The sequence below is a fragment of the Ornithinimicrobium kibberense genome (assembly GCF_006519705.1).
In the GTDB taxonomy this organism is placed as follows: domain Bacteria; phylum Actinomycetota; class Actinomycetes; order Actinomycetales; family Dermatophilaceae; genus Ornithinicoccus; species Ornithinicoccus kibberensis.
The window spans coordinates 1-54502 of record NZ_VFXM01000018.1 but is presented as its reverse complement, the minus strand read 5'-3'; the positions used below and the strand labels follow the sequence as shown (position 1 = coordinate 54502).

Genomic DNA, 54502 nt, shown 5'->3' with positions numbered 1-54502 from the left:
AGGGGGCGCACGTGGTCCAGGAGCAGCTGCGGGAGGCGGGTCACCTGCACACCGCGCCGTTGCACCCCGACGACGCCGGCCCGTCCGGCGGCAGCGCCCCGGTGGCCTCGCCGACGCAGGAGTCGTCCAAGGAGTAGCCCGCGCCCGGGGGGGCCGGTCAGCCGGAGGTGATCTCGAAGTCGACCGGGGTGGGCAGCTGGACGGTGCGGGAGACCGTGCACAGACGGTCCCGCGACTTGGCGACCGCGTCGGGGAGCCGTTCGCGGGCGGCGTCGCCGCGCTCCCCCTGCGGGAAGGTCACCTCCACGGTCACGGTGACCGGGCCGAGGTGGTTGCCCTCGCCGTCGCGGACCTTCTCGGCGGACGCCGAGATGCGGAAGTCCTCCGGCTCGGCCAGCCGGGAGGTCAGCAGGTCGATGTCGATGCCGGAGCAGCCGGCCACCCCCACGAGCAGCAGCTCGACCGGGGTGAAGTCGCTGCTGCCGCTGCCCCCGGAGGTCACGGGGAGGGTGCCGCCCCGGGCATTGGTCGCCTCGAAGGTCGCCGGCCCGGTCCGGGTGAGGGCGACCGAGCGCACGGTGTCGTCAGCCACGGTCCTCCTCCGTGCCGGAGGTGGCCGCGGGCTGGGGAACGGGCCAGGTGTGCACGGGTGCGTTCTCCTCGGAGTTGTCCAGGTAGTGGGCGAACATCTCCCGCAGCGCCTCCTCGCGGGAGCGGCCGGCCGTCTCGTAGGCCTCGGTGACGGCGATCTGCCAGCTGGCGCCGTTGGTCCGGGTCCGGCACCGTCCCTCGATGACGGACAGGTAGTGGCTGCGCACCTCGCGCCGCAGCCCCAGCGCCGCCAGGCCGTCGTCGGCGACGCTGAGCAGGTGGTCGGCCACCAGCTCGGTGACCGGCAGGGTGCCCAGCCCGGGCCAGCTGTGCACCGAGTCGATGCCGTGCTTGGCCGCGTCCACGAAGTTCTGCTCGGCGGTCCGGAAGGCCATCTTCGTCCAGATGGGGCGGCCGCTCGTCGTGGCGGCCTCCAGCAGGCCGTAGTAGAAGCACGCGTTGGCCACCGTGTCCACGACGGACGGGCCGGCCGGTAGCACCCGGTTCTCCACCCGCAGGTGGGGCACGCCCTGGCTGGTGTCGTAGATCGGGCGGTTCCAGCGCCAGACCGTCCCGTTGTGCAGCTTGAGGTCCTTCAGCTCGGGCACCCCGCCGGCCTCGAGGACGGCCATGCTGTCCTCCTCGGAGGTCTCGGGCAGCAGGGCGGGGAAGGAGCGGACGTTCTCCTCGAAGAGGTCGAAGATGGAGGTGATCCAGTTGTTGCCGAAGTAGGCCCGGGGGCGCACCCCCTGGTACTTCAGCTCCACCGACCGGGTGTCGACCATCTGGGTGAACAGCGGGATGCGGGTCTCGGCCCACAGCCGGCGACCGAAGAGGTAGGGCGAGTTGGCCCCCATGGCGACCTGCAGGCTGGAGATCACCGACGCCGCGTTCCAGTAGACCGGGAAGTCCTGCGGGGTGACCTGCTGGTGCAGCTGGACCGACGTGCACCCCGACAGCGGCCCGATCGTGTCGTGGTAGCTGGAGACCCGCTCCCCCGTCGGGCCCTCGATCTCCAGCTCCATGCCCTCGCCGCGCTCCCGCAGCAGCGAGTCGTTGAGGCCCTGGTAGCGCACCCCCTCGGAGATCCACGGCTCGTCGAACAGCTCGGCGGTCAGCGTGGGCAGGATGCCGACCTCGGCGACGCGGGCGCCGTGAGCGCGGGCGGCGTCCCCGGCGCGTCGCAGCGCCTGGGTGAGGAAGCGGTCCAGGCGGACGGCCTGGTCGCCGGCCATGGGCCGGGGCGGCACGTTCATCTCGATGTTGTAGCGGGCGACCTCGGTCTGGAAGTCCTCCTCGCCCAGGTCGGCCAGGACCTCCCGGTTGATCATCGCCGGGGCCAGCGTCTGCCCGTCCAGGAGGTTGAGCTCGATCTCCAGGCCCATGAGCGGGCGGGTGAAGTCGAACCGGCTGCCCTCGAGCATCCGCTCGAAGACGACGAGGTCGGTCCGCACCTTCTCGCGGAACCGCAGGCGCTGCTCACGGGTGAAGTCCGCCTGGCTCACTTCCTGGCCCATGCGTCGATCCAAGCACACCGAGGGCCCGTTGGCGAGGGTGGGCGCACCCGCCCGTCCGTCCGCCTGACCTGCGGCGGACGGACGGGCCGGTGCTCAGTCCTCGGGGTGCGCGGGCAGGAGGCGGGAGGCGACCAGGTTGCGGTCGCCGTAGACGCCGTCGATGCGTCGCACCGGGGGCCAGTACTTGCGGCCGGGGTCCACCCCCGGCGGGTAGGCGGCGCTCATCCGGTCGTAGGCGTGGGGCCACTCCCCGGCCAGGGACAGCGCTGTGTGCGGGGCGTTGCGCAGGACGCTGTCCTCGACGCCGTCCCGGGCCGCGTCGTCCATCTCCCGGCGGATGGCGATCATCGCCTCGACGAAGCGGTCCAGCTCGTCCTGGGCCTCGGACTCGGTCGGCTCGACCATGAGGGTCCCCGAGACGGGGAACGACATCGTGGGGGCGTGGAAGCCGTAGTCGATGAGGCGCTTGGCGACGTCGTCGACGGTGACGCCCGTCTCCTTGGTCAGGCCGCGCAGGTCGAGGATGCACTCGTGCGCGACGAGTCCGGCGGCGCCGGTGTAGAGCACCGGGAAGTGCTCGTGCAGCCGGGCGGCGACGTAGTTGGCGTTGAGCACCGCGACCTGCGAGGACCGGGTCAGCCCGGCTCCGCCGACCAGCCGGATGTAGGCCCAGGAGATCGGCAGGATGCTGGCCGAGCCGTAGGGTGCGGCGGAGATGGGCCCCACGCCCGTCCCGGGCCCTGCGCCGTCGACGACCGGGTGGTTGGGCAGGTAGGGGGCCAGGTGGGAGCGCACCCCGATCGGGCCCACCCCGGGTCCGCCGCCCCCGTGGGGGATGGTGAAGGTCTTGTGCAGGTTCAGGTGGGAGACGTCGCTGCCGAACTCGCCCGGCCTGGCGATCCCCATCAGCGCGTTGAGGTTGGCGCCGTCGAGGTAGACCTGTCCGCCGGCGTCGTGCACCAGCTGGCACAGCTCGGTGATGGTGTCCTCGTAGACGCCGTGCGTCGAGGGGTAGGTGATCATGATCGCGGCGAGCTCGTCGCGGTGCTTGTCCACCTTGCTCCGCAGGTCCTCCAGGTCGACCTCGCCCTCGGACGTGCTCTTGACCACGACCACCGTCAGGCCGGCCATGACGGCGCTCGCGGCGTTGGTCCCGTGCGCGCTGGAGGGGATGAGGCAGACGGTGCGCTGGTGGTCGCCCTGCGCCTCGTGGTACTTGCGGATGGCCAGGAGCCCCGCGAACTCGCCCTGCGAGCCGGCGTTGGGCTGGAGGGAGACCTCGTCGTAGCCGGTGATCTCGCACAGCCACGCGGAGAGCTGGCGGACGAGCTCGTGGGTGCCCTCGGCCTGGTCGGCCGGGGCGAAGGGGTGCAGCGCACCGAACTCCGGCCAGGTGATGGGCTCCATCTCGGTGGTGGCGTTGAGCTTCATCGTGCACGAGCCCAGCGGGATCATCCCGCGGTCGAGCGCGAAGTCCTTGTCGGCCAGGCTGCGGATGTAGCGCAGCATCGCGGTCTCGCTGCGGTAGGTGTTGAACACCGGGTGGGTCAGGTAGGCCTGCTCCTCGGTGCGCACGAGGGCGTCCCAGTCGGGGGCCGCGACCGCGTCGACCGCCGAGGGGGCCTCGACGCCGAAGGCGCCGGCGACGGCCTGCAGGTCGGCCAGCGTGGTCATCTCGTCGGTGGACAGCAGGATCGTGTCCTCGTCCACCTTCCACAGGTTGATCCCCTGCTCCAGGGCCGCGGCCAGGACCTCCTCGGCCCGGCCGGGGACGGCGACGGTCAGGGTGTCGAAGTAGCGGTCGACCTTCAGCGTCAGCCCGCCGGCGGTGAGCGCACCGGCCAGCGCGCGGGCCTTGGCGTGCGTCTCCAGCGCGATGCGGCGCAGTCCCTCCGGACCGTGCCACACGGCATACATCCCGGCCATGACGGCCAGGAGCACCTGGGCGGTGGTGATGTTGGAGGTGGCCTTCTCCCGGCGGATGTGCTGCTCCCGGGTTTGCAGGGCGAGGCGGTATGCCGCGTCGCCGTCGGCGTCCCGGCTCACCCCCACGAGGCGACCGGGCAGGGACCGCTCCAGGCCGGACCGGATGCTCAGGTAGCCCGCGTGCGGGCCGCCGAAGCCCATCGGCACCCCGAAGCGCTGCGTGGTGCCGACGGCGACGTCGGCGCCCCACTCGCCGGGGGGCGTCATCAGGGTGAGGGCGAGCAGGTCGGCCGCCACGGTGACCAGCGCCCCGACCTCGTGCGCCGCCTCGGCCACCGCGCGCCAGTCGCGCACCTGGCCGTCGGCTCCGGGGTACTGGACGACGACGCCGAAGACGTCGCGGTCCCCCGCGGCCGCACGCAGGGCGGTCGCGTCGGTGACCTGCTCCAGGTCGGCGGGGACCACCTCGATGCCCAGCGGGGTGGCGCGGGTGGTCAGCACGCCCAGCGTCTGCGGGAGCAGGTGCTCGTCGACGAGCAGGACCGCGTCCTGGGCCACCTTGCTGTTGCGCCGCATGAGCGCGACCGCCTCCGCGGCCGCGGTGCCCTCGTCCAGGAGGGAGGCCCCGGCGACGGGCAGGCCGGTGAGGTCGCTGACCATGGTCTGGAAGTTGAGCAGGGCCTCGAGCCGGCCCTGGGAGATCTCGGGCTGGTAGGGGGTGTAGGCGGTGTACCAGGCCGGGTTCTCCAGGATGTTGCGCTTGACGACCGGCGGGGTCTGGGTGCCGTAGTAGCCCAGCCCGATCATCGAGGTGAGCACCCGGTTGCGCGAGGCCAGCTCGCGCAGCTCGGCGATGACGGCCTGCTCGCTGGGCGCCGCCTGGATGGACAGGGGGTCGGCGGACCGGATCGCGGGGGGGACGGCCGCGTCGACGAGCGCCTCGAGGCTGTCGTGCCCGAGGACCTCCAGCATGTGCTCGATCTCCTCGGGCCGGGGACCGACGTGCCGGGACACGAAGTCGGACAGCGTGTCCGGTCCCAGCGGGCGGGCGTCGTCGGTGGTGACCGTGGCGGTCCGGCCCGCCGGCGTGGGGGTGGTCTGGGTGCTCATCGTCGTGCTCCTCGGGGCAGGGGGGCAGTGGCCCTCCCCCTCTGTCCGCCCGCGGCGTCGCGGACGTTCCAGAGTTGCCTGGTCCGCGCGGTCCTGGCGCCTGAGAGCTTGTCGGGGAGATTGCCCCTTCGGCGCCCCACGACCGGCGTGGGGACTCTCCCGCGCGGCGTCGACGGCACCGTCAATCTAGCAGCCCGGCGGCCACCTCGGCGCGTGCGGCGCCGGAGGGGGCGGCGCGGTCAGGAGGTGCGGCGGGCCCGGCGGCGGGCGGAGAGCTCGTCGCCCGGGTGGTGGGCCACCGGGTCGTCGGCGCGTTCGCCGGGCAGCTGGGCCAGCTGCCCCTCGACCTCGCGCCAGACGCTGCCCACGGCGATGCCGAAGACACCCTGGCCGCCGCGGACGAGGTCGATGACCTCGTCGTCGCTGGTGCACTCGTAGACGCTGGCACCGTCGCTCATGAGGGTGATCCGGGCCAGGTCCTCGACCCCCCGCTCGCGCAGGGCGTTGACCGCGACCCGGATCTGCTGCAGCGAGACCCCGGTGTCGAGGAGCCGCTTGATGATCTTCAGGACGAGGATGTCCCGGAAGCTGTAGAGCCGCTGCGTGCCCGAGCCGCTGGGGTTGCGCACCGACGGCTCCAGCAGCCCCGTCCGTGCCCAGTAGTCCAGCTGGCGGTAGGTCACCCCGGCGGCGCCGCAGGCCGTCGGGCCGCGGAAGCCGATGGTCTCGTCCAGGGCGGGGACGTCGCCGGTGAAGAGCACGCCCTGGGACGGGCGTCCGTCCCGGCCGGACCCGGCCTCGGTGCCGGGGTCTGCGCCAGCGCTCACCGGTCCTCCTCGGATGTGTGAGTGGTGTGACTCGTGTGCACCGTGTGCACACCCCGACCGTAGGTGTCCCGGGGTGCCCGGTCAACGACCGACGCGCCGAGGACCGCCCCGAAGGGCCGTGGGGCGCTCACTCCTCGAAGTCCTCGGCCGAGACGTTGTCGAGGAACTCGCGGAAACGCTCCACCTCGTCCTCCTCCTCGACCGCCATGGTGATGCCCACCTCGTCGAGCAGCTCCTCCGGGGCCAGGATGGAGGTGGCCGTCCGCAGGGCCAGCGCGATCGCGTCCGAGGGCCGGGCCGAGACCACGGTGCCCCCGTCGAAGTGCAGCTCGGCGTAGAAGGTGCCGTTCTCCACCGTGGTGACGTGGACCTGCTCCAGACGTCGGCCGAGCGCCTCCACCACGTCGACCATGAGGTCGTGGGTGAGCGGTCGGGGCGGCTCGACCCCCTGCTGGGCGTAGGCGATCGCGGTGGCCTCGGGGGCACCGATCCAGATCGGGACGTACCGCTGGCCGTCGCGCTCACGCAGCAGCACGATGGGGCTGTTGGTGGGCATCTCCACCCGTACTCCGAGGACGTCGAGCTCCTTCACCCCACCCACGGTACTCCGCCGGGGGGACCCGTGCGGCCCGTCAGTGCCCGCGGGCGAGCCCCGAGCGCACGAGGGCGACGTGCAGCGCCAGCATCGTGGAGAGCAGCTCGGCCTCCGCCTGGGCGGGGTCGGGCCCTTCCGCGCCCCTCGCGCGGCGCCGCCGGAGCGGTTCGAGGATCTGCTGGGCCAGCCCGATCTCCCGGTCGGCGCCGACCCGGAAGGCACGCAGGTGGCGGGCCTCGAGCCCGTAGCGCGCCAGGGCCGACGCCGCGGTCGCCACGTCCAGGTCGTCGGCGTGGTGCCGACCTGACGCGTCGGTGCGCAGCAGCCCGAAGGCGACCAGGTGGCCGTAGGCGCCGCGGTCGAGCCCGGTCCGCTCACGCAGCTCGAGCGGGGTCAGCCGTACCGCACGCCGCCGGCGCAGGGCGGCGGCGCTCAGGTCGGCGACGGGCGGGACGGGCCGCTCGTCGCCGGTGGCGGCGGGTGCGTGCGGCGCCGCGTCGGCGTGCCCGACGGGGACGCCCGGGGCGTCCTCCCCGGGGCGGGGCGTGGCGCCGTCGGTCAGCCCGGGCACGTCCAGACCCCGGTCCAGCCGGTCCAGGGCGTCCTTGATGACCTTCAGCGGCCAGAAGCGGTCCCGCTGGGCGGTCAGGACGAACCGCAGGCGGGCGACGTCCGCAGGGGTGAAGAGCCGGTAGCCGGACGCCCTGCGCTCCGGGGAGATGAGGCCCTCGGTCTCCAGGTAGCGGATCTTGGAGATCGTCAGGTCGGGGAAGTCGCCCTGCAGCTCCCGCAGGACCGCACCGATGGACACCCCCTCGGGGGCCGCTTCGGCCCGTGCCGCCGAGGTCACGAGCGGCTGCGGTAGTAGACCAGCCGGAACTTGCCGATCTGCACCTCGTCCCCCTGGTGCAGCACGGACTCGTCGATGCGCTCCCGGTTGACGTAGGTGCCGTTGAGGGATCCCACGTCCCGCACGAGGTACCCGTCGCCCTCACGGGCAAAGACGGCGTGCCGCCGGGACACCGTGACGTCGTCGAGGAAGATGTCGCTGCTGGGATGCCGCCCGGAGCTGACCTCGTCCGCGTCCAGGAGGAACCGGGCGCCCGCGTTCGGTCCGCGCAGCACGATCAGCAAGGCCGTCCCGGGACGGAGGGCGTCGACGGTGCGCTGGTCGTCCGGGGAGAGCCGGGGGGCCTCGTCGTCGAAGGTGTAGTCCGCCGACGGCAGCTCCGCTCCCCCGGGGAGACGCGCCGTGGCGGGGTCGGTGCCGAAGTCGTGGTGCTCACGGTCGCGGTCGCTCACGGGATGTGACCTTCCTGGTGGTGCGCGGTGGTCCGGGGACGAGAGGGACCGGTGCCCGACGTGGTCGGCCACCGGTCACCCACTCTAGTGCAGAGCGTCCAGGACGCCCGGGCGGTCTCAGTCGAGCGTGGCCTGGTAGGCGGACGCGTCCAGGAGGCTCTCCAGGACGGCCGGGTCGTCGACCCGGACCTCGTACATCCAGCCGTCGCCGTACGTGTCGGTGTTGAGCAGCTCCGGGGTCCCGTCGAGGCCGTCGTTGACGCCGGTGACCTCGCCGGCGACGGGGGCGTAGATGTCGCTGACCGACTTGGTGGACTCCACCTCCCCCACGGCGTCGCCCACGGCGACGGTGTCGCCCACCGTGGGCAGGGAGACGTAGACGACGTCCCCCAGCGCGTCCTGCGCGTAGGCGGTGATGCCGATGCGGACCACGCCCTCGCCCATGTCACGGACCCACTCGTGGTCGGTGGTGTACCGAAGGTCGTCCGGATACTGCAAGGTGGTCATCGCTCTCCTCGGTCTGGGCGGGTGCGCCGCTGCGCCCGTCGGTGGTGTGTGTCCCTTTTCTACCCTACGAGGAGGGGGTCGCGGGCACCGGCTCGGCCCACCGGAGGTCCGGGGTGGGCCGGACCGCGTCGACGAGCACCTCGTCCCCCTCCACGACCTGGACGGTGGCGCCCGCCCCCCGCAGGCTGTCGAGGAAGCCGCCGGGGATGGCCAGCCCCCCGGCGAGCGTGTCGGGCTCCCCGACGGCCACGATGCGGAACGGGGGGACGAGCACCGCGCCGTCCAGCGTCACCGATCCGCCTCCGGCACCCTCGGCCACGCCGACGTGGCTGGAGGCCACGACCCGGACCGACCCGACCTGGATCGCCTCGGCCCCGGCGTCGCGCAGCTCCTGGATGGCGTCCAGGAGCATCGTCTGGGTCATCCCTCCGTCGGGGTCGTCGACGATGACCGAGATGCCGGGGCCCGTCACGGGCGCCGTCCCGGCCAGGATCGCGTAGGACTGCAGCCGCTCACGGGCAGCCTCCGCGGCGGCCACGTCGCCCTGCTGACCCTCCAGCCGGCGACGGTCGGCCTCCAGCTCCAGGACCTCCTGCTGCAGGTCGTCCACCCGGCCCGAGACGTCGTCGAGCAGGGCGACGAGCTCGCTCTCGCGCAGCTGGCTCAGCCCGGCCTCGTCCTGGGCGCGCACCTGGGCGACCAGGGCCACGCCCAGCAGGGCGGTGATCACGGCCGCGACGACCTGGCCGGGGGCGAGCCGCAGGGAGGTGATCGCCCGGAGCCGGCGACGGGCCTGCTCGGGCGTGGGGTCGTGGCCGGCTCTCCGCCGGATCCGCTCCAGCGCCCCCCGAGGACGCGGTGTCGCGGGCATCAGGCACCCAGGAGATGGCGCCGGATGGCGGCGACGTTGGAGAAGATGCGCAGCCCCAGCACCACGACGACGCCGGTGGAGAGCTGGGCCCCGACACCGAGCTGGTTGCCCAGGAAGACGATGAGGCCGGCGACGACGACGTTCGACAGGATCGAGATGACGAAGACGCGGTCGTTGAAGATGCCCTCGAGCGCCGCCCGGGTGGCACCGAACACGGCGTCGAGGGCGGCGATCACGGCGATGGGCAGGTAGGGCTGGAGCCAGACGGGGACCTCCGGGCTGACGACCAGCCCGAGCAGCACGCCCAGGACCAGTCCGATGAGCGGGATCATGCGTCCTCCTCGGCGGTGGGCGGCAGGGCGGGGACCTGCCCCACCCGGGTGGTCAGCCGCGCGGCCGGGTCGACCACGACCTCGGCCTCCGCGGCGACGTCGGAGCGGATCCCCAGCTGGGCGCGCAGCTGGCCGAGGTAGGCGCCGGTCACCCCGGTGGTGGCCTCGCTCAGCAACGTCTCGGGGTCGCCGATGGCCCGCACCTCGTAGGGGGGTGCCAGGCTCCGGAAGTCCACGACCACGGCCTCCCCCGCGTGCCGGATCGCGGACATGGAGGTCAGCCGGTGGCCGTTGACCGAGACCGCCTCGGCCCCCGCGGCCCACAGGCCGTTGACGACGAGCTGGATGTCCCGGGCGTTGACCCTCTCGGGCGGCCCCTCGTCGCCGGGGGCCGCGTCCACCCGGGTGGTCGCGTCCTCGAGCAGCACCACGACACCCGGCCCGCGCACGGCCGTGGCACCCACGGCGGTGCCCGCCGCGGCCACCTCGGCCCCCGCGTCGGGCCCCTCGTCCACGCTCGCCCGCTGCTGCTCCAGCTCGAGGATGTCGGTGCGCAGCGCCTCGATCCGGGCACGCTGGTCGTCGCCGGCCTCCTGCAGCGTCTCGATCCGTGCGATGAGGGACGCCCGGGTCTCGGCCGCGGCGGGGTCCGGCGTGCGCAGGGTCCCCGCCGAGACGGTGACGAGCAGCCCCAGCACCAGGGCGGTCGCGAAGAGCAGCCAGGTGGAGTACCCCGACGACGGCGGTAGCCCGGCCTCCGTCCGACGCTCCGCGGCGGAGTGGTAGCCCGGCCCGAGCGGAGGGTCCAGCACCTCGTCCAGGAGCGCCATCGACGCGGCGGGATTGGGGTCGGGCCGGGCCGTGCCCCGGCGCGGGATCCTCATCCGGCCGCCTCCAGCACCCGGCGCTGGGCCATCATGCCGCGGACCTGGGCGGCGTAGACCAGCCCGGTCACCCAGTACAGGCCAACGCCCCACCAGGCCAACGCCCAGCCGGTGGCCAGCGCCGGCACCGTCCACCACCCGGGGACGTGGCCGAGGAGCAGGAGGGGGAAGGCCCCCAGCAGGTTGAAGGTGGCCGCCTTGCCCACGAAGTCGACCGAGGGGATGGGCAGGTGGTGGCGGCGCACGAGGGGGTACATGGCCAGGATGAAGGCGTCCCGGGCCACCAGCACGGCGACCAGCCACCAGCCGATGACCCCCGTCCCGGCGAGGCTGAGCAGGGTGACCGCGATGTAGAGCCGGTCGGCGATGGGGTCGAGCAGCTGCCCCAGTCGGCTCACCAGCCCGTAGCGACGGGCGATCTTGCCGTCGAGGTAGTCGGTGAACCCGGACGCCACCAGGACCGCGGCCGCCCAGACGAGGTGGCCGGAGACCAGCAGCCAGATGAACACCGGCAGACCCAGCAGCCGCACGATGCTCAGCACGTTGGGCACGGTGAGGAGCCGGTCGGTCACCGGCAGGACCCGCTGGTCGTGCCGGCCCTCCCCCGTTCCTTCCCTCATGGGGCCTCCCCCGTTCCTTCCCTCATGGGTGCAGTCTAGGGCGGGCCGGCCGCCGGCCCCGGCGCACCGCCGCGGGGACCGCATGCCCGACGCCGGAGGGGCGGTCCCGTCGTGCGGGACCGCCCCTCGGGCGTACTACCTCTCGGTCGGGCTGACAGGATTTGAACCTGCGACCCCTTGACCCCCAGTCAAGTGCGCTACCAAGCTGCGCCACAGCCCGAGGCCCGTGCGGGCGAGGATCACCTTAGCCCATGGCCGGCCCCGCCCACGAATCCGTGTCGGCGCCCGGCCGGTGCCTCCCGCCGGCCGGGGTCAACGCCGGCCGCGCCGTTCCCGGACCCGCACCGAGATCTCGATCGGGGTGCCCTCGAAGCCGAACTCCTCGCGGATCCGGCGTTCCAGGAACCGGCGGTAGCCGTGCTCGATGAACCCCGAGGCGAACACCACGAAGGTGGGCGGCCGGGTGCCGGCCTGGGTGGCGAACAGGATGCGGGGCTGCTTGCCCCCGCGCACGGGGTGCGGGTGGGCCGCGACGACCTCCCCGAGGAAGGCGTTGAGACGCCCGGTGGGCACCCGGCGGTCCCAGGAGGCCAGCGCCGTCTCCAGCGCCGGCACGAGCCGGGCGACGTTGCGTCCGGTCGAGGCGGACAGGTTGACCCGGGGCGCCCACTGGATCTGCACCAGCTCGCGCTCGATCTCCCGTTCCAGGTAGTGGCGGCGTTCCTCGTCGAGCAGGTCCCACTTGTTGTAGCCGATGACCAGGGCCCGGCCGGAGTCCACCACCTGCTGGACCACGCGGATGTCCTGCTCGGCGATGGGCTCGGAGACGTCGATGAGCACCACGGCCACCTCGGCCTTCTCCAGCGCCGTCTGGGTGCGCAGGGAGGCGTAGAAGTCGGCGCCGCGGGTCTGGTGCACCCGCCGGCGGATGCCGGCAGTGTCCACGAACCGCCAGACCTTGCCTCCGAGCTCGACGAGCTCGTCGACGGGGTCCCGGGTGGTGCCGGCGACGGCGTCGACGACGACCCGCTCGCTGCCGGCGAGCCGGTTGAGCAACGAGGACTTGCCCACGTTGGGCCGGCCCAGGAGGGCCACCCGTCGGGGACCGCCCCGGGCGTAGGCACCGGCGACGGACGTCTTCTCCGGCAGGACGTCGAGCAACGCGTCGAGCACGTCGCCCGAGCCTCGCCCGTGCAGGGCCGAGACCGGCCACGGCTGCCCCAGGCCCAGGGACCACAGGGCGGCGGCGTCCGCCTCCTGCCGCTGGTCGTCCACCTTGTTGGCGACGAGGACCACCGGCTTGCCCGACCGCCGCAGCAGCCGGACGACCTGCTCGTCGGTGTCGGTGGCTCCCACGGTGGCGTCCACGACGAACAGCACAGCGTCGGCCAGCTCTACGGCGACCTCGGCCTGCTCGGCCACCCGCAGGTGGATCCCGCTCGCGTCGACCTCCCAGCCGCCGGTGTCGACGACGGTGAACCGGCGGCCGGACCACTCGGCGTCGTAGGCGACCCGGTCCCGGGTCACGCCAGGGACGTCCTCGACGACCGCCTCGCGCCGGCCCAGGATCCGGTTGACCAGGCTCGACTTGCCGACGTTGGGCCGACCGACGACCGCCACGACGGGGCGCACGGCCTCCTCGTCGTCCTCCTCGGAGGGGCCCTCCGAGTCCACGAGCGAGAGGTCCTCCTCGGAGAGCTCGAAGTCCTCCAGGCCGGCGCGCAGGGCCTCGGCCATCCGGTCGGAGCCGTCGTCCTCCAGGTCGTCGGCCACCTCGGCGGCCCCGGGGTCACGCCCCCCGGTCCACTCGACCTCGACCTCGTCCTCCCCGGCCCCGTGCCCGGCCGGCCCGGGGACGCTCATGCCCCGCCGCCGGCGGACAGGGCCTCGCTGCGCAGGCGGACCTGGCGCTTGATGCGGCCGAGCATCCCCACCATGCCGCGCATGCGCAGCGGGGAGACGGCCTCGGCCAGACCGAAGCGGTAGGGCGCGTCGTCGGGCACCGCCAGCACCTCCGCGGCGGGCAGACCGTCCAGCCCCTCGTGCAGGATCCCCGCGAACCCGCGGGTGGTCGGCGCCTCGGCGGGCGCGTCGAAGAACAGCGACACGGTGCGGGCCTCGTCGTCGGCGACCTCGACCGCGAGGAAGAGCGGCGACTGGCACTCGTCGACGCGCTCCATCTGGTCCAGCCGGCCGGCGTACCGCTCGGGCAGGTCGGGCAGCTCGTGGCTCAGCTCGAGGAGCAGCTGGAGGCGCTCCCGCTCGGTCACGGCGTGGAAGTCCTCGGCCAGGTCGGTCATCGCGGCCGGGAGGTCGGCGCGCACGTCGTCGGCGGTGCCCATCTCAGCGCTCCACCGGCACGCCCACGGCGTTGCCCCACTCGGTCCAGCTGCCGTCGTAGTTGCGGACCTTCTCGAAGCCCAGCAGGTGGGTCAGCACGAACCAGGTGTGGCTCGAGCGCTCGCCGATCCGGCAGTAGGCGACGGTCTCCTCGGCGGGGTCCAGGCCCTGCTCGGCGAGGTAGATCGCCTCCAGCTCCTCGCGGGCCTTGAAGGTGCCGTCCTCGTTCGCGGCCCTGGCCCAGGGGACCGACCGGGCGCCGGGGATGTGCCCGCCGCGCATGGCCCCCTCCTGCGGGTAGTCGGGCATGTGCAGCAGCTCGCCGGAGTACTCCCCCGGGCTGCGCACGTCGACGAGCGGGCCGCCCAGGTGGGCGAGCACGTCCTCCCGGAAGGCCCGCACCTGGGAGTCGTCGCGCTCCACGACCGGGTAGTCGACCGGCTCCACCTGGGGCACCTCGGTGGTCAGCTCACGCCCCTCGGCGATCCAGGCCGCCCGCCCGCCGTCGAGCAGACGCACGTCCTCGTGGCCGAAGAGGGTCATCACCCACAGGGCGTAGGCGGCCCACCAGTTGGACTTGTCGCCGTAGATCACCACGGTGGTCCCGCGGTCGATGCCCCGCTCGCCCATGACCTGGGCGAAGCGCTCGCCGTCGACGTAGTCGCGGGTCAGCGGGTCGTTGAGGTCGGTGTGCCAGTCGAGCTTCAGGGCGCCGGGCACGTGGCCGGTGTCGTAGAGCAGCACGTCCTCGTCGGACTCGAGGACGACCAGCCCGTCGTCACCGAGGTGCTCGGCGAGCCAGGCGGTCGTCACGAGCCGCTCGGGGTGGGCGTAGGCGGACAGCTTCTCGCTGGGGTCGGGGGGAAGGCTCATGTCGGTCTCTCCTCGGGGGTTCAGGGGGTATGGGGTGTGCCGGCCGCGGCGTCCGGGCGGACCTCGCCACGCGCCAGCGCCAGCAGGGCGGCCACGACCTCCTCGAAGGTCAGGGCCGAGGTGTCGACGGTCACGACGCCGTCGGTGGCCTCCAGGAAGGTGGACACCGTGGAGTCCTCCCGGTCGCGCCGGAGCACCAGGTCACGGGTGGCGGCCAGGGTGACGGCGTCGGCGGCGCCGTGGCGCTCGGTGGCGCGCCGGGCCAGGCGGGCCTCCTCGGAGGCGGTCAGGAGCACGCGCAGCTCGGCGTCCGGGGCCACCACCGTGGTGAGGTCGCGGCCCTCGGCGACCACGCCGCCCGTCGTGCCGCGCTGCTCCTCGATGATCAGCCGCTGCCGGCGGCGCAGCTCGGCCCGCACGTCGAGGTTGGTGGCCACCGCGGAGACCTGCCCGGTGATGCGGTCCTCGCGGATCGCGTCGGTGACGTCGACGTCCCCCACGCGCACGTGCGGGGCGTCCGGGTCGGTGGAGATGGTCAAGGGCAGGTCGGCCGCCGCCTGGGCCACCGCGGCCTCGTCGGACAGGTCCACCCCCTGGTCCAGGCACCACCAGGCCAGGGCCCGGTACATGGCGCCGGTGTCCAGGTAGCCCAGCCCGAGCTCCCGGGCCACGGCGCGGGACACCGAGGACTTGCCGGACCCGCTGGGTCCGTCGACGGCGATCGTCATGGGGGTCTGGGGCACCCGTCCAGCCTAACGGCTGCCGGGGTGTCCTCCCCCGGTCGTCGGCGACGGCGGGGGAGACTGGGGCGGTGACGGTGCTGCTCAGCGTGCTCGGCTGGTCCCTCGTCGTCCTCGTCGTGTGGGACGCCTTCGTGACGATCCTGCGGATCGACGGTCCCGGACCCCTGACCCACGCGTGGTCCCAGCCGACGTGGCGGGCCCTGCTGGCGGTCCACCGGCGTCGCCGGATCCACTCGCTCCTCGCGGTGGCGGGACCGGCGATCACGATCTTGACCATCGTGCTGTGGTTCTTAGGCCTGGTTTTGGGCACCTGGCTGGTGCTGCGGGCGGCGCCGGGGTCGGTGGTGCTGGCCACGGGACGGGTGCCCGCCGGGCCCCTCGACCTGGCCTACTACGTCCCCGTGGCGCTGACCGGGCTCGGCTACGGCGACTACGTGCCGGCCGGTCCCCCGTGGACGTTCGTCACCGGTGCACTGACCTTCGTGGCCACGACGCTGCTCACCCTGGCCGTCTCCTACCTCGTCTCGGTCATCTCGGCGGCGCTGAAGCGCCGCACGACCGCGTCCTCGGTCTTCGCCCTGGGGCAGGACCCCGAGACCGTCGCCCGTCATCTGGGCGAGGACCTGGGCAGCTGGGCGGGGCCCTACCTGGCCGGGCTGGCCGGGGACGTCTCGGAGGTCGCCGCACAGCAGCGGGCCTTCCCGGTGCTGCGCTACTTCCACAGCGCGGACCCGCGGCGCTCCCCCGCCCTGGCCACGCTCCTGCTGGCCGACGCCGTGCACCTGCTGCGCAGCCGCCCCGACCACGGTCTGCCCGCAGGGCTGGCGGCCGTGGTGGACTCCGCGGTGGGCGACCTCGTCGACGTCAAGGCGGTCGGCGCGGCCGACCTCGACGAGGAGCACGAGGAACGGGCCATGATCGGGGCGGCCCGCCGGCTGCGCATCCCGACGAGCGAAGGATCCCCGTTCCGGACGCGGTGGCGGGAGCATGCGCAGGTGCGGCAGGACCTGGCCCGCGCGGTCGCCGACGACGGCTGGGACGTCTCGCGGGTCGGACCTCAGAGCCCGGCGGCCCGGTAGAGCTGGGCGACCTCCTCGGCGGACAGCGCCCGGTAGCGGCCGGGACGCAGCTCGGCGAGCCGGACCGGTCCGACCTGCACCCGGGAGAGCATCTCCACCGGGTAGCCGACGGTCTCCATCATCCGGCGGACGATGTGCTTGCGGCCCTCGTGCAGCACGATCTCCACGATCGAGTGACCGGGCACGTTGTCGACCAGACGGAAGGAGTCCGCCCGGGCGACGCCGTCGTCGAGCTCGACCCCCTCGCGCAGCCGGCGGCCGACGTCCTTGGCCACCAGCCCGTGCACCTGGGCCACGTAGGTCTTGGGGACGCCGTAGGCGGGGTGCTGCAGGCGGTGCGCGAGGTCGCCGTCGTTGGTCAGCAGGAGCAGCCCCTCGGTGTCGACGTCGAGGCGGCCGACGTGGAACAGCCGGGTGGACAGCTGGCCGACGTAGTCGGCCAGGCAGGGTCGCCCCTCCTCGTCGTGCATCGTGGACACCACGCCGGCCGGCTTGTTGAACGCCAGGTAGACCTTGTCGGTGTCGAGGACGACGCGGTCGCCGTCGACGTGCACCACCTGGGTGGCCGGGGAGACCCGCACGCCCAGCTCGGTGACGACCTGCCCGTCGACCGCGACCCTGCCCTGCTCGATGAGCTTCTCGCACGCCCGGCGGCTGCCGAACCCGGCCGCGGCCAGCAGCTTCTGCAGCCGGAGGCCGTCCGGGTCGTGCACGTCGAGGTCCGGCGTGGCGGCCCGCTGGGGCTGGGGCCGTCGGCCCCGTGGGGGCCGGGACCCGCCCGCCTGCCGGGGGCCGGCGTTGCCGCCGCCACCGCGTCGGGGACCGCCGGGTCCGCCACGGCCACCCTGGCGGCCGCCGCCGCGGCCCCTTCTGTCGTCGTTCATGCCAGTCCTTCCGCCGCCAGCTCCTCGAGCACCTCTGCCGAGGGCAGGTAGGGCGCGAGGGCCGGCAGGTCGTCGAGGGAGTCCAGTCCCATCTTCTGCAGGAAAAGGTCGGTCGTGCCGTAGAGCACCGCACCCGCGGTGGGGTCCTGCCCCACCTCGGTCACCATGCCCCTGGCGAGCAGGGTACGCACCACGCCGTCGACGTTCACGCCGCGGATCGCGCCGATGCGGGCCCGGCTGATCGGTTGCCGGTAGGCGACCACGGCCAGGGTCTCCAGCGCGGCCTGGGTGAGCCGGGCCTGCTGGCCCCCGAGCAGGAAGCCCTCGACGACCGGGGCGAGGTCGGCCCGCGTGTAGAGCCGCCACCCTCCCCCGAGGCGGCGCAGGACGAACCCGCGCTCCTGCACCGCATACTCCTGGGCGAGCGTGTCGAGGAGGCCGCCGACCTCCTCGACCGTGCTCCGCAGGGCGGTGGCCAGCGCCTCCTCGGTCACTGGCTCGTCCAGCACCATGAGGACGGCCTCGAGGGCGGCCCGGGCACCGCCGGGCACGGTCGCCACGTCGAGGGCAGGCTCCTCCGGGTCGTCGGCCCGGTCCGGCACGGCCTCCTCGCTCACGTCGCCTCCTCGGGGTCGTCGTCCTCGTCGAACTCGTCGCTCACCTGGACGGTACCCGCGTCGGGACCGGTCCAGCGCACGACGATCTCGCCGAGGGCCTCCTCCTGGTGCAGGGCGACGACGGTGTCGCGGAAGAGCTCCAGCAGCGCGAGGAAGCGGGCGACGACCACGAGGGTGGAGTCGGCGTCGGCGACGAGCTCGCGGAAGCTGGCCTGCCCGTGCTCGCGGAGGCGGGCCACGACGATCGAAGCCTGCTCGCGGACGGAGACCTGCGGCGCGTGCAGGTGGCCCACCCCCACCGCGGGCGGTGGCCGGGGGATCATCGCCCGTGCGGCGATCATCGCCAGCTGCTCGGGGCCGACGGAGAGGACGACCTCGGGCAGCAGGGTGGCGAAGCGGTCCTCGAGGCCGACGTCGCGGGGGTAGATGCGTCCCGCGCCGGCCATCCGCAGCCGCAGCTCGTCGGCCACCTGCTTGAAGGCGCGGTACTGCAGCAGCCGGGCGAAGAGCAGGTCCCGGGCCTCGATCAGCGCCAGGTCCTCCTCGTCGTCCTCGCGGGCCCCGGGCAGCAGCCGGGCGGCCTTGAGGTCCAGGAGCGTCGCGGCGATGACGACGAACTCGCTGGCCTGGGACAGGTCCCAGTCCTCCTGGGCCTCCCGGGCCGCGCGCAGGTGCGCCACGAACTCGTCGGTCACCGACGCCAGGGCGATCTCGGTGACGTCGAGCCGATGCTTGGCGATCAGGCCCAGGAGCAGCTCGAACGGCCCGGAGAAGACGTCGAGGTGCACCTCGAAGCTGCCCCGTGAGCCGGTGAGCACGCCGCCGGGGGTGGCCTCGGGCGGTGCCGCGGGCGCCCGCTCCACGGCCATCGGGCTCAGGGGGCGCCGCCGCGGGCCACGAGCTCGCGCGCCAGCTGCCGGTAGGCCTCGGCACCGGAGTGGGTGCTGGCGTAGGAGGTGATCGGCTCGGCGGCCAGGGTGGCGTCGGGGAACTTGACGGTGCGGCTGATCACGGTGTGGAAGACGGTGTCCTGGAAGTGGTCGACGACGCTGCGGACCACCTCGCGCGAGTGCAGCGTGCGCCCGTCGTACATGGTCGCCAGGATGCCGTCGACCTGCAGGCGCGGGTTGAGCCGGTCGGTGATCTTCTCGATCGTCTCGATGAGCAGGGCCACGCCGCGCATGGCGAAGAACTCGCACTCCAGCGGGATGATCACGCCGTGCGCCGCCGTGAGGGCGTTCACGGTCAGCAGGCCCAGCGAGGGCTGGCAGTCGATGAGGATGACGTCGTAGTCGTCGACCACGGGCCGCAGCACCCGGGCCAGGATCTGCTCGCGGGCCACCTCGCCGACCAGCTGGACCTCGGCGGCCGACAGGTCGATGTTGGCGGGCAGCAGGTCGACGTCCTGGACGGTGGTGGGCTGGATGACCTCGCGCACGTCGTGCCCCCGCTCGACGAGCAGGTTGTAGACGGTCACGTCCAGGTCGTGGGTGCGCACCCCGAGGCCGACCGACAGCGCTCCCTGGGGGTCGAAGTCGACCATGAGCACCCGCCGGCCGTACTCGGCGAGCGCCGCCCCCAGGTTGATCGTCGTGGTCGTCTTGCCGACGCCGCCCTTCTGGTTGCACATGGCGATGATGCGGGCCGGGCCGTGCCCGGCCAGCGGCGGCGGCACGGGGAAGTCGGGCAGCGGGCGACCGGTGGGGCCGTCCTGTCCCACGCCGGTCGTCTCGGTCCCGGGCAGGCGGTCGTAGGTGGCGTGTGCCTCGCGGTTCACGTGTGTGGTCTCCAGCCTCGCTCGCGTCGGGTCGGCTCGCGCCGATCATCCCCGACCCTAACGGAGCCGGCGACCCGGGGCGGCGGTCGGTGAACCTCGACCTGAGGTCGAGAGTTACCCTTCCTGCCGTGCGGCGGAGCGTGCCCGGGGGTGGGCCTGCGCGTAGACCTCCCGCAGCCGCTGGGTGGAGACGTGCGTGTAGATCTGGGTGGTGGTCACCGACGCGTGCCCGAGGAGCTCCTGGACCACCCGGACGTCGGCCCCCCCGTCGAGCAGGTGGGTGGCGAAGGAGTGCCGCAGGGTGTGGGGGCTCACCGTGGATGCCAGGCCCGACCGTTCGGCGGCGGTCTTGATCGCGGTCCAGGCGGACTGGCGCGACAGCCGGCCGCCCCGCGCGTTGACGAACACCGCGGGGGTGCCCCGCCCCGTCCGCACCAGCTCGGGGCGGCCCCGGACGAGCCAGGCGTCCAGCGACGCCCGGGCGTAGCGGCCCATGGGGACGATCCGTTCCTTGCGGCCCTTGCCGAAGAGCCGCACGACGCCACCGGTGCCGTCCTCGGCCCGGCCCAGCTCGAGGTCGTCCAGGTCGAGGGCGACCGCCTCCCCGACCCGGGCCCCGCAGCCGTAGAGGACCTCGAGCAGGGCACGGTCGCGCAGCGCCGCCGGGGTGTCCCCGACGGAGGCGGCCTGCAGCAGCCGGTGGACCTCGTCCACCGACAGCGCCGACGGCAGCCGGCGCGGCGGGGTCGGGGGCGAGACCTCCCGGGCCGGGTCGTCCGGGGTCTCCCCCTCCAGCGCCAGGAAGGTGTGCAGCCCACGGACGGCGACGACGGCGCGGGCGGCCGAGGTCGCCGCCAGCGGCGGGTGGTCGGCGTCGCCGGTCCGCAGGTGGGCCAGGAACTCGCTGACGTGCCCCTCGCGCACCTGCTCGGCCGAGGTGATCCCTCGTGCGGCGAGGAAGTCGAGGTAGCGGCCCACGTCCCGCCGGTAGGCCCGCAGGGTGTGCTCCGAGCGACCCCGCTCGACCCGCAGGTGGTCCAGCCAGCCGTCGGCCGCCAGGCGCAGGCCCGTCCGGCTCACGTCTGGTCCCCGGAGCCGGGCCGGCGGCGCGTCCGCTTGAGGCGGGCGCGCTGCTCCTTGCCCCGTAGCCGTCGCTCCACCGAGGCCCGGGTCGGCCGCGTCGGCCGCCGCCGCCGGGCCGGCGGCGCGGTGGCCTCCCGCAGCACCTGGGCGAGCCGGCGGCGGGCGGCGCGCCGGTTGTCCAGCTGCCGCCGGTGCTCGGCGGCGACGACCGTCAGCACCCCGTCGACGAGGCGGGGCCCCAGCCGGTCCATGGCCCGGGCGCGCAGGTCGGGGGGAAGGCTGGTCGTGCCGGCCACGTCGAGGCTCAGCTCCACCCGGGAGTCGGCGGTGTTGACCCCCTGCCCGCCCGGCCCGGAGGAGCGGGAGAACCGTTCGAGGAGCTCGGCGGCCGGCACGACGACCCGGGCGGAGACGACCAGGTCCTCGGTCACGTCCGGGCGGGGGCTCATCCGGTCACTGTGCCACGCCGGTCCGTCGGTGCGGCCCGTCGGCCGCGGGCGGGGCGACACTGGGCGCATGCGCCTCTACGCCGACGCCCCCGCCCGCCGCGCGCGGCAGGTGGCCGCCGACCTCTTCGTGCTGGGCTGGGCGGTCGCCTGGATCCTGCTCGGCCGCTGGGTCTTCGACCTCGTCCTGACCCTGGCCCGGCCGGCCGTCCCCCTGCGCAGCGCCGGGACCGGGCTGAGCGAGCGGATGGAGGACATCGCCGGGCGGATCGGGCAGGTCCCCCTGGTCGGCGACCAGCTGGACGCGCCGTTCGTCGGAGCCGCGGCCGTCGGGGAGGACCTGGTCAGCGCCGGGGACCAGCTCGAGACCTCGGTCCGCACCGTCGCGTGGGTGGTCTCGCTGCTCACCGCCGGCACCCCCGTGCTGCTCGTGCTCCTGGCCTGGGCGCTCCTGCGGCTGTCCTGGGTGCGACGGGCGGCGTCCCTGGGGCACGAGGTCTCCGACCCGCAGTCCCAGCAGCTGCTCGCCCTGCGCGCCCTGGTCCGGCAGCACCCGCGACGGCTGCAGCAGGTGCATCCCGACCCGGTCGCGGCCTTCCGGTCCGGCGACCCCGAGCTGCTGCGCCGGCTGGCCGACCTCGAGCTGGCCCAGGTGGGCCTGCGCACCCGTCGCTGACGTCGCCCGGCGGCAGGGGTCAGCCGTGCCGCCGGCGCAGGACGTCCTCGACGTCCGCGAGGGACAGGTCGCGCGCGCGGAGCAGCACGATCAGGTGGTAGAGCAGGTCGGCGGACTCCCCGAGGAGCGCCTCGTCGTCCTGCACGACCCCGGCCAGGGCGGTCTCCACGCCCTCCTCCCCCACCTTCTGGGCGATCCGGCGAACGCCGTCGGTGAACAGCCGGGTCGTGTAGGACCCCTCCGGCAGGGCGGCGCGCCGGTCGGCCACGACCGCGTCGAGCACCGTCAGGAAGGTCCCGGTCCCGTGAGCGGACCCTGCGTCAACGGGACCCTCCGCCGCGGCCCGCGGCCCGCGGGCGGCGTCGAAGCAGGTGGTATCCCCGGTGTGGCAGGTGGGACCGGCCGGCAGCGCGTGGATCAGCAGCGTGTCCCGGTCGCAGTCCACGTCGACCGACACCACCCGCAGGGTGTTGCCGCTGGTCTCGCCCTTGGTCCACAGGCCGCCCCGGCTGCGGCTCCGGAAGGTCGCCAGGCCGGTGCGCAGCGTCGTCCCCAGCGCGTCCGCGTCGAGGAACCCGACCATGAGCACCTCGGCCGTGCGCGCGTCCTGGACCACGCCGGGCACGAGCCCGCCGGCCTTGGCGAAGTCGACGTCCGCCACCTGCAGGTCTCCCCCGAGCGCGAGGGGGTATGCGGTCTCCTCCGTGCTCATGCCGCCTCCTCCGGGGGGCGCACCTCGACCCCGGCGGCCGCCAGGGTGCGCTTGAGCTGCGGGATGGGCAGCGAGCCGTCGTGGAAGACGGTGGCGGCCAGCGCCCCGTCGACGTCGGCCTCGCGGAACACCTCGACGAAGTGCTCGGCCGCACCCGCCCCGCCGCTGGCGACGAGGGGGACGTCGCAGACGGCGCGCACGGCGGCCAGCTGCTCCACGTCATACCCCGACCGCACCCCGTCCGAGCCCATGCAGTTGAGCACGACCTCGCCGGCCCCGAGCTCCTGCACCCGGCGCACCCAGTCGAGGGTCCCGACGGGCAGGGCGCGGGTGGCCTCGGGGTCCCCGGTGAACTGGCGGATCCGCCAGGTGTCGTCCTCGTCCCGCAGGCTGTCCACCCCGACGACGACGCACTGCACCCCGAAGGCGGCGGCCAGCTCGGAGACCAGCTCGGGCCGCTGGGTCGCGGGGGTGTTGACCGAGATCTTGTCGGCCCCGGCGTGCAGCACCGCCCTGGCCGTGTCCACCGAGCTGATGCCGCCCGCGACGCAGAACGGGATGTCGATCGCGCGGGCCACCCGGCGGACCCACTCGACGTCGACCGGTCGGCCCTGAGGGCTGGCGGTGATGTCGTAGAAGACCAGCTCGTCGGCGCCCTCCGCTGCGTAGCGGGTGGCCAGTTGCACGATGTCGCCCATGTCGCGGTGGTCGCGGAACCGGGTGCCCTTGACGACGCGTCCGTCCCGCACGTCCAGGCAGGGGATGACCCGGCGGGCCAGGGTGGTGCTCACAGTCCCTCCTCGGAGATGGCCTCGCCCACCGTGAGGCGGCCCTCCAGCAGGGCCTTGCCCAGGATGATCCCGGCGGTGCCGGTGCGGCGGGCGGCCCGGACGTCGTCGACGTTGCGGGCGCCGCCCGAGGCCTGGACCTGCAGCCCGGGGGTGGAGCGGGTGAGCATGGTGTAGAGGTGGAAGTTGGGCCCGGAGAGGGTCCCGTCGCGGCCGATGTCGGTGCACAGCACGTGCCGCAGGCCGGTCCCGTCGTACTGGTGCAGGCAGGTGATGAGGTCCTGCTCCCCCACGGACGTCCAGCCGGCCACGGGCAGCACCCACCGGCCGTCGTCGGAGGTGCGGGTGTCGAGGGCGACGGTGAGCTGCTCGGGGCCGAAGCGGTCGAGCCAGCCGGAGACCGTCTGCGGCTCGCGCACCGCCAGCGACCCGACCACGACCCGGGTGGCGCCGGCGTCCAGGAGTCGCTGCACGTCGTCGGCGCTGCGCACCCCTCCGCCGGTCTGGACCATCAGGCCGGTGGTGTCCACGATGCGGGTGAGGGTCTGCTCCAGGGTGTAGCCGCCGGCGCGGGCGGCGTCGAGGTCGACCAGGTGCAGCCAGCGCGCCCCGCCGCGGGCGTAGTTCTCCGCCACCGCGACCGGGTCGTCGGTGTAGCGGGTCTCCTGGTCGTAGTCGCCGCGCAGGAGCCGGACCACGGCACCGCCGCGGACGTCGATGGCCGGGTAGACGGTGAACGGGCGGGCGGTGGTCACAGCTGTCTCACTCCGGACGTCGTCGGTGGGGCCGGTCGTCATCGGTCGACCTCCAGCAGGAAGTTTCGCAGAAGGAGGGCCCCGACCCGACCTGAACGTTCCGGGTGGAACTGCGCGCCCCAGCGCAGCCCGGAGCGCACGACCGCCGAGAAGGTGGTGCCGTGCGTGGTCGAGGCCAGGGTGGCGGGGCCGACGGGGGCGGCGTAGGAGTGCACGAAGTAGGCGCGCTCCCCGGGGGTGATGCCGGTCAGCAGCGGGTCCTCGACGAGGTCGTCCAGCCGGTTCCAGCCCATGTGCGGCACCCGCACGCCGGGCGCCGGGGGGATCGGCACGACCTCGCCGGGGACCAGGCCCAGGGTGGGCGTGCCCCCGTCCTCGGCCGAGCGGTCGAAGAGCAGCTGCATCCCCAGGCAGACGCCGAGCAGGGGGGCCTGCACCTGACGCAGCAGGTCCTCCAGCCCGGCCGCCCGCAACCGGGCCATGCCGGCCCCGGCGGCGCCCACGCCGGGCAGGACCACCCGGTCGGCGGCGAGGATCTCGGCGGGGTCGTCGGTGAGCCGGGTCGAGGCGCCCAGCCGTTCCAGGGCGTAGCTCACCGAGCCGATGTTGGTGCCGCCCCCGTCGACGAGGGCGACCCGTGGGGCGGTGCTCACAGGACGCCCTTGGTGGAGGGCAGCTCGGTGCCGTCGCCCTGACGGGCCAGCGCCATCCGCAGGGCCCGCGCGACGGCCTTGAACCCCACCTCGACCTGGTGGTGGGCGTTGTCCCCCAGGACGCTCAGGTGCAGCGTGCACCGCATCGCGTCGGCGAACGAGCGCCAGAAGTGCTCGACCATCTCGGTGGGGAAGCCGCCGACGTGGGACCGCGTGAAGCTGCCCTCGTAGCGGAAGTAGGGCCGCCCGGACAGGTCGATCGAGGCGCTGGCCCGGGCCTCGTCCATCGGCAGGGTGAAGCCGTAGCGGGCGATCCCACGCTTGTCCCCCAGGGCGGTGCGGACCGCCTCGCCGACGGCCAGGGCGACGTCCTCGATCGTGTGGTGGTCGTCGATGTGCAGGTCGCCGTCGCAGCGGACCGTCATGCTGAAGCCGCCGTGCTTGGCCAGCTGGTCGAGCATGTGGTCGAGGAACCCGAGCCCGGTGCTGGCGTCGGCCCCGCCGGGGCGGTCCAGGTCCACGTCGACGCTGATCCGGGTCTCGGCGGTGTTCCGGTCCACGTGCGCGGTCCGCGGCCGGTCGGCGAGCGCGTGGGCGATCTGCTCCCAGCTGGTGGTCGCGGTGCCCTCCGGCGTCGCGGCGGAGGGCAGCAGGTAGGTGGCGATGCCCAGGTTGTCGCCGAACTGCCGGTCGGTCTCCCGGTCGCCCACCATGACGCTGCGCTCCCAGTCCACCCCCTTGTCCTTGAGGAGGTGCACGACCATGCCGATGCCCGGCTTGCGGGTCCACGGGGCGTCCGGCCCGGCCGGGTGCGGGTCGAGGAGCACCTCGCGGAACCGGATCCCCTGGCTGGTGAGGATCTGCAGGAGCAGCTCGTGCGGGCCGTCGAAGGACTCCTGCGGGAAGGCGTCGGTGCCCAGCCCGTCCTGGTTGCTCACCATGACCAGGTCGTAGCCGGCGGCCTGGATGCGCAGCAGCGCGGGGATCACGCCCTCGACCAGGCGCAGTTTGGCCAGGTCGTCGACCTGGAAGTCGTCCGGCTCGGCGATGATCGTCCCGTCGCGGTCGACGAGGCAGAGGGGACGGGCGGTGCTCATGCGAGGTTCTCCCTGAGGGCGGTGTCGAGGGCGGTCATCTCGTCGGCGGTGCCGACGGTGATCCGCAGGGCGTCGTGCAGGCCGGGCTGGTGCCGCAGGTCGCGGACCACGATCCCGGCCGAGGCGAGGGTATGCAGCAGCGCGTCCGGGTCGTCGGACCGGACGAGGAGGAAGTTGGCGTCGCTGGCGTAGACCGCCCGCACGCCGGGGACGTCCCGGAGCCGGCGTCCGGCGGTGTCGCGCAGCCGGAGGGTCTGCTGCACCCGGCGGCGGGTGGCGGCCAGGGCCTCGGGCCCCAGCGCGGAGAGCCCCATCGCGGCGACCGGCGCCGGCACCGGGTAGGGCGCCTGCACCCGTCGCAGCACGGCGGCGAGGTCGGGGTGCGCCAGCCCGATGCCGATCCGGGCCCCGGCCAGGCCGTGCGCCTTGGACAGGGTGCGCAGGACGACGACGTTCGGCCGTTCCTCGAGCAGGGCGATGGCGGAGCGCTGCTCGGCGTACTCCCCGTAGGCCTCGTCGACGACCACGACGGCCTCCTCGGCCAGCTCCTCGGCCAGCGCGGCCAGCTCCCGCAGCGGCACCACGGTGCCGGTCGGGTTGCCGGGGGAGGCGACGAAGACGACCCGGGAGCCGGTGAGCCGGGCGGTCCGGGCCAGTCCGTCGGTGTCCACCCGCCAGGTCAGGTCGTCGTCGGTCTGCGGCACCTCGTGGACGGGCACGCCGTGGAGGCGGGCGGAGACGGCATACATCCCGAAGGTGGGCGGGGCCACGACGATCCCGTCGCCGCCGGGGCGGCACAGCGTCCGCACGAGCAGCTCGATGACCTCGTCGCTGCCGCGACCCACGACCACCCGGTCCGGCGTCGTGGCCCACAGGTCGGCGAACGCCTCGACCAGCGCGGGGGGCTGGGGCTCGGGATAGCGCCGGCACTCCCCGTCCGGGTCTGCGGTGCTGGGCTCCCCGGACTCGTTGGCGTTCAACCAGATCGACGCCGGAACCCCGGGGGCGCTCGTCCGCGCGGACGAGTAGCCGGTGAAGTCGCGCAGGTCCTCCCGGACCAGGTGGGCCGGGAACGGGGCCGTGCGGGAGGGGGCGGCGGTCACGGCGCCACCGCCGCGGCGTCGATCCGGGCCAGCCGCCGGGTGACCGCCCGCTGGTGGGCGTGCAGCTGCTCCGCGCCGGAGAGCGTCACCGCGCAGGGCCCGACGGCCGCCAGGCCGGCGGGCGTGGCCTGCTGGACGGTCATGGCGACCTGGAAGGAGGCGACGTTCACCCCGCCGGTGAACCGGGCGGCGCCGGCCGTGGGCAGGACGTGGTTGGTTCCGGAGCAATAGTCCCCCAACGTCTCCGGGGTGTGGTCGCCGAGGAAGACCGACCCGGCCCGGTCGACGCGGTCCACCCAGGACGCGGCGTCCCGCAGCGCGAGGATGAGGTGCTCGGGGGCGTAGTCGTTCGACACCTCGAAGGCGGTGTCCAGGTCGGGCGTCACGATGAGCCGGCTCGCGGCGAGCGCCTTGCGGGCGATGTCGGCGCGGGGCAGCGTCTCGACCTGCCGCTCGACCTCCTCGGCCACGCGCTCGGCCAGGCCCCGGTCGTCGGTCAGCAGCACGACCTGGCTGTCGGGGCCGTGCTCGGCCTGGCTGAGCAGGTCGGCCGCGACGAACTCGGCGTCCGCGCCCGCGTCGGCGACGACCAGGACCTCCGAGGGGCCGGCCGGCATGTCGATGCCGGGCCCGCCCTCGGCGGTGCTCACCTGCCGCTTGGCCTCGGTGACCCAGGCGTTGCCCGGCCCGAAGATCTTGTCCACCCGCGGCACGGAGGCCGTCCCGTAGGCCATCGCGGCCACCGCCTGAGCACCGCCGACGAGGAAGATGCGGGTGATGCCGCACTCGGCCGCTGCGGCGAGCACGGCCGGGTCGGCGGTGCCGTCCGGCCGGGGCGGGGTGCACAGGACCACCTCGGGGCAGCCGGCGAGCTGCGCCGGGACGCCGAGCATGAGGGCGGTGGAGGGAAGCGGCGCGGAGCCGGCCGGGACGTAGAGCCCGACCCGGCGGACCGGCCGGACCACCCGGCGGCACTCCACCCCCGGGGCGGTCTCCACGGCATACCCCTGCTGCATGCCGGCCTCGTGGAAGACCCGGATGCGGCCGGCGGCCTCGGTGATCGCCTCCCGCAGCACCGGGTCGAGGCCTGCGACGGCGGCGTCCCGGTCGGCGACGGGCACCTCGAGGGTCTCGACCTCGGCACCGTCGAGGCGGGCGGTGAGCTCCCGCAGGGCGGTGTCCCCCTCGGTGCGCACCCGCCGGAGGATGTCGGCGACCCCGGCGGTGACCTCCGCGCCGGCCGCGGCGGTGCCGCGCCGCAGGGCCTCCTCGCGGGCGGTGTCGTCGAGCTCGGACCAGGTGAGCACGTTCATGCGAGCATCCCCTCCACGGGCAGGACCATGAGGTTGGCGGCGCCGGCACGCTTGAGGTCCTCGAGCTTGGCCCACGGCACCGGCCCGTGGACGAGCACCTGGACGGCGACCTCGTCGCGGCCCTCGACCTGGGTGACCGTCGGCTCGTGGCCGGCGGGCAGCAGGGGGCCCACCGCGTCGAGGTCCGACCGCGCCACCCGCAGCATGAGCAGGCGGGACTCCTTGAGCTGCACGGCGCCGTCGATCCGGCGCAGGAGCAGGTCGGCGATCTCCTGGCGGCCGTCGTCCAGGGTGCCGGACGGCCCGGCGATGACCGCCTCGGAGTGCAGGATCGTGGTGACCGGCCGCAGCTGGTTGGCGCGCAGGGTGCCGCCGCTGGAGACGAGGTCGCAGACCACGTCGGCCTGGCCCAGCCGCGGGGCGATCTCCACGGACCCGTTGAGCACGACCGGCTCGGCGTCCACGCCCTGCTCCTGCAGCCACCGTCCCAGGGTGCGGGGGTAGGAGGTGGCGATGCGCAGCCCCTCCAGCTGCTCGGGGCCGGTCCACTCCTGCTGCTCCTCGATCGCCACGTCTAGCCGGCAGGCCCCCCACCCCAGCTGGCGCCACTCGGTCAGGTCGGCGGGCCGGCCCTGCGCGGCGCGCTCCAGGCCGTGCTCGACGAGCACGTTGCGCCCCACGATGCCGAGGTCGCAGACGCCGTCGGCGATGAGGCCCGGGATGTCGTCGTCGCGCACGAGGAGCAGGTCGACCGGCAGCGACTCCCCGTAGCAGAACAGCTTGTCCCGGCTCTCGCGCCAGGTCAGCCCGCACGAGGCGAGCAGGTCGCGGGCCGGCTCGCCGAGCCGGCCGGACTTCTGGATGGCCACGCGCAGGCGTTCGCGCGGCTGGGCGGGCGGGGTCATGGGGACCTCTTCGTGGGAGCAGGGGTATGGCGTGGTGCGGCGGAGGGGGCGGGCTCAGGCCGTGGAGGTGGCCCGCGGATGCCCGTCCCCGGCGGCATGGTGCTCCAGCGCGGCCCGGTAGCCGCCGGCACCGGCCTCCAGGCAGCGGGCGATGCGGCCGACGGTGGTCACGCTCACGCCGGTCGCCTCGTGGGCCTGCCGGTAGGACAGCCCCTCGGCCAGCAGCGGCACCACCGCCCAGCGGTCGGCCAGCGCCTCGATCTCGGCCGGGGTGCACAGGTCCTCCAGGAAGGCGTCGACCTGCTCGGGGTCCTGCAGCGCGGCGAGCACGTGGGCGAGGTCGGCACGGGTGCGCGAGGCGCGGGTGCTGTCCCCGTGGCGCTGCTTCACCGGTGCTCCTGCCGTCGTCGTTCCGTGGTCCCGCCTGTCACAGCGTGCTAGTACGTTAACACGCTGAATGCGCCCCGCCGAAACCTGTCCCGTGTCGGTGCACGGGGCGCGCCTACACTTCCGGTCGTGTCCCCGCGCACCGGCCTGGCCGCCCTGCTGCCCCTGCTCGTCCTGGTCGCGACGGGCTGCGGCGACGGGTCGTCCCGGCAGGAGGGGCCGGACCCGGCACCCGACCCCGGGGCCACCGTCGCCGCCCTCGACTGCGCCGAGCCGCCCGCCCCGGCGGCGGAGGTCGCGGCGTTCGGCCAGGACGACCTGCCCGACCCGTGGAGCGGCGCGGACCAGGTCGACGCCACGATCCGGACCACCTGCGGCGACGTCGTGGTGGAGCTGGCCGCCGCGCAGGCGCCGCAGACCGTCGCCTCGTTCACCTTCCTGGCCGAGCAGGGCTGGTGGGAGGACAGCCCCTGCCACCGGCTGACCACCTCGGGCATCTTCGTCCTGCAGTGCGGCGACCCCACCGGCACCGGACGGGGCAACCCGGGCTACGGCTACGGCATCGAGAACGCCCCCGCCGACGGGACCTACCCCGCGGGCACGCTGGCCATGGCCCGGACGCAGGACCCGCAGAGCAACGGCGGCCAGTTCTTCGTCGTCTGGGAGGACTCGCAGCTGCCCACCCAGGGAGGCGGCTACAGCATCTTCGGACGGGTCACCGAGGGTCTGGACGTCGTGCGGGCGATCGCCGCCCAGGGGGTCGAGGGCGGAGCCGCCGACGGCGCCCCGGCGCAGCCGGTCAGCATCCTCGAGGTCGAGGTCGAGGTCGAGGTCGACGAGGGCCGCTGAGCCCGGGCCCGTCGGCTCAGACGAGCGGCTGGGCCAGCTCGACCCGCAGGGCGGAGACGACCTCGTCCCGCGCGACGGTGAACTGGTCCTGACGGCGCAGGTCCTTGAGGGTCACGGTGCCGTCGGCGACCTCCTGGGGGCCCAGGATCGCTACGAAGCGGATGCCGGCGCGGTCGGCATACCGCAGCTGCTTGCCGAGCTTGCCCCCGTCGAGGACCGCCTCGGTGTTGATCCCGCCGTGGCGCAGCTGCGAGGCGAGCGCGAGCTGGTCGTCGAGAAGGGCGGCGTCGACCTGCGGGACGAGCACCTGGACGGTGGACTCCCCCGCCGAGGCCTCCACCAGGCCGGCCTCGCGCAGCTGCCAGAACAGCCGGGACAGGCCGATGGAGATGCCCACGCCGGGCAGCCGGGAGCGGGTGTACTGCCCGGCCAGGTTGTCGTAGCGGCCGCCCGAGCAGATCGACCCGATCTGCGGGTGCTCGTCGAGGGTCGTCTCGTAGACGGTGCCGGTGTAGTAGTCCAGCCCCCGGGCGATGGAGAAGTTGAGCCGGTAGTCGCTCTCGGGCACCCCGAGGGCGCGGACGAGGGTGAGCACCTCGCGCAGCTCGGCCACCCCCTCGGCGAGCGCGCCGCTGCCGCCGGACGCGGCCTCGACCGCCGCCAGCCGAGCCAGGGCGTCCTCGTGCCCGTCGGAGCGCACCTGCACGAAGGCGAGGATCTGCTCGACCACGTCCGCGGGCAGGCCGAACCCCTCCCCCGTGAGGGTCGTCCGCAGGTGGTCCTCGCCCCGCTTGTCGAGCTTGTCGACCTCGCGCAGCACCGCCGCCTGCCGGTCCGGGTCGACGATGCCGAGGTCCTCGTAGAACCCGCGGAGCAGCTTGCGGTTGTTGATCTGGATGGTGAACGGGCCGATGGCCAGGTCGGTGAAGATCGTGTGGATGACCGCCGGGCACTCGGCGTCGTGGCGTACCGACAGCTCGTCCTTGCCGACGATGTCGACGTCGCACTGGTAGAACTCGCGGAACCGGCCGCGCTGGGGGCGCTCCCCCCGGTAGACCCGCTGCATCTGGTAGCGGCGGAAGGGGAAGGTCAGCTGGTGCTCGTGCTCGGCGACGTAGCGCGCCAGCGGCACCGTGAGGTCGAACCGCAGGGCGAGCTCGGGGTATGCCGCGTCCTCGGCAGCACCGTCGCGCACCTTCTCCAGGGCCCCGGTCGACTGGACGAAGTAGACCTGGCGCTCGGTCTCCCCGCCCGTCTTGGTCAGCAGCACGTCCGAGCGTTCGAACACCGGGGTCTCGATCGGCAGGAAGCCGAACCGTTCGTAGCCGGCCCGGATGGCCTCCAGCATCCGTTGGAAGGCGACCTGCTCGCCGGGGAGCAGCTCGAGGACTCCGGAGGGGGTGCGGGGCGTGATCACCGGGTGAGTGTATCGAGGCGTCGACCGATGCCCGGCACGTTCATGAGCTCCACAGCGAGTGGTAGGCGTTCACCGCAGGCTGCCCGCCGAGGTGGGCGTAGAGCACCGTGGAGTCCTTCGGGATCTCGCCACCCCGGACGAGGTCGATCAGCCCGGCGAGCGACTTGCCCTCGTAGACGGGGTCGGTGATCATCGCCTCCAGCTGCGCGCCGAGGGCGATCGCCTCCATCGTCGAGTCCACGGGTATGCCATACAGGTCACCGGCCCACCCCTCGAGCACCTGGATCTCGTCGTCGCGCAGGTCTCGTGCGAGCTCGATGAGCCCCGCCGTGTGGCGTGCGATGCGGGTGACCTGGTCGCGGGTCCGACGCCGAGATGCTTCTCCTGCTCGGCGACCTCGAAGGCCCAGTTCGCAAAGCCCAGGCCGCCGAGCGGGTGTTCCGAGGCACCGGCCGGGATGGGGTAGGGAGTGCCACCCGCCTCCTCGACCTCGTGCAGCGCCTGCTTCCACGAGTCGCGGATCCCGATGTCGAAGCCCGCGTCAGTGAGCCGTGAGTCCGCTCCCATCATGCGGGAGAGCAGGATGTTGCCCACCTTGTCGTTGACCGGATCGTCCCAGGGCACCCACCGCTCCTGCACGAGCCGGCACCGCATACCCAGGTGCGCGGCGACTGCCGCGACCTGCCGGGTGTGGTTTGACTGGTAGCCCCCGATGGACACGAGCGTGTCGGCGTCGGAGTTGAGGATGTCGGGGACGATGTATTCGAGCTTGCGCATCTTGTTGCCGCCGTAGGCCAGCCCGCTGCTGACGTCCTCCCTCTTGGCCCACATCTGTGCACCGCCGAGGTGCTTGGAGAGTCGGCGCAGGTGGTGCACGGGGCTAGGGCCAAAGGTGAGGGGGTACCGGGGGAACTCGGAGAGTTTCATGGTGCGTGCCTCGCTGGTCGGGTGCTCAGGGACGGTCAGCCGCAAGGTTCTGCAGGAACGGGTTGGTCGTGCGCTCCCGGGCCATGGTCGTGGCCGGCCCGTGCCCCGGCAGCACCAGGGTGGAGTCGGGCAGGGGCAGGACGCGGTCCCGCAGGGAGCGCTGCATGGCCGCCGGGTCGCCGCCCGGCAGGTCGGTGCGCCCGATCGACCCGGCGAAGAGGACGTCGCCGGAGAGGACGGTGCGGTCGAGGTCGTCGGCGGGGATGGCGGCGGGCAGGTCGCCCAGGCCGAAGATCACCGACCCCTCGGTGTGCCCCGGCGCGTGGCTGACGCTCACGCTCAGCCCGGCCAGCTCCAGGACCTGCTCGTCCACCAGCTCGACCACCCGGTCCGGCTCCTGCCAGCGGGCCCGGGTGCCGAACTGCTGCTCCAGGGCCTCCACCAGGCCCGGCCCCAGGCCGGACAGGGGGTCGGTGAGCCGGTAGCGGTCGTCGGCGTGGATGTGCGCGGCCACCGTGCCCCCGCAGACCGGCGTCACGGCATACACGTGGTCCAGGTGGCCGTGCGTGAGCAGGACCGCGGCGGGCCGCAGCCGGTGCTCGCGCAGCAGCTCCTGGACGCGTCCCTCGACCCCGATCCCGGGGTCGACGACGAGGCACTCCTCCCCCTCGGCGGGGGCGAGCACGTAGCAGTTGGTGCCGAAGGCGTCGGCGACGATGCTGCGGACGAACACGGTGCCGACCCTACCGAGCGACGGGTGGCCACGCCCCAGGCGGCCCCGAGCGCCCTGGGACGTCGGACCGGGCAGGTAGGGTCGGTGGCGAACTGTCAGTCGAGCCGGCCCCGATGGCCGCGCTCGCGGTCGAGAGAGGCCACCATCGTGTCCGAGCAGCCCGCCCAGCCCCAGCAGCACGAGCCCGCGGAGGACGCCGTCCAGCCGCAGGCCGAGCAGCCCGCCCCGCCCGAGCCGGACCAGGCCACGCCGGAGGCCGAGGAGCCCGCGACCGAGACCGCTGAGCAGCCGGAGGCCGAGACAGCACCCCAGCAGCCCGAGCCCGAGGCAGCGCCCGAGCAGCCTGAGCCCGAGGCGGCACCCGAGCAGCCCAAGCCTGGGAAGGCCGAGGCGCCGCGCCCGACGCCCGGTGCGCCGACGCCGGCCATGTTCGCGGCACGCAAGGCCGCGGTGCCCCGACCGCCGCAGGGTGGGGACGCCGCACCCGCCGCGCCCACCCCCGCTCCTCCCTCGGCCGAGCCCGGCCCGCCGAGCGACTCGGTCCGGCACGGCCGGGTCGACGACGACGGGACCGTGCACGTGCGCCTGGCGGACGGCACCGAACGGGCCGTGGGTTCCTACCCGGGAGCCAGCGCGGAGGAGGCGTTGGCCTACTTCGCCCGCAAGTACGACGAGCTGCGCGCCGCGGCCGACCTGCTCGCGCAGCGGCTGGCCCACACGGACGTCTCCGCCCACGACGCCCGGCAGTCGCTGGCCCACCTCAAGGAGCAGATCGGCGAGGCGCACGTCGTGGGCGACCTGGCCGCGCTGGAGTCGACCGTCGCCGGCCTCGAGGAGTCCGTCGCAGCGCGGTCGGCGGCGGAGGCCGCCGAGCGGGCCGAGGCCAAGGCGAGGGCGACCACCGAGCGGGAGGCCCTCGTCGTCGAGGCCGAGACCCTCGCGGCCACCGAGCCGGCCAAGGTGCAGTGGAAGCAGGCCAGCGCCCGGGTGCGTGACCTGCTCGAGGAGTGGAAGGCCCACCAGCGCTCCGGCCCCCGGCTGGACAAGGACGTGGAGAACGCGCTCTGGAAGCGGTTCAGCCACGCCCGCACCGCCTTCGACAAGATGCGCAAGACCTGGTTCGCCCAGCTCGACGAGGAGCACGGGCAGGCCAAGTCCGTGAAGACCAAGCTGGTGGCCGAGGCCGAGGCCCTCTCGACGAGCACCGACTGGGGCGCCACGGCCGGGGCCTTCAAGCGGCTCATGCAGGAGTGGAAGCGGGCGGGCCGGGCAGCCCGGTCCGACGACGACGCGCTGTGGGCCCGGTTCAAGGCCGCCCAGGACGCCTTCTTCGACGCCAAGGACCAGGTGGTCGCGGCCGAGGAGGCGGAGTACGTCGAGAACCTCAAGGTCAAGGAGCAGCTGCTCGAGGAGGCCGAGGCCCTGCCCGTCGACGCCGAGCACCTCGACAGCACCAAGGCTGCCCTGCGCCGCATCCAGGACCGCTGGGAGGCGGCCGGCAAGGTGCCCCGCGCGGACGTCCGGCGCGTCGAGGGCCGCCTGCGGGCGGTCGAGCAGAAGGTGCGCGACGTCGAGGACCACCAGTGGCAGCGCACCGACCCCGAGCTCGCGGCCCGGGCACAGTCCATGGTCGACCAGCTCGAACGGGGCGTCCAGGGCCTGGAGTCCGACCTCGCCGCCGCGCAAGCCGCGGGCGACGAGAAGAAGGTCGCCCGGCTGACGAGCGAGCTGGAGACCAAGCGCACCTGGCTGGAGTCCGCCCGGGGCGGTCTGTCCTGATGCCCGCCGCCGACCTGACCACGCAGGTGACCGAGGTCGCCGACGGCCTGTGCACCTACCTGGACGCCTCCCCGTCCCCGTTCCACGCCGTCGACAGCGCCGCCGCGCTGCTGACGGCCGAGGGCTTCACGGAGGTCGCCGAGACCGACCCCGCCCCCTCCACGCCCGGCAGCTACGTCGTGCGCCGCGGCGGCTCGCTGCTCGCCTGGTCCACCGCCCACCTCGACGGCCCCGGCCGAGCCGCGCACACCCCGTTCCGGATCGTGGGGGCCCACACGGACTCGCCCAACCTGCGGGTCAAGCCCCGTCCGGACTGGGCGCGTGCCGGGTGGCAGATGCTCGGCGTGGAGGTCTACGGCGGGGCCCTGACCAACTCCTGGCTGGACCGTGACCTGGGGCTCTCCGGACGCGTGGCGGTGCGCGACACCGACTCCCCCGGCGGCGTCGGCCACCGCCTCTTCCGGACCGACGACCCGGTCCTGCGCGTGTCCCAGCTGGCCATCCACCTGGACCGCAACGTGCGCAGCGAAGGGCTCCAGCTCAACGACCAGCAGCACCTGGCCCCGCACTGGGGGCTGGGCGCCGGCCCCCGGTCCTTCCGCGGCTGGCTGGCCGAGCTCGTCGACGCCGACCCCGACGACCTGCTGGCCTACGACGCCATGACCCACGACCTGACCCCCGCCCGGCGCATCGGCGCCGACGGCGAGCTGATCGCCTCCGGACGGCTGGACAACCTGGCCACCAGCTACGCCGCGGTCCGCGCGCTCCTGCACGCGGTCTCCGAGCCGTCCGGCGCACCGGCCGTCCCCATGGTCGTCCTCTTCGACCACGAGGAGGTCGGCAGCACCTCCGAGCGGGGCGCCCAGTCCACCTTCCTGCCCGCCTGGCTGGAACGGATCGTCCTGGCCGCCGGCGGCACGCGCGAGGACCTGTGGCGTTCCCTGGCCGGGACGGTCGTGGCCTCCGGCGACATGTCCCACGCCACGCACCCGAACTACGCCGACCGGCACGAGCCCGAGCACCCGATCGTCATGAACGGCGGCCCGGTGCTGAAGGTCAACAACAACCTGCGCTACGCGACCGACTCGCTCGGCGCGGCGGCCTTCGCGCTGGCCTGCGAGCAGGCGGGCGTGCCGATGCAGACCTTCGTCACCCGGTCCGACCTGCCGTGCGGCTCGACCGTCGGGCCGATGACCTCGGCCCTGACCGGTGCGACCACGGTCGACTTCGGCGCCCCGGTGCTGTCCATGCACTCGGCCCGGGAGATCTGCGGCACGCTGGACCAGGCCGGCTACGCCGCCGCGCTGGCCGCCTTCCTCGCGCCCGCCTGACCGCTCAGGCGGTGCGTCCGCGCCGGTGCGGGTCGGTGCTGGTCGTCCCGGTGATCCGGTAGGCGTCCAGCACCCCCGGGACGCCGCGCACCGCGCGGATGACCGACTCCAGGTGGGAGGGGTCGGCCATCTCGAAGGAGAACTTGCTCAGCGCCACCCGGTCGCGCCCGGTCTGCACCGAGGCCGACAGGATGTTCACGTGCTGGTCGGAGAGCACCCGGGTGATGTCCGACAGCAGCCGGGAGCGGTCCAGGGCCTCGACCTGCAGGTTGACCAGGAACAGGCTGGTCGCGGTGGGGGCCCACGCCACCGGGATGATGCGCTCGGGGTGCTGGCGCAGCTGCTCGGCGTTGGTGCAGTCGGTGCGGTGGACCGAGACCCCGCGGCCGTGGGTGACGAAGCCCATGATCGGGTCGCCCGGCACCGGGGTGCAGCACTTGGCCAGCTTGACCCACACGTCGTTGGTGCCGACCACCGTGACGCCCGGGTCGGTGTGGGCGACCCGGCCGCGCCGCGGGCGGGTGGCCTCGGCCAGGTCCTCCTCGGTGCCGTCCTCGCCGCCGAGGGTGGCGGTCAGCTGCTTGACGACGTGCTGGGCCGAGACGTGGCTCTCCCCCACCGCGGCGTAGAGCCCGTCGATGTCCTTGTAGCCCAGGTCGCCGGCGACGGCCGAGAGGGTCTCGTGCGACATGAGCCGCTGGAGCGGGGCGTTCTGCTTGCGGAGGACCTTGGCGATCTGGTCGCGGCCGGACTCGACCATCTCCTCGCGCCGCTCGCGGGTGAACCACTGGCGGATCTTGTTGCGGGCGCGGGCGCTCTTGACGAAGCTGAGCCAGTCCCGGCTCGGCCCGGCCTCCTGGGCCTTGCTCGTGATGATCTCGACGACGTCGCCGTTGGACAGCTCAGAGTCCAGCGGCACCAGCTTGCCGTTGACCCGGCCACCGACGCAGCGGTGTCCGACCTCGGTGTGCACGGCGTAGGCGAAGTCCACCGGCGTCGCGCCGGCCGGCAGCGCCATGACGTCCCCGCCGGGGGTGAAGACGTAGACCTCGGCCGCGCCGATCTCGAAGCGCAGCGAGTCCAGGAACTCCCCCGGGTCGGCGGTCTCCCGCTGCCACTCGAGCAGCTGGCGCAGCCACTGCATACCCTCCAGCGCCCCCGGCGCCCCGTCCTGGCCGGCGACGGCGCGGGTGCCGTCCGGGGACTGCTCCTTGTACTTCCAGTGCGCGGCGACGCCGTACTCGGCACGACGGTGCATCTGGTGGGTGCGGATCTGGATCTCCACCGGCTTGCCCTCGGGGCCGATGACCGTCGTGTGCAGCGACTGGTACATGTTGAACTTGGGCATGGCGATGTAGTCCTTGAACCGCCCCGGCACCGGGTTCCACCGGTTGTGCAGGGCGCCGAGCACCGCGTAGCAGTCCTGGATGGAGTCGACGAGCACCCGCACCCCGAGCAGGTCGTAGATCTTGTCGAAGTCGTGCCCCCGCACGATCATCTTCTGGTAGACCGAGTAGTAGTGCTTGGGCCGGCCGGTGATGGTCGCCCGGATCTTGCTGGCCCGCAGCTCCTCGTTGATCTCCTGGCGGATGGTGGCCAGCAGCTCCTCCCGGGCCGGCGCCCGCTCGGCGACCATGCGCACGATCTCGTCGTAGACCTTGGGGTAGAGCTGGGCGAAGGCCAGGTCCTCCAGCTCCCACTTGATCGTGTTCATCCCCAGCCGGTGGGCCAGCGGGGCGTAGATCTCCAGGGTCTCGGCGGCCTTGCGCGCGGCCGACTCCGGGGACACGTAGCGCCACGTGCGGGCGTTGTGGACCCGGTCGGCCAGCTTGATGACCAGCACCCGGATGTCCTTGGCCATCGCCACGACCATCTTGCGCACGGTCTCGGACTGGGCCGCCTCGCCGTAGGTGACCTTGTCCAGCTTGGTCACGCCGTCGACCATCATCGCGATCTCGTCGCCGAAGTCGCTGCGCAGCTGGTCCAGGGAGTATGCCGTGTCCTCCACCGTGTCGTGCAGCAGCGCCGCCGCGATGGTCGAGGGGGTCATCCCCAGCTCGGCGAGGATGGTGGCCACCGCCAGCGGGTGGGTGATGTAGGCGTCCCCGCTCTTGCGGCGCTGGCCGCGGTGGGCCTCCTCGGCCACGGCGTAGGCGCGCTGGATGACGGACAGGTCGGCCTTGGGGTGGGTCGCGCGGACCGCGCGCAGCAGCGGCTCCAGGGTCGGGTTGACGCTGGAGGTGCGCGCGCCGCCCAGCCGGGCCCAGCGCGGGCGCAGGCCTCCCCCGGCCCGGGCGGGCGGGTGCGTGGAGGCGGCGCCGTCGGTCATGACGAGATCATAGTTGGCCCGGCCGGGGACGGACCCCGCCCCGCCGGGCCGGTCCCTTCAGATGGTGACCGTGGACCGCACGTCGTAGCCGGTGAGCTTGCTGCGTCCCTCGAGGGGGCCGATCTCCAGCACCAGCTCGATCGCGGCGACGCTGGCCCCGCAGCGCTCGACGAGCTCGCAGGTGGCCGCCAGGGTGCCGCCGGTGGCGAGCACGTCGTCGACGACGAGGACGCGCTCCCCGTGCGAGACGGCGTCCTGGTGGATCTCCAGGGTGGCGGTGCCGTACTCCAGCGAGTAGGACTGGGCGTGCACGGCCGAGGGCAGCTTGCCCTCCTTGCGGACGGGGACGAACCCGACGCCCAGCTCGTGGGCGATGACCGCGCCGAGGATGAACCCCCGCGCCTCGATGCCGGCGACCACGTCGACCTGGCCGCGGCGCCGGTCGACGACGTCGGCGATGATCCGGGACCGCAGCGCGTGGTCCAGCAGGACCGGGGTGAAGTCCTTGAAGACGACGCCGTTGACCGGGAAGTCGGGGATGTCGCGCAGTCCGGCCAGCACGTCGGCGGCCAGGTCGGGGTCGCCGGCGTCCTGGGTGGTGGTGTCGGCACGTTCGGAGGTGCTCATGGCTCTCGTCTCCTGGGGCGGTGGTCAGCCGCGGCGCTTCTTGCGCCGGGGCTGGTTGCGCGGGCCGCGCTGGGCGTAGGGGTGCAGCTGGCGGCCGGCGGTCGCCGACGGCGCAGGTGCCTGCTCCACCGGCGGGGCCGCGGCCCCGGTCTGGTCGGCGGGGGCGCCGACGACGGCCGGCTCGGGCTGACCGCCGGTCTGCGCGACCGGGGCGGTGCCCCGGGCCGCGCGGTCCTGCGACCGCTGCCGCCGCTTGCGCACCGCCGCGTCGTGCTTGCGCAGGTCCAGCTCGCCCCGGCGCAGGTCGACCAGCAGCGGCGTGGCCACGAACACCGAGGAGTAGGTCCCGACCGCGATGCCGATGAACAGCGCCCAGGCCAGGTCGACGAGCGTGCCCGGACCGATGATGGTCAGGCCGACGACGAGGATGACGGCCACCGGCAGCAGGGCCACCACCGAGGTGTTGATCGAGCGCACGAACGTCTGGTTGACGGCCAGGTTGGCCGCCTCGCCGTAGGTCCACCGGCGGGTGTCGATGGCGTGGTCGGTGTTCTCCTTGACCTTGTCGAACACGACGATCGTGTCGTAGATCGAGTAGCCCAGGATGGTGAGGAAGCCGATGACCGACGCCGGGGAGACCTCGATGCCGAGCAGGGCGTAGACCCCCACGGTGAAGACGACGTCGTGCAGCAGCGCGACGAGCGCGGCCGCGGCCATCTTCCAGGTGTGGAAGTACAGCGTGAGCACCACGGTCACCAGGAGCAGGAAGACCCCCAGGGCGATGAGGGCCCGGTTGGTCACGCTGTCGCCCCAGGACGGACCCACCAGGGAGCTGGTGACCGCGCCGACCGGCACGCCGAACTCGTCGGCCAGCTCGCCGCGCAGGGCCTCGGCCTCCGGCGAGGTCATCTCCCCGGTCTGCACCCGGACGGTGTCGTCGCCGATCCGGGTGACGGCCGTGGTGCCTCCGTCGGCCGGCGCCTGGACGACCTCCTGGGCGCGGCTCTCGTAGTCGTCCATGTCCTGGACCTGGCTCACGCGCAGCTCGGTGCCGCCGCGGAACTCGATGCCGAAGTTGAGCCCCTGGCCGAGCAGGCCGACCAGGGACAGCCCTAGCAGGACCAGGGAGACGACGTAGAACCACCGGCGCCGACCGATGACGTCGATCGACCGCTTGCCCGAGTAGAGGTCGTTGCCGAACTGGCTGAAGCGCGACATCAGACCACACCCCCTTCCAGCTCCTCGCGGGTATGGCGTCGCCGTCCCGGGGCGAGCACCTCGGGCTCGGGCTCGCGGAACTGGCCTCGGCCCAGGTAGGCCGAGCGCTTGGCGCCGAGCCGCTCGGGCTCCATGCCCGACCAGCGCCGACCCTCGCCGAAGAACTTCGTGTTGGCCAGGATGCTCACGAGCGGGTGGGTGAACATCATCACCACGACGAGGTCGATGATCGTGGTCAGCCCCAGGGTGAAGGCGAAGGCCTTCACGCCCGCCTCGGACAGGTAGTAGAGGACGCCCGCGGCGATGAGGTTGACGAGGTCGGAGATGATGATCGTCCGGCGCGCCCGCTCCCAGCCGGTGTCCACGGCATACCGCAGGGGGCGGCCGGAGCGGACCTCGTCCCGGACACGTTCGAAGTAGACGATGAAGCTGTCCGCCGTGACGCCGATGGCCACGATGAGCCCGGTGACCCCGGCCATCGTCAGGCGGAAGTTGATCGCCCAGCCCAGCAGGGTGACCGCGCCGTAGGCGATGACCGCGGCCAGGAGCAGCGAGCCGATCGCCACCAGGCCGAGGGCGTGGTACTGGACCAGCATGTAGAGGAACACCAGCGCGAGGCCGACGGCGCCGGCGATCAGGCCCCAGCGCAGCTGCTCGCCGCCGAGGGTGGGGCTGATCTGCTCGGAGGTCTGCACGTCGAAGGAGACGGGCAGGGCGCCGAAGCGCAGCTGGTTGGCCAGGGTCTCGGCCTCCTCGACGGTGAAGTCGCCGGTGATGGTCGCGATGCCCGCGCTGATGACGCTGTTGACGGTCGGCGCGGAGATGACCTCGCCGTCGAGGACCATCGCGAAGCGGTTCTGCGCCGAGTTCTGCGGATAGCCCATCAGCCGGGTGGTGACGTCGGCGAAGGCGTCGCCGCCCTCGTCGTCGAAGGTGAGCACGACCTCCCAGCGGCCGGTGACGGCCCCGCCCTGGGCCTGCTCGGGGCCGGCGGTGGCGTCGGTGAGGTTGCCGCCGGACAGCTCGACGGGGCCGAGGACGTACTTCTCCGTGCCCTCGGTGTTGCACACGACGAGCGGCTGGGCGGCCGGGGCGACGGCCGCGCGGTCGGCCAGGTCGGGGTCCTCGCAGGTCGTCTCGGCGAAGGCCTGCTGGATCTCGGGGGTGACCTGGGCCAGGTCGGAGGGGTTGGCCACCGGCGGTGCCGGCTCCTCGGTCGCCGGCTCCTGGGTGGCCCCGTCGCCGTCGGTCCCCGGCTGGCCGGTCGCGTCGGCCCCGTCCGTGGCAGCGGGCAGGGCCGTGCCGCCACGGTTCTCCTCGGTGCTGGACGCCTCGTCCCCCGCGGGCTCGTCCTCGGCCGGCTCCTCGACGTCCTGCGGCGCCGGCGGCGGCTGCATGAGCTCGGCCTGCTCGGCCAGCCGGTCGTCCGGCAGGGGCAGCTCCCGCGGGACCTGCGGCTCCTCGCCGGGGGCGAAGACCGGCTCGGCCAGGAGCACGGGACGGAAGGCCATCTGGGAGGAACGGCTGAGCGCCTCGAGCTGGTCGGGCGACGGGTCGCCGGGGATGGCGACCGAGATGTTCTGGCCCAGGCGGGTCACCTCGGCCTCGGAGGTCCCGGTGGCGTCGACCCGGCGCCGGATGATGTCGATGGCCTGGTCGAGCTGGTCGGCGTCGATCGAGGCGCCGTCTTCGGTGAGGGGGGCCAGGACCACCTGACGGCCGCCGGCGAGGTCGAGCCCCAGCTGGGGGGCCAACGGTGCCTTCGGCGTGCCCCACAGGTGGGCGGCGCCGATCCCGGCGAAGAGCAGGAGCGTGAGCACCAGCAGCGTGGTGAGCGTCCGCAGGGGCCCCCGCATGCGGGCCTTGCGGGCGCCCTGCGGTCCGCGACGGCGGGTGGCACCGCCCCGTCCCGGCCGTCGGCCGCTGCCCGCGGCCAGACCCGGAAGGTCCTCCTCGCGGCGTGAGCCGCGCGTCGACATCGACATCAGGCGGTCGCCCCCGGCCCCTCGTCCCGGGGGGTGCGCGACACGCGGCCGGAGGCGTCGGTGCCGGGCGGGATGACCGCGCGACGGGCGACGCGCAGCACGACGCCCTCGGCGACCTGCAGCCGCACCACGTCGTCCTCGACGCCGACGACCGTGCCGAAGATGCCGGCCGCGGCCATGACCTCGTCCCCCACCTGGAGCGCGGCCTGCGCCTCGCTGACCGCGCGGGCGCGGCGGCGCTGGGAGAACATGAGGTAGAGCAGCACCAGGAACGGGACCGCGAGCAGCAGCAGCGTCGTCATCCCCCCGCCCGTGGGAGGTGCTGCGGCGGCGGTGGCCAGTGGCGTCATGGTCGACCCTTCGGGTGGTGAGCGTGCGGTGCCGTCCGGGCAGCGGCCGTCGACGGCCGGGGAGCGGGCACCCGGGGCAGTCTAGGTGAGCGCGCCGGGCCGACCAAAGGCACGGGGTGCCGTGTCCGCCGGGCCGCCACGGTCATCCCTGCCCGTCGTCCCCTGCGTCGTCCCACGGCAGCGGCACCTGGCCGCCGTCGGCCGCCCGGGGCCCGAGCCGGGCACCGCCGGAGGCGTGGGCGGCGGGGCCGGTCCCGTTGCCCACGCCCGTGGCGGCCGGCGTGGGCGCCGACAGACCCAGGTGCTCCCACGCGGCGGCGCTGGCGGCCCGGCCCCGAGGGGTGCGCACCATGAAGCCCTCCCGGACCAGGTAGGGCTCGGCGACGGTCTCGACGGTGTCCGGCTCCTCCCCCACCGCGACGGCCAGGGTGGACAGTCCCACCGGTCCCCCGCCGAAGCGGGTGCACAGCGCCTCCAGCACCGCGCGGTCGAGGCGGTCCAGGCCCAGGACGTCGACGTCGAAGAGCTCGAGGGCCGCCTGCGCGGCCGGCTCGTCGACGACGTGCCGGCCGTGGACCTGGGCCCAGTCGCGCACCCGGCGGAGCAGCCGGTTGGCGATCCGCGGCGTCCCGCGCGACCGGGAGGCGATCTGGGTGATGCCCTCCTCGTCGGCCTCGATCCCGAGCAGGTCGGCGTTGCGGGTGAGGATGGTCACCAGGTCGGCGGTGTCGTAGAAGTCGAGGTGTCCGGTGAAGCCGAACCGGTCACGAAGGGGCGCCGGCAGCAGGCCGGCCCGGGTGGTGGCCCCCACGACGGTGAACGGCGGCAGCTCGAGCGGGATCGCGGTCGCACCGGGCCCCTTGCCGACGATGACGTCGACCCGGAAGTCCTCCATGGCCAGGTAGAGCATCTCCTCGGCCGGACGGGACATCCGGTGGATCTCGTCGAGAAAGAGCACCTCGCCCTCGACCAGGGAGGACAGCACCGCAGCCAGGTCCCCGGCGTGCTGGATGGCCGGCCCGCTGGTGATCCGGATGGGCTGCTCGAGCTCGCCGGCGATGATCATCGCCAGGGTGGTCTTGCCCAGCCCGGGCGGGCCGGAGAGCAGGACGTGGTCCGGTGGGCTGCCCCGTCGCCGGGCGGCCTCCAGGACCAGCCCCAGCTGGTCCCGGACCCGTCGCTGCCCCGGGAACTCCGAGAGCCGGCGGGGACGCAGGGCCGCCTCGATGCGGCGCTCCTCGTCGGTGCCGGCCGGGTCGACGATCCGGCCGTCCTCCCCCGGGCTGTCCGCCACGCCCGGGAGGTCTTCGTCCTCGCCCGGCCTGCTCATCGTCCGAGCTCGCGCAGGGCGGCGCGCAGGACGGCCGACACCTCGGCCGGCGGCTCCTCCCCGCCGGTGACCGTGGAGACAGCGTCGGCGGCCTGGCGGGCCGACCAGCCGAGCCCCTCCAGCGCCTCGCGCACCTGGGAGGCCACCGCCTCGCCCTCCCCGGCGGCGGGAACGGCGGGAGCGCCGGCCGGACCGGTCCCGCCGCCGACCACCGCCACCTTGTCCTTGAGCTCGAGGACCAGCCGCTCGGCCGACTTGCGCCCGATGCCGGGCACCTTCGTCAGCGTGGCCAGGTCGCCCTGCGCCAGGGCGCGGCGGACCTCGGCGGGGGCCAGGACCGACAGCATCGCCAGGGCCAGACGGGGACCGACCCCCGAGACGGTCTGGACCTGCTCGAACAGCGCGCGGGCGTCGGGGTCGGCGAAGCCGTAGAGGGTCAGCGACTCCTCCCGCACCACCAGGGTGGTCTCCAGGGTGACCTCCTGGCCGGGCCGCAGCTCGGCGACGGTGGCCGGGGTGGCGTGCACGAGCAGCCCGACACCGCCCAGCTCGACGACGGCACGGTCCAGGCCGACGTGGCGCACGGGGCCGCGGACGGACGCGATCACTTAGACGTTCCTCCTGGTCGGGACGGGCCGGGCCGAGGCACGGGCGGTGGCGGCCCGCGCCGCGCTGCGGTGCTGCGAGTGCAGCTCGGCGAGCCGGTTGGGGGCGGCCGACCGGGCCAGCCGCTCGGCCTCGTGGATGCGGTTGGTCGTGCTGCCCTCGCCGGGCCGCCCGTCGGTCCCGGCGCGCCAGACGTGGCAGATGGCCAGGGCGAGCGCGTCGGCGGCGTCCGCGGGCCGGGGCGGGTCGGCGAGCTGGAGGATGCGGGTGACCATGTGCGTCACCTGGGCCTTGTCGGCGCGGCCGTTGCCGGTGACGGCGGCCTTGATCTCCGAGGGGGTGTGCAGGCCCAGCTGCAGGCCCAGGCGTGCGGCGGCGAGCATCGGGATGGCCGAGGCCTGGGCGGTTCCCATGATGCCGCGGATGTTGGCCTTGGCGAAGACCCGCTCCACCGCGACGGCGTCGGGCTGCCAGTCCGCCAGCCACTGGTCGATCTCGGTCTGGACCGACAGCAGCCGCTCCTGCGGCTCGTCCCCGACCGGGGTGCGCACGACCCCGACGGCGACCATGCGCAGCCGTCGGCCGGGCAGGCCCTCGACCACGCCCAGCCCGCACCGGGTCAGGCCGGGGTCCACGCCGAGCACGCGCACGGGCGACCTCCTCGGGCTGGCCGGCCGGCCCCGGACGCGGGTGCCACCGGTGTGGACAGGTGTTCGCACCCCACGCTACCCAGCGGGGCCGACGCACGCGGGTTGCGACACGCACACCGGAGCGGCCGACGTCCCCCGTGCCGGGACGGCAGCGCCGGGGAGGGACCCCAGGGGGTGTCAGTCGCCGTCGATCTCGGCCATGACCTCGTCGGAGATGTCGGCGTTGGAGTACACGTTCTGCACGTCGTCGCAGTCCTCCAGGGCGTCGACGACGCGGATGACCTTGCGCGCGCCCTCGGCGTCCAGCGGCACCTCCATGCTGGGCACGAAGGTCACCTCCGCCGAGTCGTAGTCCAGGCCGGCCTCCTGCAGCGCGGTCCGCACGGCCACGACGTCGGTGGCCTCGCTGATGACCTCGAACGCGTCGTCCAGGTCGTTGACCTCCTCGGCGCCGGCCTCGAGGACGGTCTCCAGGAGGGTGTCCTCGGTCAGCTCACCCGACTCCTGGGACCGCGGCACGACGACCTGGCCCTTGCGGTCGAACAGGTAGGCCACCGAGCCGCTGTCGGCCATCGACCCGCCGTTGCGCGTCAGCGCCGTGCGGACCTCCATGACGGCTCGGTTCTTGTTGTCGGTCAGGCACTCGATGTAGAGCGCCACCCCGCCCGGGGCGTAGCCCTCGTAGGTCAGCGCCTCGTAGCTGGCCCCGCCGGCCTCGGCGCCGGAGCCGCGCTTGACCGCCCGGTCGATGTTGTCGTTGGGCACCGAGGTCTTCTTCGCCTTCTGGATGGCGTCGAAGAGGGTGGGGTTGCCGGCGGGGTCGCCGCCCCCGGTGCGGGCGGCCACCTCGATGTTCTTGATGAGCTTGGCGAACAGCTTGCCGCGCTTGGCGTCGATCGCGGCCTTCTTGTGCTTCGTGGTCGCCCACTTGGAGTGTCCCGACATGCCTCGTCCTCTCGTGCCTTCGACGGCCGTGGAAATCGGCCTCCGATGCTACCGGCCGTTCAGCGGTGCTCGCGCACCATCCGGACGAACAGTGCGTGCACCCGGTGGTCCTCGGTGACCTCGGGGTGGAACGAGGTGGCCAGCAGGGGCCCCTGCCGGACCGCGACCGGGTGGCCGTCGGCCCGGGCGAGCACCTCGACGCCGTCGCCGAGACGCTCGACCCAGGGGGCGCGGATGAAGACGGCGCGGAAGGGTCGGTCCGGGTCGTCGATCCCCTCGACGTGCAGGTCGGTCTCGAAGGAGTCGACCTGCCGGCCGAAGGCGTTGCGCCGCACCGTCATGTCGATGCCACCGAACGTCTGCTGCTCCGGGTGCCCGTCGAGGATCTCCTCGGCGAGCTGGATCATGCCGGCGCAGGACCCGTAGACCGGCAGGCCGTCGGCGACCAGGTCGCGCAGCGGCCGGTGCAGCCCGAAGATCCGGCTGAGCCGGTCGATCGTGGTGGACTCCCCGCCGGGCACCACCAGGCCGTCGAGGCCCTCGAGCTCGCCGGGCCGGCGGACCGGGCGGACCCGGGCCCCGGCCAGCTCCAGGGCGCGCATGTGCTCCCGGACGTCGCCCTGGACGGCGAGGATCCCGACGAGCGGGCCCTCGGCGGGCTCCGCAGCCTGCGGGCCCGCCCTCACCAGCCGCGCTCGGCGAGCCGGTGCGGCTGCGGGATGTCGTCGACGTTGATGCCGACCATGGCCTCGCCGAGGCCGCGGGACACCTCGGCGATGGTGTCGGGGTCGTCGTGGAAGGTGGTCGCCTTGACGATGGCTGCGGCCCGCTGGGCGGGGTTGCCGGCCTTGAAGATGCCTGAGCCGACGAAGACGCCCTCGGCACCCAGCTGCATCATCATCGCCGCGTCGGCGGGCGTGGCGATGCCGCCGGCGGTGAACAGCACCACGGGGAGCTTGCCGGTCTGCGCGACCTCCTTGACGAGGTCGTAGGGGGCCTGCAGCTCCTTGGCCGCGACGTAGAGCTCGTCGGGGGCCATCGCGGTGAGCCTGCTGATCTCCGCGCGGATGGCCCGCATGTGGGTGGTCGCGTTGGACACGTCGCCGGTGCCGGCCTCGCCCTTGGAGCGGATCATCGCGGCCCCCTCGGTGATCCGGCGCAGCGCCTCGCCGAGGTTGGTCGCCCCGCAGACGAAGGGCACCGTGAAGGCCCACTTGTCGATGTGGTTGGCGTAGTCGGCGGGCGTGAGCACCTCGGACTCGTCGACGTAGTCGACCCCCAGGCTCTGCAGCACCTGCGCCTCGACGAAGTGGCCGATCCGGGCCTTGGCCATCACCGGGATCGAGACGGCCTCGATGATGCCGTCGATCATGTCGGGGTCGCTCATCCGGGACACCCCGCCCTGGGCGCGGATGTCGGCCGGCACGCGCTCCAGCGCCATGACGGCCACCGCGCCGGCGTCCTCGGCGATCTTGGCCTGCTCGGCGGTGACGACATCCATGATGACGCCCCCCTTGAGCATGTCGGCCATCCCCCGCTTGACGCGGGTCGTGCCGGTGGTGTGGGTGGTGGGCTCGCTCATCGGTGCCTCTCGGGAGCGGGGGCGACCGTGCCGGGTCGCGGGGCGGGGAAGGGTCGCACCGGGGTGCGGACGTCCCAGTCTACGAGTACGGGCAGGGTGCCCCGGTCAGGCGGCCAGCGCCTGGCGGCGGACCATGCCCATGCGCTGGACGATGGTGACCAGCGAGGCCAGCGCCAGCAGGGCGAGCACGACGGTGAGCACCCACCCGGGCAGGAACAGGCCGGTGAACCCGGTGGTCACCAGCACGGCGACCAGACGGTCGGCCCGCTCGGCGATGCCGCCCTCGCACCGCCAGCCGAGCGACTCGGCCCGGGCCTTGGCGTAGGAGACGAGAAAGCCCAGGACCAGGCACGCCAGGGCCAGGTAGCCGTCCACGGGCCGCCCGCCCGGGCCGAGGAACCACAGCACCAGCCCGCCGAAGACGGCCGCGTCGCCCAGCCGGTCGAGCGTGGAGTCGAGGTAGGCACCCCAGGGGCTGGCGCGTCCCGAGATCCGCGCCATCGTCCCGTCGACCAGGTCGGCGAAGACGAACGCGGTGATGAACAGCGTGCCCCACCACAGCTCGCCGCGCGGGTAGAACCACAGCGCCCCGACGACCACCCCGAGCGTGCCGACCACGGTGACGAGGTCGGGGTGGATCCCCAGGCGCAGCAGGAGCCGGGCCAACGGGCCGAACACCCGGGTGAAGGTCCCGCGTGCGTAGCGGTTGAGCATCAGGCCTGCTCGCCCTCGGCCGGGCGCGGGGTCGGCCCGGACGCGGGCCAGGCCGCGACCAGCTGCCGGCGCACGTCCTCCAGCAGCTGCGGCAGGGCCTTGGTCCGGCCGACGATCGGCAGGAAGTTGGCGTCCCCCAGCCACCGTGGCACGACGTGCTGGTGCAGGTGCGCCGCGACCCCGGCCCCGGCGACGTCGCCCTGGTTGATGCCCAGGTTGTAGCCGGCCGGCCCGCTGGCGGCCTCCACGGCCCGGATCGCCTGCTTGGTCAGCGCGGTGAACTCCGCGGTCTCCTCGTCGGTGAGGTCGACGTAGAGCGGGACGTGCCGGTAGGGGCACACGAGCAGGTGACCGGGGTTGTAGGGGAACAGGTTGAGCACGACGAAGCAGGTCCGGCCGCGGTGGACGATGAGCCCCTCCGCGTCGTCCTTGCCGGGGGCCGCGCAGAAGGGGCACCCCGTGCCCGCGTCGCGGCTGGGCCGGTCACCCTTGACGTAGGCCATCCGGTGGGGCGTCCAGAGCCGCTCGAAGCCGTCGGCGGTGCCGGCGAGTTCGTCGGCACCGGTCACCGTCGGGGGTCCCTCGGTCATGGGCCGATCCTACGTGCCGGGCACCGGGCGTCCGGGCAGGACGGGCCTGCCCGCCGGAAGAGCGGGACCTCCGCCGGCGTTGTGAGGGGTATGCCGTTCCCGCAGCCGTCCTCGTCCACCCCGCTGAGCGCCCAGGCGGCCGACCCCGCCGCCTACCTGCCCGAGCGCAGCGGCTGGGTGGCCCGCCAGCTCGCCGAGATCGACGGGGCCGGCGACACCCGTGCGGTGCAGGTCCAGGGCCGCCCGGTGGTGGTCGTGACGATGCGGGGTGCCCGCAGCGGGCTGCTGCGCAGGGTCCCGCTCATGCGGGTCGAGCACGACGGGGACTACCTGGCGGTCGCGAGCAAGGGTGGTGCGCCGGAGCACCCGCAGTGGTTCCACAACCTGCGCGTCCACCCCGACGTCCTCGTCCACGACGGCACCGAGCAGCACGTCCGGCACGCCCGGCTGCTCGAGCAGGGCCCGGAGCGCGAGGCCTGGTGGGAGCGCGCCGTGCGGGCCTTCCCCTCCTACGCCGACTACCAGTCGTCGACCGGACGGACCATTCCGGTCTTCGTCCTCGAGCGTCGCTGAGGAGCCGCCCCCGGCCCTCAGGGCCTCGTCGGCAGGCTGACCCGCCGACGGGGCAGCACGTCGGCCCGGGCGGCGTCCAGCACCGCGGCGGGCAGCCGGACGTCGTCGGCCACGTCGACGGACAGGTGGCCCTGCCGGCCGAACCAGCTGACCACCGCGCGCACCATCGCCAGGGCCACCGCCTCCTCGTGCCCGCCCAGGCAGCTCAGGGACAGCAGCTGGGGGACGCCGGCCCCCAGTGCGGGCAGGAGCGGGACCTGGCACACCACCATCCCCACGTGCTGGCCGTCGCACTCGCCCACCCAGGCCGGCAGGTCCGCCGACCGGACCCGCCAGGCGGCGGCGAACGCCTGCACGTGGCTCGGCGGACCGGGGTCGGGCTTCCGGCCCGCCCGGCGCAGCGCCTGCAGGTGCAGCGCACCCAGGAGCAGGGCCTCGTCCTCCAGGACCGGCCGCACCCGCACGCGCGCGGCCTCCTGGCCGAGCGACGGCATACCCCGCTCCCCCGTCCGCGCCACGCGACTCAGACCTGCACGCGTCCGCGGACGGCGGCCACGACCTCGGCCACGGCCTCCTCGACCGGCACGCCGTTCTTCTGCGAGCCGTCGCGGTAGCGGAAGGACACCGCGCCGGCGTCCCTGTCCTCGCCGCCGACGATGAGGATGAAGGGGGCCTTGGAGCGGCTCGCGTTGCGGATCTTCTTGGGGAACCGGTCGTCCGAGGTGTCCAGCTCGACCCGGATCCCCTCGGCCCGGAGGCGGGCCGCGACGTCCCGGAGGTAGTCGTCGAACTCCTCGGCCACCGGGACGCCCAGCACCTGCACCGGGGCCAGCCACGGCGGGAACTGCCCGGCGTAGTGCTCGGTGAGCACCCCGATGAAGCGTTCGATCGAGCCGAACTTGGCCGAGTGGATCATCACCGGCTGCTGGCGGGTGCCGTCGGCGGCGGAGTACTCCAGGCCGAAGCGCTCCGGCTGGTTGAAGTCGTACTGGATCGTCGACATCTGCCAGGTGCGCCCGATCGCGTCCCGGGCCTGGACCGAGATCTTCGGGCCGTAGTAGGCGGCGCCGCCGGGGTCGTCGACGAGCTCCAGGCCGGACTCACGGGCCACCTTCTCCAGCACCGCGGTCGCCTCGGTCCACTGCTCCTCGGACCCGATGAACTTGTCCCTCCTGCCCTCGCTGTCGTCGCGGGTGGACAGCTCCAGGTAGTAGTCGTCCAGGCCGAAGTCGCGCAGCAGGCCCAGGACGAAGTCGAGCAGGTGCTTGATCTCGCCGGGCGCCTGCTCCTTGGTGACGTAGGAGTGGCTGTCGTCCTGGGTGATCATCCGCACCCGGGTCAGGCCCTGCAGGACGCCCGACTTCTCGTTGCGGTAGACGGTGCCGAACTCGAAGTAGCGCAGCGGCAGGTCGCGGTAGGACCGTTGCTGGGAGCGGTAGATGAGGTTGTGCATCGGGCAGTTCATCGCCTTGATGCGGTAGGCCTGCCCGTCGTCGTCCAGCTCGGGCATCATGCCGTCGGCGTAGTAGGGCAGGTGCCCGGAGGTGTGGAACAGCCCCTCCTTGGACAGGTGCGGGGTGGTGACGTAGGAGAACCCGGCCTCGACGTGCCGCTGCCAGACGTAGTCCTCCATGGTGCGGCGCAGGATGGCGCCCTTGGGGTGGAAGACGGGCAGACCGGGGCCGACCTCCTCGGGGAAGGAGAACAGGTCCATCTCGGCACCGAGCTTGCGGTGGTCCCGGCGCTCGGCCTCCGCCAGCCGCTCCAGGTAGGCCTTCAGCTCGTCCTTGCTGGGCCAGGCGGTGCCGTAGATGCGCTGCAGCTGGGGGTTCTTCTCGCTGCCTCGCCAGTAGGCGGCCGCGCTGCGCATGAGCTTGAAGCCGTTGGCGATCAGCTTGGTGGTCGGCACGTGCGGGCCGCGGCACAGGTCACCCCAGACGACCTGGCCGGTCCGGTCGACGTTGTCGTACATCGTCAGCTGGTTGCCGCCGACCTCGACGCCGGCGCCCTCGGCCGCCTCGTCGGCGGACCCGCCCTTGAGCCCGATGAGCTCGAGCTTGTAGGGCTCGCCGGCCAGCTCCTCGCGTGCCTCCTCGTCCGAGACCTCGCGCCGGGCGAACGTCTGGCCGGTGTTGATGATCTTCTGCATCGACTTCTCGAGGCGCTTGAGGTCCTCGGGGGTGAACGGCTCCGCGACGTCGAAGTCGTAGTAGAACCCGTCCCGGATCGGCGGGCCGATCCCCAGCTTGGCGTCGGGGAAGGTCTGCTGGACGGCCTGGGCCAGGACGTGGGCGCAGGAGTGGCGCAGCACGTCCAGCCCGTCCTGCTCGGTGACCAGGACCGGCTCGACGGCGTCCCCGTCGCCGAGGACGTGGTCGAGGTCGACGAGCTCGCCGTCGACCCGGGCGACGACGACGTGCGGGTCGTCGGCGAAGAGTTCGGTGGCCGTGGTGCCCTGCTCGACCGTGCGCTCGCTGCCTGCGACGTGGACGGTGATCTGGGACACGGGTGCGCTCCTCGTGGTCTGCGGCGTGCTGCGGGGTGGGGGCGTGCGGGGACGACCGGCCTGGCCGGTGCCCGTCAAACCCTACCGCCAGCGGCACGGCATACCCCGCGCGCCTAGGGTTCGGGGGCATGGGCCACGTCGAGGACCGGGAGCCGCCGGACGGGATCAGCAAGCACTTCACCGTCGCGGTGTTCGTGGTGCACGCGGGGCAGGTGCTGCTGCACCCCCACCGGAAGGTGGGGCTGTGGCTGCCGCCCGGCGGCCACGTCGAGCCGCACGAGCTGCCCGACGACGCCGCCCTGCGCGAGACCCGGGAGGAGACGGGGCTGAGGGTGCGCCTCGTGGGCTCGACGGGGATCGACCACGACGCACCGGGGTCGCCCCGCCAGCTGGTGCGTCCCGAGGGGATCCAGGTCGAGGACATCTCCCCGGGCCACCAGCACATCGACCTCATCTACTTCGCGGAGGTGATCGGTGCTCAGGGCTCGCCCGCGCCGGACCCGTGCGGCGACGAGCCCGGCATGGAGTGGATCGACGAGGCGGGGCTGCTCGACCGGCCCGTCACCGAGGAGGTGCGGGCGTGGGCGCGGCTGGCGCTGCAGGTCGTCCCCGCGAGGACGGCCCGCACGCCGGGCGGACCGGGGCGGGCTGCCGACCCAGGGTGATGCGCCAGACAGGACGGGCCCCTTGCGGGCCGGTCCGCGCGGGTGTCTGCTGGGAGCAGGAGCGACCTGAGGAGGGCCACCATGGCGACGCTCGTCGTCTACGAGTCGGCGTTCGGCAACACCCGGACCGTGGCCGAGGCGGTGGCCGCGGGGCTGGGGGACGGGACCGAGGTGGTGGACGTGGCCTCAGCACCTCCGCTGGCGGACGTCGTCGCCGACCTGCTGGTCGTGGGCGGGCCGACCCACGCCTTCGGGATGAGCCGTCCGCAGACCAGGGAGGACGCGGCGAGCCGTGGCGGGACGCCGCCGGCGACCGGGATCCGGGAGTGGCTGGAGGCCTCCGGGCCGGTGGCGTTGCGGGTGGCCACGTTCGACACGCACACGCGCAGGCCCAACCTCCCCGGTACGGCGGCGAAGGCGGCCGCGAAGAAACTGCGTGCGCTCGGCTGCACCGTCGTGGCCGACCCGGAGAAGTTCTGGGTGCACGGCGACCAGGGCCCGCTGCTCGACGGCGAGGTGGAGCGGGCGCGTGCGTGGGGCGCGGGCCTGGCGCAGGCGGCGACGGCGCGACCGCAGCATCGCCGGTGACCTGGTCGGCGTCGCCCGGGCGACCTGCAGCGGGATAGCGCTCCTGCAGCGGGGAGGAACCCGCTGTCGGAGCCGGAAGCCGCTGCCGGTCCGGCTGACTGCTCCGTGGAGCACCCGGTCGCCGCATCCAGGAGGCGGGACATCAAAAAAGCGGCCCGGGCAGCGGAAGCGCCGTCCGGACCGCGATCGTCGGTGGACGTGAAGGGACTCGAACCCCTGACCTCTCGCGTGTGAAGCGAGCGCTCTAACCAGCTGAGCTACACGTCCAGGCGCCCCATGGGCGCGGGGACCTACTGTAGCGGCCCGCTGACGCCGGACGAAATCCGTGGAGCAGCGGTTCGACGAGGGCCAAGCCGGCCCCGAGGGGCACCTCCAGGGGTGGTCAAGCTGTTAGGACATCGGTGGCAGTCCCGTTGATCCGGGGGACGACCTCTGTCGCGCTCGCGACTGCCCGCCTCCACCCGTGCGACCTCACGCTGCTCGCTCAGAACGGTGGTGGGTCGTCGGCTCGGGTTCGCGTGGCCCAGCCGCCGGCCTCACCTCGGGTGGAGGGCCGTGAAGTCCGGGGGCCCTGGGTGGAGTTGTCGATGCCGAGCAGCTGTTCGGGGGTGGGGCCCTTGAGGTCGGCGTGGCGGCCTTCGCGGGCCAGGGCCAGCCGGGGGTCGATGCTTGCCCAGCCGGCCAGGCGCAGGTCGTAGGCCTCGGCGTCGACGATGTCGTCGGTGGCCCGGGCCGGGGTCCCGGAGTGGCGGTGGACGATCGCGGCGTAGAGCAGCTGGTTGGCCAGGTCGGCCCGGTCGCCGCGCTGGTCGACCCGGTCGGCCGGGTCGGCCTGGCCCCGGGCGTTCGCATGGGGACCGGGGGCGAGGGTGTCGAGGCGGGCCAGGTACTGGCG

The 54502-nt window shown here is 73.8% G+C and carries 58 protein-coding genes, 2 tRNA genes, 1 pseudogene and 1 riboswitch (1 of these 62 cut by a window edge); of the genes and pseudogenes, 9 read left to right on the top strand and 52 right to left on the bottom strand.

Annotated elements, in window-relative coordinates; genetic code table 11:
- A protein-coding gene (locus tag FJR00_RS14380) for a DUF421 domain-containing protein (protein WP_181409649.1) crosses the window boundary here: on the top strand, window positions 1–137 show its end. Its footprint begins 532 nt before the window's first position; the window shows 137 of its 669 coding nt (coding positions 533–669); the start codon falls outside the window, past its left edge; it ends in the stop codon at window positions 135–137.
- 20 nt (window positions 138–157) lie between these two features.
- Here FJR00_RS14380 and FJR00_RS14375 read toward each other — a convergent pair whose 3' ends face one another.
- The 17 genes from FJR00_RS14375 to cmk all read right to left on the bottom strand — a co-directional run bounded on the left by FJR00_RS14375 (window position 158) and on the right by cmk (window position 15038).
- A complete protein-coding gene (locus FJR00_RS14375) occupies window positions 158–592 on the bottom strand; it encodes an OsmC family protein (protein ID WP_075957568.1) in 435 nt (144 codons plus the stop codon).
- Window positions 585–2108, bottom strand: a complete 1524-nt coding sequence (locus FJR00_RS14370; protein WP_141339318.1) for a glutamate-cysteine ligase family protein — start codon at window positions 2106–2108, stop codon at window positions 585–587. The genes FJR00_RS14375 and FJR00_RS14370 overlap by 8 nt, the downstream gene beginning before the upstream one ends.
- 93 nt (window positions 2109–2201) lie before the next feature.
- Window positions 2202–5144 carry an aminomethyl-transferring glycine dehydrogenase gene (gene gcvP, locus FJR00_RS14365; protein WP_141339317.1) on the bottom strand — a complete coding sequence of 981 codons (2943 nt, stop codon included), beginning with the start codon at window positions 5142–5144 and terminating at the stop codon, window positions 2202–2204.
- Window positions 5145–5222: 78 nt separating this feature from the next.
- Window positions 5223–5316: riboswitch (glycine riboswitch) on the bottom strand.
- A 67-nt stretch (window positions 5317–5383) separates the two neighbouring features.
- Window positions 5384–5971, bottom strand: a complete 588-nt coding sequence (locus FJR00_RS14360) for a MerR family transcriptional regulator (protein ID WP_075957570.1) — start codon at window positions 5969–5971, stop codon at window positions 5384–5386.
- A 127-nt stretch (window positions 5972–6098) separates the two neighbouring features.
- Entirely contained in the window at window positions 6099–6563 is a 465-nt protein-coding gene (locus FJR00_RS14355) for a bifunctional nuclease family protein (RefSeq protein WP_075957571.1), read from the bottom strand.
- Between the two features lie 40 nt (window positions 6564–6603).
- The gene (ftsR, locus tag FJR00_RS14350) at window positions 6604–7416 is read right to left on the bottom strand and encodes a transcriptional regulator FtsR (RefSeq protein WP_141339316.1); all 813 of its coding nucleotides are present in this window, start codon (window positions 7414–7416) and stop codon (window positions 6604–6606) included.
- A complete protein-coding gene (locus FJR00_RS14345; protein WP_075957572.1) occupies window positions 7413–7868 on the bottom strand; it encodes an FHA domain-containing protein in 456 nt (151 codons plus the stop codon). The genes ftsR and FJR00_RS14345 overlap by 4 nt, the downstream gene beginning before the upstream one ends.
- 117 nt (window positions 7869–7985) lie before the next feature.
- A complete protein-coding gene (gcvH, locus tag FJR00_RS14340; protein ID WP_141339315.1) occupies window positions 7986–8375 on the bottom strand; it encodes a glycine cleavage system protein GcvH in 390 nt (129 codons plus the stop codon).
- Between the two features lie 64 nt (window positions 8376–8439).
- A complete protein-coding gene (locus tag FJR00_RS14335; RefSeq protein ID WP_141339314.1) occupies window positions 8440–9246 on the bottom strand; it encodes a DUF881 domain-containing protein in 807 nt (268 codons plus the stop codon).
- The gene (locus FJR00_RS14330) at window positions 9246–9578 is read right to left on the bottom strand and encodes a small basic family protein (RefSeq protein ID WP_075957574.1); all 333 of its coding nucleotides are present in this window, start codon (window positions 9576–9578) and stop codon (window positions 9246–9248) included. The genes FJR00_RS14335 and FJR00_RS14330 overlap by 1 nt, the downstream gene beginning before the upstream one ends.
- Window positions 9575–10462, bottom strand: a complete 888-nt coding sequence (locus tag FJR00_RS14325) for a DUF881 domain-containing protein (protein ID WP_141339313.1) — start codon at window positions 10460–10462, stop codon at window positions 9575–9577. Before FJR00_RS14325 ends, FJR00_RS14330 begins: the two co-directional genes overlap by 4 nt.
- On the bottom strand, window positions 10459–11082 hold the full coding sequence (locus FJR00_RS14320) for a CDP-alcohol phosphatidyltransferase family protein (protein WP_075957576.1): 624 nt from the start codon (window positions 11080–11082) through the stop codon (window positions 10459–10461). Before FJR00_RS14320 ends, FJR00_RS14325 begins: the two co-directional genes overlap by 4 nt.
- A gap of 146 nt (window positions 11083–11228) precedes the next feature.
- Window positions 11229–11302 (bottom strand) — tRNA-Pro (locus FJR00_RS14315).
- 92 nt (window positions 11303–11394) lie between these two features.
- On the bottom strand, window positions 11395–12945 hold the full coding sequence (gene der, locus FJR00_RS14310) for a ribosome biogenesis GTPase Der (protein WP_141339312.1): 1551 nt from the start codon (window positions 12943–12945) through the stop codon (window positions 11395–11397).
- The gene (locus tag FJR00_RS14305) at window positions 12942–13424 is read right to left on the bottom strand and encodes a SufE family protein (RefSeq protein ID WP_141339311.1); all 483 of its coding nucleotides are present in this window, start codon (window positions 13422–13424) and stop codon (window positions 12942–12944) included. The genes der and FJR00_RS14305 overlap by 4 nt, the downstream gene beginning before the upstream one ends.
- 1 nt (window position 13425) lies before the next feature.
- On the bottom strand, window positions 13426–14295 hold the full coding sequence (locus tag FJR00_RS14300; RefSeq protein WP_141339310.1) for a sulfurtransferase: 870 nt from the start codon (window positions 14293–14295) through the stop codon (window positions 13426–13428).
- Between the two features lie 20 nt (window positions 14296–14315).
- The gene (cmk, locus tag FJR00_RS14295) at window positions 14316–15038 is read right to left on the bottom strand and encodes a (d)CMP kinase (RefSeq protein ID WP_238330509.1); all 723 of its coding nucleotides are present in this window, start codon (window positions 15036–15038) and stop codon (window positions 14316–14318) included.
- Between the two features lie 68 nt (window positions 15039–15106).
- Between cmk and FJR00_RS14290 the strand changes: the two genes are divergently transcribed.
- Window positions 15107–16117, top strand: a complete 1011-nt coding sequence (locus FJR00_RS14290) for a potassium channel family protein (protein WP_141339309.1) — start codon at window positions 15107–15109, stop codon at window positions 16115–16117.
- On the opposite strand, the gene FJR00_RS14285 is transcribed toward FJR00_RS14290, so the two are convergent.
- The 6 genes from FJR00_RS14285 to arfB all read right to left on the bottom strand — a co-directional run bounded on the left by FJR00_RS14285 (window position 16096) and on the right by arfB (window position 20927).
- Entirely contained in the window at window positions 16096–17001 is a 906-nt protein-coding gene (locus FJR00_RS14285; RefSeq protein WP_141339308.1) for a pseudouridine synthase, read from the bottom strand. The genes FJR00_RS14290 and FJR00_RS14285 overlap by 22 nt on opposite strands.
- Window positions 16998–17618, bottom strand: coding sequence for an SMC-Scp complex subunit ScpB (scpB, locus tag FJR00_RS14280; protein WP_075957581.1), 621 nt, complete (start codon window positions 17616–17618; stop codon window positions 16998–17000). The genes FJR00_RS14285 and scpB overlap by 4 nt, the downstream gene beginning before the upstream one ends.
- Complete coding sequence (locus FJR00_RS14275; RefSeq protein ID WP_075957582.1) at window positions 17615–18487, bottom strand: segregation and condensation protein A; 873 nt, start codon at window positions 18485–18487, stop codon at window positions 17615–17617. Before FJR00_RS14275 ends, scpB begins: the two co-directional genes overlap by 4 nt.
- A gap of 5 nt (window positions 18488–18492) precedes the next feature.
- Entirely contained in the window at window positions 18493–19362 is an 870-nt protein-coding gene (locus FJR00_RS14270) for a ParA family protein (RefSeq protein ID WP_202876692.1), read from the bottom strand.
- A 147-nt stretch (window positions 19363–19509) separates the two neighbouring features.
- Complete coding sequence (gene xerD / locus FJR00_RS14265) at window positions 19510–20475, bottom strand: site-specific tyrosine recombinase XerD (RefSeq protein ID WP_141339306.1); 966 nt, start codon at window positions 20473–20475, stop codon at window positions 19510–19512.
- Window positions 20472–20927, bottom strand: coding sequence for an alternative ribosome rescue aminoacyl-tRNA hydrolase ArfB (gene arfB, locus FJR00_RS14260; protein ID WP_141339305.1), 456 nt, complete (start codon window positions 20925–20927; stop codon window positions 20472–20474). The genes xerD and arfB overlap by 4 nt, the downstream gene beginning before the upstream one ends.
- 67 nt (window positions 20928–20994) lie before the next feature.
- On the opposite strand from arfB, the gene FJR00_RS14255 reads away from it, so the two are divergent.
- Window positions 20995–21600 (top strand): hypothetical protein, encoded by a 606-nt coding sequence (locus tag FJR00_RS14255; RefSeq protein WP_141339304.1) that lies wholly within the window; start codon window positions 20995–20997, stop codon window positions 21598–21600.
- Window positions 21601–21619: 19 nt separating this feature from the next.
- On the opposite strand, the gene hisIE is transcribed toward FJR00_RS14255, so the two are convergent.
- From hisIE to FJR00_RS14210, 9 genes are read right to left on the bottom strand one after another with little or no spacing between them, the layout of a single operon-like run.
- Window positions 21620–22312, bottom strand: a complete 693-nt coding sequence (gene hisIE / locus FJR00_RS14250) for a bifunctional phosphoribosyl-AMP cyclohydrolase/phosphoribosyl-ATP diphosphatase HisIE (protein ID WP_141339303.1) — start codon at window positions 22310–22312, stop codon at window positions 21620–21622.
- Complete coding sequence (gene hisF, locus FJR00_RS14245) at window positions 22309–23103, bottom strand: imidazole glycerol phosphate synthase subunit HisF (RefSeq protein WP_141339302.1); 795 nt, start codon at window positions 23101–23103, stop codon at window positions 22309–22311. The genes hisIE and hisF overlap by 4 nt, the downstream gene beginning before the upstream one ends.
- Window positions 23100–23897, bottom strand: a complete 798-nt coding sequence (hisA, locus tag FJR00_RS14240; RefSeq protein ID WP_141339301.1) for a 1-(5-phosphoribosyl)-5-[(5-phosphoribosylamino)methylideneamino]imidazole-4-carboxamide isomerase — start codon at window positions 23895–23897, stop codon at window positions 23100–23102. The genes hisF and hisA overlap by 4 nt, the downstream gene beginning before the upstream one ends.
- Complete coding sequence (gene hisH / locus FJR00_RS14235; protein ID WP_075957587.1) at window positions 23894–24508, bottom strand: imidazole glycerol phosphate synthase subunit HisH; 615 nt, start codon at window positions 24506–24508, stop codon at window positions 23894–23896. The genes hisA and hisH overlap by 4 nt, the downstream gene beginning before the upstream one ends.
- The gene (gene hisB, locus FJR00_RS14230) at window positions 24505–25605 is read right to left on the bottom strand and encodes a bifunctional histidinol-phosphatase/imidazoleglycerol-phosphate dehydratase HisB (protein WP_075957588.1); all 1101 of its coding nucleotides are present in this window, start codon (window positions 25603–25605) and stop codon (window positions 24505–24507) included. The genes hisH and hisB overlap by 4 nt, the downstream gene beginning before the upstream one ends.
- Window positions 25602–26708 (bottom strand): histidinol-phosphate transaminase, encoded by a 1107-nt coding sequence (gene hisC, locus FJR00_RS14225; protein WP_141339300.1) that lies wholly within the window; start codon window positions 26706–26708, stop codon window positions 25602–25604. The genes hisB and hisC overlap by 4 nt, the downstream gene beginning before the upstream one ends.
- The gene (gene hisD / locus FJR00_RS14220; RefSeq protein WP_141339299.1) at window positions 26705–28021 is read right to left on the bottom strand and encodes a histidinol dehydrogenase; all 1317 of its coding nucleotides are present in this window, start codon (window positions 28019–28021) and stop codon (window positions 26705–26707) included. Before hisD ends, hisC begins: the two co-directional genes overlap by 4 nt.
- The gene (gene hisG / locus FJR00_RS14215; protein WP_075957590.1) at window positions 28018–28926 is read right to left on the bottom strand and encodes an ATP phosphoribosyltransferase; all 909 of its coding nucleotides are present in this window, start codon (window positions 28924–28926) and stop codon (window positions 28018–28020) included. Before hisG ends, hisD begins: the two co-directional genes overlap by 4 nt.
- Before the next feature lie 54 nt (window positions 28927–28980).
- Window positions 28981–29316: a YerC/YecD family TrpR-related protein gene (locus tag FJR00_RS14210; RefSeq protein ID WP_075957591.1), complete on the bottom strand. Its 336-nt coding sequence runs from the start codon at window positions 29314–29316 to the stop codon at window positions 28981–28983.
- Between the two features lie 126 nt (window positions 29317–29442).
- Here FJR00_RS14210 and FJR00_RS14205 point away from each other — a divergent pair, with 126 nt between their 5' ends.
- Entirely contained in the window at window positions 29443–30162 is a 720-nt protein-coding gene (locus FJR00_RS14205) for a peptidylprolyl isomerase (RefSeq protein ID WP_238330508.1), read from the top strand.
- A gap of 16 nt (window positions 30163–30178) precedes the next feature.
- Here FJR00_RS14205 and hisS read toward each other — a convergent pair whose 3' ends face one another.
- The 3 genes and pseudogenes from hisS to FJR00_RS14190 form a co-directional block, all read right to left on the bottom strand.
- A complete protein-coding gene (hisS, locus tag FJR00_RS14200) occupies window positions 30179–31579 on the bottom strand; it encodes a histidine--tRNA ligase (protein WP_075957593.1) in 1401 nt (466 codons plus the stop codon).
- 40 nt (window positions 31580–31619) lie between these two features.
- A pseudogene (locus tag FJR00_RS14195) lies at window positions 31620–32506 on the bottom strand (pyridoxal-phosphate dependent enzyme).
- A gap of 25 nt (window positions 32507–32531) precedes the next feature.
- Window positions 32532–33239, bottom strand: coding sequence for an MBL fold metallo-hydrolase (locus tag FJR00_RS14190; protein WP_075957594.1), 708 nt, complete (start codon window positions 33237–33239; stop codon window positions 32532–32534).
- 147 nt (window positions 33240–33386) lie between these two features.
- Here FJR00_RS14190 and FJR00_RS14185 point away from each other — a divergent pair, with 147 nt between their 5' ends.
- Window positions 33387–35018, top strand: coding sequence for a DUF349 domain-containing protein (locus FJR00_RS14185; RefSeq protein ID WP_238330507.1), 1632 nt, complete (start codon window positions 33387–33389; stop codon window positions 35016–35018).
- Complete coding sequence (locus FJR00_RS14180; RefSeq protein WP_141339298.1) at window positions 35018–36349, top strand: M18 family aminopeptidase; 1332 nt, start codon at window positions 35018–35020, stop codon at window positions 36347–36349. Before FJR00_RS14185 ends, FJR00_RS14180 begins: the two co-directional genes overlap by 1 nt.
- 4 nt (window positions 36350–36353) lie before the next feature.
- Here the strand turns inward: FJR00_RS14180 and FJR00_RS14175 are convergent, their stop codons facing one another.
- From FJR00_RS14175 to FJR00_RS14115, 13 genes are all read right to left on the bottom strand, one after another.
- Window positions 36354–38678: a RelA/SpoT family protein gene (locus tag FJR00_RS14175; protein WP_075957595.1), complete on the bottom strand. Its 2325-nt coding sequence runs from the start codon at window positions 38676–38678 to the stop codon at window positions 36354–36356.
- A gap of 57 nt (window positions 38679–38735) precedes the next feature.
- Window positions 38736–39305, bottom strand: coding sequence for an adenine phosphoribosyltransferase (locus FJR00_RS14170; protein ID WP_075957596.1), 570 nt, complete (start codon window positions 39303–39305; stop codon window positions 38736–38738).
- A gap of 24 nt (window positions 39306–39329) precedes the next feature.
- Window positions 39330–40523 (bottom strand): protein translocase subunit SecF, encoded by a 1194-nt coding sequence (gene secF / locus FJR00_RS14165; protein WP_141339297.1) that lies wholly within the window; start codon window positions 40521–40523, stop codon window positions 39330–39332.
- Entirely contained in the window at window positions 40523–42508 is a 1986-nt protein-coding gene (secD, locus tag FJR00_RS14160; RefSeq protein WP_238330506.1) for a protein translocase subunit SecD, read from the bottom strand. Before secD ends, secF begins: the two co-directional genes overlap by 1 nt.
- Window positions 42508–42858, bottom strand: coding sequence for a preprotein translocase subunit YajC (gene yajC, locus FJR00_RS14155; protein ID WP_075957599.1), 351 nt, complete (start codon window positions 42856–42858; stop codon window positions 42508–42510). Before yajC ends, secD begins: the two co-directional genes overlap by 1 nt.
- Before the next feature lie 142 nt (window positions 42859–43000).
- Window positions 43001–44188, bottom strand: coding sequence for a Holliday junction branch migration DNA helicase RuvB (gene ruvB / locus FJR00_RS14150; protein ID WP_181409648.1), 1188 nt, complete (start codon window positions 44186–44188; stop codon window positions 43001–43003).
- Window positions 44185–44796, bottom strand: a complete 612-nt coding sequence (gene ruvA, locus FJR00_RS14145) for a Holliday junction branch migration protein RuvA (RefSeq protein WP_141339296.1) — start codon at window positions 44794–44796, stop codon at window positions 44185–44187. Before ruvA ends, ruvB begins: the two co-directional genes overlap by 4 nt.
- On the bottom strand, window positions 44797–45444 hold the full coding sequence (gene ruvC, locus FJR00_RS14140; RefSeq protein ID WP_075957602.1) for a crossover junction endodeoxyribonuclease RuvC: 648 nt from the start codon (window positions 45442–45444) through the stop codon (window positions 44797–44799). It abuts the gene before it with no gap.
- Between the two features lie 177 nt (window positions 45445–45621).
- Window positions 45622–46389, bottom strand: a complete 768-nt coding sequence (locus FJR00_RS14135) for a YebC/PmpR family DNA-binding transcriptional regulator (RefSeq protein ID WP_075957603.1) — start codon at window positions 46387–46389, stop codon at window positions 45622–45624.
- A 59-nt stretch (window positions 46390–46448) separates the two neighbouring features.
- The gene (pdxT, locus tag FJR00_RS14130) at window positions 46449–47075 is read right to left on the bottom strand and encodes a pyridoxal 5'-phosphate synthase glutaminase subunit PdxT (protein WP_141339295.1); all 627 of its coding nucleotides are present in this window, start codon (window positions 47073–47075) and stop codon (window positions 46449–46451) included.
- Window positions 47072–47971: a pyridoxal 5'-phosphate synthase lyase subunit PdxS gene (gene pdxS, locus FJR00_RS14125; protein ID WP_075957605.1), complete on the bottom strand. Its 900-nt coding sequence runs from the start codon at window positions 47969–47971 to the stop codon at window positions 47072–47074. The genes pdxT and pdxS overlap by 4 nt, the downstream gene beginning before the upstream one ends.
- Before the next feature lie 105 nt (window positions 47972–48076).
- Entirely contained in the window at window positions 48077–48685 is a 609-nt protein-coding gene (pgsA, locus tag FJR00_RS14120) for a phosphatidylinositol phosphate synthase (RefSeq protein WP_075957606.1), read from the bottom strand.
- Complete coding sequence (locus tag FJR00_RS14115; RefSeq protein WP_075957607.1) at window positions 48685–49275, bottom strand: HIT family protein; 591 nt, start codon at window positions 49273–49275, stop codon at window positions 48685–48687. The genes pgsA and FJR00_RS14115 overlap by 1 nt, the downstream gene beginning before the upstream one ends.
- Window positions 49276–49365: 90 nt before the next feature.
- On the opposite strand from FJR00_RS14115, the gene FJR00_RS14110 reads away from it, so the two are divergent.
- Window positions 49366–49848, top strand: coding sequence for a nitroreductase family deazaflavin-dependent oxidoreductase (locus FJR00_RS14110; protein ID WP_083664031.1), 483 nt, complete (start codon window positions 49366–49368; stop codon window positions 49846–49848).
- A gap of 17 nt (window positions 49849–49865) precedes the next feature.
- Here FJR00_RS14110 and FJR00_RS14105 read toward each other — a convergent pair whose 3' ends face one another.
- Both FJR00_RS14105 and thrS read right to left on the bottom strand, forming a co-directional pair.
- Entirely contained in the window at window positions 49866–50342 is a 477-nt protein-coding gene (locus FJR00_RS14105) for a hypothetical protein (RefSeq protein WP_141339294.1), read from the bottom strand.
- Window positions 50343–50371: 29 nt separating this feature from the next.
- Window positions 50372–52354, bottom strand: coding sequence for a threonine--tRNA ligase (thrS, locus tag FJR00_RS14100; protein ID WP_141339293.1), 1983 nt, complete (start codon window positions 52352–52354; stop codon window positions 50372–50374).
- Window positions 52355–52482: 128 nt separating this feature from the next.
- On the opposite strand from thrS, the gene FJR00_RS14095 reads away from it, so the two are divergent.
- Window positions 52483–53019 carry an NUDIX hydrolase gene (locus tag FJR00_RS14095; RefSeq protein WP_141339292.1) on the top strand — a complete coding sequence of 179 codons (537 nt, stop codon included), beginning with the start codon at window positions 52483–52485 and terminating at the stop codon, window positions 53017–53019.
- Between the two features lie 81 nt (window positions 53020–53100).
- On the top strand, window positions 53101–53607 hold the full coding sequence (locus FJR00_RS14090) for a flavodoxin family protein (protein ID WP_141339291.1): 507 nt from the start codon (window positions 53101–53103) through the stop codon (window positions 53605–53607).
- A gap of 193 nt (window positions 53608–53800) precedes the next feature.
- Here FJR00_RS14090 and FJR00_RS14085 read toward each other — a convergent pair.
- Together FJR00_RS14085 and FJR00_RS15850 are read right to left on the bottom strand one after the other, a co-directional pair.
- Window positions 53801–53874, bottom strand: a tRNA-Val gene (locus tag FJR00_RS14085).
- Between the two features lie 217 nt (window positions 53875–54091).
- Window positions 54092–54502: hypothetical protein (locus FJR00_RS15850; RefSeq protein ID WP_181409647.1), on the bottom strand; the 411-nt coding region annotated here is incomplete at its 5' end.

What these genes read in the sequence shown, in the direction of transcription:
- FJR00_RS14370 (WP_141339318.1), bottom strand. Translation starts at nt 2,108, where the DNA reads ATGGGCCAGGAAGTGAGCCAGGCGGACTTCACCCGTGAGCAGCGCCTG.
- gcvP (WP_141339317.1), bottom strand. Translation starts at nt 5,144, where the DNA reads ATGAGCACCCAGACCACCCCCACGCCGGCGGGCCGGACCGCCACGGTC.
- gcvH (WP_141339315.1), bottom strand. Translation starts at nt 8,375, where the DNA reads ATGACCACCTTGCAGTATCCGGACGACCTTCGGTACACCACCGACCAC.
- FJR00_RS14335 (WP_141339314.1), bottom strand. Translation starts at nt 9,246, where the DNA reads ATGCCCGCGACACCGCGTCCTCGGGGGGCGCTGGAGCGGATCCGGCGG.
- FJR00_RS14330 (WP_075957574.1), bottom strand. Translation starts at nt 9,578, where the DNA reads ATGATCCCGCTCATCGGACTGGTCCTGGGCGTGCTGCTCGGGCTGGTC.
- FJR00_RS14325 (WP_141339313.1), bottom strand. Translation starts at nt 10,462, where the DNA reads ATGAGGATCCCGCGCCGGGGCACGGCCCGGCCCGACCCCAATCCCGCC.
- FJR00_RS14320 (WP_075957576.1), bottom strand. Translation starts at nt 11,082, where the DNA reads ATGAGGGAAGGAACGGGGGAGGGCCGGCACGACCAGCGGGTCCTGCCG.
- der (WP_141339312.1), bottom strand. Translation starts at nt 12,945, where the DNA reads ATGAGCGTCCCCGGGCCGGCCGGGCACGGGGCCGGGGAGGACGAGGTC.
- FJR00_RS14305 (WP_141339311.1), bottom strand. Translation starts at nt 13,424, where the DNA reads ATGGGCACCGCCGACGACGTGCGCGCCGACCTCCCGGCCGCGATGACC.
- FJR00_RS14300 (WP_141339310.1), bottom strand. Translation starts at nt 14,295, where the DNA reads ATGAGCCTTCCCCCCGACCCCAGCGAGAAGCTGTCCGCCTACGCCCAC.
- FJR00_RS14285 (WP_141339308.1), bottom strand. Translation starts at nt 17,001, where the DNA reads ATGAACGACGACAGAAGGGGCCGCGGCGGCGGCCGCCAGGGTGGCCGT.
- FJR00_RS14275 (WP_075957582.1), bottom strand. Translation starts at nt 18,487, where the DNA reads ATGGCCGTGGAGCGGGCGCCCGCGGCACCGCCCGAGGCCACCCCCGGC.
- arfB (WP_141339305.1), bottom strand. Translation starts at nt 20,927, where the DNA reads ATGAGCCCCCGCCCGGACGTGACCGAGGACCTGGTCGTCTCCGCCCGG.
- FJR00_RS14255 (WP_141339304.1), top strand. Translation starts at nt 20,995, where the DNA reads ATGCGCCTCTACGCCGACGCCCCCGCCCGCCGCGCGCGGCAGGTGGCC.
- hisIE (WP_141339303.1), bottom strand. Translation starts at nt 22,312, where the DNA reads ATGAGCACGGAGGAGACCGCATACCCCCTCGCGCTCGGGGGAGACCTG.
- hisA (WP_141339301.1), bottom strand. Translation starts at nt 23,897, where the DNA reads ATGACGACCGGCCCCACCGACGACGTCCGGAGTGAGACAGCTGTGACC.
- hisB (WP_075957588.1), bottom strand. Translation starts at nt 25,605, where the DNA reads ATGAGCACCGCCCGTCCCCTCTGCCTCGTCGACCGCGACGGGACGATC.
- hisD (WP_141339299.1), bottom strand. Translation starts at nt 28,021, where the DNA reads ATGAACGTGCTCACCTGGTCCGAGCTCGACGACACCGCCCGCGAGGAG.
- hisG (WP_075957590.1), bottom strand. Translation starts at nt 28,926, where the DNA reads ATGACCCCGCCCGCCCAGCCGCGCGAACGCCTGCGCGTGGCCATCCAG.
- FJR00_RS14180 (WP_141339298.1), top strand. Translation starts at nt 35,018, where the DNA reads ATGCCCGCCGCCGACCTGACCACGCAGGTGACCGAGGTCGCCGACGGC.
- FJR00_RS14175 (WP_075957595.1), bottom strand. Translation starts at nt 38,678, where the DNA reads ATGACCGACGGCGCCGCCTCCACGCACCCGCCCGCCCGGGCCGGGGGA.
- FJR00_RS14170 (WP_075957596.1), bottom strand. Translation starts at nt 39,305, where the DNA reads ATGAGCACCTCCGAACGTGCCGACACCACCACCCAGGACGCCGGCGAC.
- secF (WP_141339297.1), bottom strand. Translation starts at nt 40,523, where the DNA reads ATGTCGCGCTTCAGCCAGTTCGGCAACGACCTCTACTCGGGCAAGCGG.
- secD (WP_238330506.1), bottom strand. Translation starts at nt 42,508, where the DNA reads ATGTCGATGTCGACGCGCGGCTCACGCCGCGAGGAGGACCTTCCGGGT.
- yajC (WP_075957599.1), bottom strand. Translation starts at nt 42,858, where the DNA reads ATGACGCCACTGGCCACCGCCGCCGCAGCACCTCCCACGGGCGGGGGG.
- ruvB (WP_181409648.1), bottom strand. Translation starts at nt 44,188, where the DNA reads ATGAGCAGGCCGGGCGAGGACGAAGACCTCCCGGGCGTGGCGGACAGC.
- FJR00_RS14135 (WP_075957603.1), bottom strand. Translation starts at nt 46,389, where the DNA reads ATGTCGGGACACTCCAAGTGGGCGACCACGAAGCACAAGAAGGCCGCG.
- pdxS (WP_075957605.1), bottom strand. Translation starts at nt 47,971, where the DNA reads ATGAGCGAGCCCACCACCCACACCACCGGCACGACCCGCGTCAAGCGG.
- pgsA (WP_075957606.1), bottom strand. Translation starts at nt 48,685, where the DNA reads ATGCTCAACCGCTACGCACGCGGGACCTTCACCCGGGTGTTCGGCCCG.
- FJR00_RS14115 (WP_075957607.1), bottom strand. Translation starts at nt 49,275, where the DNA reads ATGACCGAGGGACCCCCGACGGTGACCGGTGCCGACGAACTCGCCGGC.
- FJR00_RS14110 (WP_083664031.1), top strand. Translation starts at nt 49,366, where the DNA reads ATGCCGTTCCCGCAGCCGTCCTCGTCCACCCCGCTGAGCGCCCAGGCG.
- FJR00_RS14105 (WP_141339294.1), bottom strand. Translation starts at nt 50,342, where the DNA reads ATGCCGTCGCTCGGCCAGGAGGCCGCGCGCGTGCGGGTGCGGCCGGTC.
- FJR00_RS14095 (WP_141339292.1), top strand. Translation starts at nt 52,483, where the DNA reads ATGGGCCACGTCGAGGACCGGGAGCCGCCGGACGGGATCAGCAAGCAC.
- FJR00_RS14090 (WP_141339291.1), top strand. Translation starts at nt 53,101, where the DNA reads ATGGCGACGCTCGTCGTCTACGAGTCGGCGTTCGGCAACACCCGGACC.